Genomic DNA, 56,015 nt, shown 5'->3' with positions numbered 1-56,015 from the left:
TCTTGAGGGTCGGCATGATCCCAGTGCTGCACCAGGTGGCCGCTTTCAGGGCAGATACGCCAGTGCGCCAGCGGCGGGGCTGGGCGCACTTGAGGGGAGGGTGTGACAAAGGTCGAGCGGCTTGGCGAAAAGCCCGCCGGCGCTCGGCACAGCTTGGCGTGCAGGGCTGCGACCAGTGTGCGCGTATCAGGCAAAACAAGGAGTTGGAAGGTCATAACACACCTCGGGACCGGACGGGCGACCGGTGAGGCAGTTACGGTGGAGCATCAAGCTCTAGCGCAGCTTACCGGACCTGGAACGCGAGTCCTGTCATATTCTGGGTTTGGCGCCCGATGCCCGCAAAGGCGGTGCTCGGACAGCGACTAGATACTGTGTCCATTGGCTTCTTTTGTGAGGTTTAAAAAAGGCCCCAGTTGCGGGCACGGGCAATCTACTCAGGGCGTCACAGAATGTCAACGCATGATTAATTAAATTAGCCCGTGTTCAGAGTTTGTTCAGACAAGAGGCGCGCGTAAGTTGTGAGTTGAATAACTTCATACACCTTGCGCGGCGAGGAGTGCCAGATAGATCAATACTAAACCGCAGGCCGCATAACTCACACGCTGCCAAGTCGGTGATGCGTTCTTGCGTAGCAGGTTCACCAAGGCGGCGGTAAGAAAACACGAGAGTACCGACGCCAGCATGAAGCCGGCAAAAAACATCAGGGTCTGTCCGTGACTGGGGGTGGTGCCGACAATCCCCGACAGTGCGCTTCCCAAGGCGCCCCAGTAGACGATGTTTTTCGGATTAGCCAAGGAAATCGCCGCGCCCACCGCCAACGCATTTTTGCCTGAGCTGGCAGGGGCATTGTCCATTGCCGGTAACTGCCAGGCATCAATCAGGCTGCGAATGCCCAGCCAGGCCAGGTACAGCGCGCAGACGATTGTAAGTGGAACCCGCACTGCATCATGCTGGATCAGCAGTGCGATACCGGTGAGGCCAATCACGGCCCAGACGGCGTCGCCCACCAGTGAGCCGAACTGCACCAGCAACGCCGGCGTGAAGCCATGGAGCAAGCCGCGGCGCAGAGTCTCTGCCAGCACGGCGCCGGGGGAAAGGCAAAATACAAAACCGAATACCAGCGCATAGACAAAGATCGACAGCATGCTCAGTTCCTTTCGAGAAAGTGCCAGAGCATACGTCAGTCCGGGAGAGGGATACCACGCCCTCTGTAGGAACGCCCGCGATGGCGGCGCGTCAGCGACTGAATCTTCAACTGAACCACCGCTATCGCAGGCAAGCCAGCTCCCACACTGGCCGTGTATTGCCCACAGGATCAGCGCCCCCTGTAGGAGCGAGCTTGCTCGCGAAAAGCGTCAACGATAACGCGCGTTTCCTGAATGACCGCGGTGCCTATGAGTTTTTCGCGAGCAAGCTTGCTCCTACAAAGTCTGCGGCGTTGAGGCAATGCGGTGGAGTTCAGCCTTCAATTCATCCGGCGATAGACGTGCAAAGGGCAGCGCAAAAAACGCCTCGCAGCGTGCGGTGATAATGTCGAGGGTGGCCTTGAATGCAGCCTCTACTTGCGCCTCGTCACCCTGCATTTCGGAAGGGTCCTCCAGACCCCAATGCGTCTTCACCGCTGGGCCGAAATATACGGGGCACGCTTCACCGGCTGCTTTATCGCACACGGTGATGACCACATCAGGCGGGCTGTCTTGAAAGGCCTCATTGCCCTTGCTGTACAAACCTTCGATGCTGATGCCCGCCGCCTGCAGCGTGCTCAGGCTACGGGGCAAGACCTGGCCCTTGGGAAAACTGCCGGCGCTGATCGCTTCAAAGCCCGGCGGCGCCAGGTGGTTGAACATCGCTTCGGACAAGATGCTGCGGCAGCTGTTGGCGGTACACATGAACAGCACTTTCATTGCAGTCTCCATTAGACGCTCAGGCGCAAGGCGAGGGCGGCGAGGGTGATCAGCAGGACGGGCAGGGTCAGCACGATCCCGACCTTGAAGTAGTAACCCCAGGTGATGGTGATGCCTTTGCGTGCCAGGATATGCAACCACAACAAGGTGGCCAGGCTGCCGATGGGGGTGATTTTCGGGCCCAGGTCGCTGCCGATCACATTGGCGTAGATCATCGCGTCCTTGACCACGCCCACGGCATGGCTGGACTCGATGGACAACGCGCCAATCAGCACGGTCGGCAGGTTATTCATGGCTGATGAGAGCAGCGCGGTCAGCACCCCGGTGCCCATGGCCGCGCCCCACACACCATAGGTGGCGAAGGTATCGAGCCAGGTGGCCAGGTAGTCGGTCAGGCCGGCGTTACGCAGGCCATAGACCACCAGGTACATGCCCAGGGAAAAAATCACGATCTGCCACGGGGCTTCCTTGAGGACCTTGCGCGTGGAAATCTGATGACCTTTGGCAGCAATCACCAGCAGCAGTACCGCACAGAACGCCGAGATCGCACTGATGGGAATGCCCAACGGTTCCAGGGCGAAACAGCCGACCAGCAAAATACCGAGTACCCACCAACCGGCACGAAAGGTCGCACGGTCATGGATGGCACTGGCGGGGTCTTCCAGGTCGGACGGGTTGTAGGTCTGCGGAATATCCCGGCGGAAAAACCACAGCAGCACCGCGAGCGTGGCGGCGACACTGACCAGGTTCACCGGCACCATCACCGCGGCGTATTCGTTGAAGCCAATCTTGAAATAGTCCGCCGAGACGATATTCACCAGGTTCGACACCACCAGCGGCAGGCTCGCCGTGTCGGCGATAAACCCTGCGCCCATGACGAAGGCCAGGGTCGCCGCCGGGGAAAAGCGCAAGGCCAGCAGCATCGACATCACGATAGGCGTCAGGATCAACGCCGCACCGTCGTTGGCAAACAGCGCCGATACCAGCGCACCCAGCAACACCATATAGGCAAACAACCGCCGGCCGCGGCCACGCCCCCAGCGCGCCACATGCAGCGCCGTCCAGGCGAAGAAACCGGCTTCGTCCAGCAACAGGCTGATGATGATCAGCGCGACGAAGGTGCCGGTGGCGTTCCAGATGATCTGCCACACCGCCGGGATGTCCGCCAGGCTGATCACCCCGCAGGCCAGCGCCAGGATCGCGCCCAGTGTGGCACTCCAGCCGACGCCCAGGCCCTTGGGTTGCCAGATGACCAGCACGATGGTGACGAGGAAAATCGCAATTGCGACAAGCATGAATAAACGCTCCGATGGCTCAGCAGCAGGTGCTGGCCCGTTGTGGTCTGTCGCCCATTGCATTCAGACGCAGTGCGTCATCCTGCAACCATGGCTGGTTGGCTTGCAGAGTGGTGTCCAGCACCTGAGTAACCCAGGCGGGCAGTGCCGGATTGATGCGGTAGTAGATCCATTGCCCTTGACGTCGGTCCACCAGTAGCCCGCAACTGCGCAATTGCGCGAGATGGCGGGAGATTTTTGGCTGGCTGTCGTCCAAGGCATGGATCAACTCACACACGCAAAGTTCGCCCTCGCGCAGGATCAGTAAGGTCACCCGTGCACGGGTGGCATCGGCCAGGCACTTGAACAGGGTGGGAGGAGAGAAGAGGTCTGACATGGTCAAGGACTTTTCAAGTGGATATATTCGAATATACGTATTTGCATATATATAGGTCAAATCTTGTTTCAATTGATATGGATCAAAACCCTTTGAAAGCGCCACAACTGTTTGAAATTAAAATGAAACACAAATGTCCTAACGTGCCTGCCCATTGCTGATGAAGGAAGACCCCGCGTGACCCGAGCCACCCGCAACCTGCGCAAGACCCTGGATTCCGTCGCGGAAAATAACGAAACCGCGGCCTTTGACCTGATGCGCGCCGTGGAAAAACTCGGCGATGAAGTGCTGCGCCAGCGCCTGCTCAATACCATCCACCGGCTGAACCAGGATGCGTATGAATTGCGCGAAGCCCGGGATTCGGTGGAGCAGGTTTCGGTAAAGCTCGCCTGAGCAAGATCGTTCAAGACAAGCTTTCGTTCGCGCTGGCATGCTTGTCGACTGTCTGTCGATGAGCCGCTTCCATGCCCACTGCATTACCTCATTACGCCTTCACCCGCGGCGCCATCGCCGTCATTCCCTTATCCCTGGCGTGTGCGCCCTGGGGGTTGCTGGCCGGCTCCATGGCCATCGACGCACAATTTACCCCGCTGCAAGCCCAAGGCTTGTCTGCCATTGTGTTTGCCGGTGCCGCACAACTGGTGGCCATCGGCATGGTCAAGAGCGGTGCCAGCCTGATTTCCATCGTGCTGACCACCTTACTGCTCACATCCCAGCATCTGCTCTATGGCATGCACATGCGTCCTACGCTGTCTTCGCTCAACACCCGTTGGCGCATGAGCCTGGGGTTCTTGTTGACCGATGAATTCTTTGCCCTGGTCAACCACTACGACCGCGAGACCTTCAACCGCTGGTACGCCCTGGGCGTCGGCCTGACGTTTTACCTGGTCTGGAACCTCTTCACCCTTGCCGGCATTGTGCTGGGCAAAAGCATTCCCGGCCTTGATCAATTGGGGCTGGAGTTCTCGATTGCCGCGACCTTTATCGCCTTGATCACCCCTGTGGTGCGCGACGTGCCCACGGTGGTATGCGTTGCCGTGGCACTGCTGAGCTCGGTCTGGTTGAGTTATCTGCACTGGGAGTCGGCGGTGGTGGTCTCGGGTGTGTTGGGGATGAGCGCGGGGTTTGCCTGTAAACGGCTGGGAGTGGGGCAACGATGATTTACCTGATGATTGTGGCCATGGGCCTGGTGGTGTTCTTCAACCGTTACCTGTTTATCGAGCCGCGCTTGCCAGTACGGCTCAATCGCGGTGCGCGTGAATTTCTGGGCTTCGCCGTGCCGGGCATGCTCACCGCGATCTGCGGGCCGATTATTTTCCTGGCTGACCATCGGCTCAACCTGAGCCCGAGCAACCCTTATCTGCTGGCCGGCATCTGCGCCGTGGCGTTGATGTACTGGACGCGCAGCGTGTTGACCACGGTGCTATTGAGCATGGCGCTGTTCTATCTGTTCCGTTGGTGGTTTTGACACCCGGGCAAAAAAAAAGCCCGCGGGGTGGCGGGCAGAAGGGAGACTTCTAAAAAATGAGCCTGGCCACTATAGGCGGCGTGTTTGCCCTTCACAGTGAAACAAAGTTCATGGGCGCGTCAGTTGGCAGACGCACAGTGGTAGAGTCACGGTTTTTCCAAGGAAGCAATGGCATGCACAAAGTGGTAATGGGCGCATTGATACTGGCGGCACTGACCGGTTGCGCCGGTTCGAAGATGAAGGAAGCGCGCGCAGGCAGCCCCTACAAGACCCTGGCATCAGACAAGGCCACTCTGGTCGTTGCCCAGTGCATCCAGTTCGGCTGGCAGGATGAAAGCGTGTTCGGCGTCGATGCTGGCGGCTTCAAGGAAGCGACCGAGGCGGGTGGTTTTACGGTGTATACCACCGGTGGCGATTACTTTGTCGATGTACTCAGCACCGGCGCGGGTTCTACGGTCAACTACTATGCAGCACAGGACAATATGCCGGCCAAACGTCGCCTGGCAGCACTGGCCACTTGTCTGTAAGTCGGTTGCCTTAGCCATATTCCGAAATGCCTGGCGGGACAGCCGCTGGGCATTGGCCTATGATTCACTTGCTCGTTCGACGTGATGGCTCTTTACCGGTACACGGATGTCGAGGCTTAAACGTCGAACGAGCTCCTCCACCCCAACCTCACCGGGGCATGAAACCCAAGTGCCAGCGTCGCGGAATCAACAGTGTCGCCACCCCCAAGGCCGCAGCCAACGCACCACTGACCCACAATGCGCGCAGGCCCATCTGCTGTTCCAGCAGTGCACCGATCACAGCGCCAATGAACATCCCGCCCCACGGAATCAATTGCACGCGCCAGCCATTGCGGCGCTCCCCCAATAACCAACGGCCGAGCCCGCGACCAAAGCGTGACAGCGCTCCGGTGACGTAGGTCAGCCCCACCGGCAGCCCGTTCACTTCCTCGACGGCCGCGTTGAGCATGCCCATGGCAATGATAGCTGCGAGCAACGCGGGCAAGGTGTCGGTCGATGGCCACAACGCCGCAGCGCAGAGCAAGGCGCCGATGCACAGTAATAAGGGCAACGCATGGCGCTTGCTGAAACGGCTGACCAGCACGCCCAAGGCATTGCCGACCACGAAGGTGGTGACCAGCAATACCAGGCGCCCGGTGAGCCCCAGGTCGCCCGCACTGATGGCCACCGCCAGGCGCGTGGTGTTACCACTCATGAACGAGACGAAATCGCCGCTGGCCATAAAACCGATCGCATCGGTCATGCCCGCCAGCACCGACAGGCAGGCCACCAGCATCAAGCCCACGCGCCCGCGCCAGCGCTGACGACGGGCGAGCGTGGCATTGGTGTAAGGCTTGCGGGACGAAGGCAGCATGGGGCTGGTTTCCTCGGTGAGATTATCCGGCCACTACCGTAGGGCGCTTTGCCTGTCCGCGCAATGACCTCAGACACGCTCCAGTTGCCAGCCGGTGGCGTGCCACGTCAGATGGTGAGTCGGCTCGATCGCCTGCAAGAATGCCTCGTCGTGTGATACGGCCAGCAGCGCGCCGGTAAACCCCTTCAAAGCCTGCTCAAACGCTAGCACTGACTCCAGGTCCAGGTGGTTGGTGGGTTCATCCAACAACAGTAATTGCGCCGGTGTATCACGCCACAAGGCCAGGGCCATCGCGGCTTTCAAGCGCTCGCCGCCGCTGAGTTGCCCTGCCGGCTGCGTAACCCGCAGCGCGTCCAGCTGCAAAAACGCCAGACGTGTGCGCAGTTCGGCTTCGGCCAGCGGCGTGTCGAGCAGGTTGAGTTGCTCGACAAGGCTGCGCCGGTCGTCCAGCAGCGCCAGGTGCTGATCAATGTACGCACTGGGCACCGCTACGCTGCACTTGCCACTGACCGCCTGCCAGTGGCCGGCCAGCAGTTTGAGCAAGGTCGATTTGCCGCAACCGTTCGGCCCACGCACGGCAACGCGAGCCGGACCTGTCAGGTTTAGCGTCAGGTAGCTGACGGGCGCCAGGGGATCGAGCCAGGGCAATTGCGCCTGCTCCAGCACCAGTACCTGGCGGCCATTGGGGACCGTCGAGCCTGATAATGCGAGCAGTGTGGGCGTCTCATCCGCCACGCGCTCGTAAGCCTGGCGCACCTGGGCGTCGAGTTGGTTTTTGCACGCATGATGGGCGCTACGCACGCTGCTGACGATCTCCTTTGCTGCGCTTTTCCAGCGCGCCTTGGTAAAACGGTCGACGTTGGCGGTCTCGGCCTGTTTACGTGCGCGTGCGGCATGGCGCTGCAGGTCGTCGTGGTCTTTTTGCAGACGCCGACGCTCACGGCTGCGGGCCAGACGCGCCTGTTCCCACGCAGCAATCGCGGCCTGCTGGTGAGTATCGCGTTGCTGGCGATAGGCGTCGTAGTTGCCGCCGTAGACCTGAATGCCAAGGGGCGAAAGCTCAATGATGCGACCCATGACGTTGAGCAACTGTCGATCATGGCTGACCACCACCAGGCCACCTCGCCAATCGCGCAACACACGCAACAGCCAATCGCGCCCGGCAGCATCAAGGTGGTTACTGGGCTCATCCAGAATCAGCAACTGCGGCGCAGCCAACAACGCCCCGATCAGCGCGACCCTGGCGAGTTGGCCACCGCTGAGTTGATCGGCCGGGGTACTGGCACTGAGGGTCTGCAAACCCGCTGCATCCAGTGCCTGGCGCAGGCGCTCGGCGAGGTCCCAGCGATCGTCGATCAGTTCCAGGTCACCGAGGCGTGCATCGCCCTGGGCCATACGTGCAAGGGCAGCCAAGGCTGCGGCAGTTGCGGTGATATCGGCGATGGTTTGCCCTGGTTGAGCCGTGATGGCCTGGGGCACATAGGCAACGTGGGCCGGTTTTTTCAACGTGCCGGAGGAGGGCAGCAGCACGCCGGCCATCAACCTGGCCAGGATACTTTTGCCCCGTCCATTGCGCCCGACGATACCGGTAGGCGTTTGATCAATGGACAGGTTCACGTCGGCCAGCAGGGTTTCGCCATTGGCGAACTGGAAAGACAGGTGTTGCAGGGAAACAAGAGCGGGCAGCCGTTTGACGTCAGTCATCAGCACCTCCAAAAAAATGTCGAACAGGCCAACAAGCGCGCCAGCGGCTCGTTGCAGATACATTTTGGAAGGCTTAGATGTTCACGTCGGCGGTCATCCCGTGAGTCAGAAGGGAGGCAGAGCCTAACCCACCTTAACTTTGTGCGGCAAGTCTTCGGCCAGTTTTTCCAGGAACATCGCCAGCGCGACTTCTTCGGCTTTCAAGCCTTTGCGCACCCGCGGCTTGGGCAACTTCGACAACTCGCCGAGGCTGAAATGCTCGAGCACCGCCGGATGGATATAGCACTTGCGGCACACCGCCGGCGTATTGCCCAACTGCCGGGAGACATCCTTGACCATCGCCACCACATGCCGCTTGGCGTCGGATTCGGGCTGCCACGCCAACTCGCGCAACACTGCCAGCGCCATTGCTGTACCAGCCCAGGTGCGGTAGTCCTTGGCGGTAAAGTCTTCGCCGGTCAGGCTGTGCAGGTAGTCGTTGACGTCCTGTGAGCTGACGGTATGCCGCTCACCGTCTTCGTCGAGGTACTGGAACAGGTTTTGCCCCGGCAATTCCATGCAACGCTTGACCACCCGGGCCAGGCGCCGATCCTTGACGCTGACTTGATGCTCCACGCCACTCTTGCCACGAAACTGGAACTGGATCTCACTGCCCTTGATGTCCACATGGCGGTTGCGCAAGGTGGTCAGCCCGTAGGATTTGTTTTCACGGGCATATTGGGTATTGCCGACGCGGATCAGCGTGGCGTCCAGCAACATCACCACCGTGGCCAACACCTTTTCGCGGGTAAACCCCGGCTCGGCGATTTGAGCTTCGAGCTGTTTGCGCAATTTGGGCAACGCGGCGCCAAAAGCCTGCAAGCGCGAGTACTTGTCGCTGTCGCGCACCTCGCGCCAGCGTGGGTGGTAACGGTATTGCTTGCGGCCACGGGCGTCGCGGCCGGTGGCTTGCAGGTGGCCGCGAGGGTCGGCACAGATCCACACGTCGGTGTAGGCGGGCGGCACCGCCAAGGCGTTCAGGCGTTTTATTTCGTCCGCGTCGGTAATGCGCTCGCCCTTGGCGTTCAGATACTGGAACTTGCCTCGCACTTTTTTACGGCGGATGCCGGGCTGGGTGTCATCCACATAATGCAGGTCGCGGGGCAGGTCGGCGGGTAGCGAAGAGTCAGGCATGGGGCGGGTTCCTTGGCAACAAATCAGGCCGGTATGTCTGATTGACCGCAGCACCCCGCGGTCGTGCCAAATGGTTAAGCCAGCACCGCCACCGCCTTGATTTGCGCCCACAGTGTCTGGCCCGGATGCAGTTGCAACTGGTCGTGTGAGAAGCGCGTGATGCGTGCCAGCAAGGGCGTGCCGCCGGCGTCGAGGCGCACCAGCACGTGGGCGCTGTTGTCCGCGCCAATAGTCTGGGTGACGGTCACCGGCAAGCGGTTGAGGATGCTGCTGTGTTCCTGGGCCTGCAGGCTCAGGCTTACATCCCGTGCCTGGACCTTGACCCGCAGCGGGTTGCCCACCGCCAGCGGGACATGGGCCACGCGCATCTGCAACGGGCAATCGGGTAACTGCAGAGTGAGCAACTGATAGTGCGCGTCGTAGGCAACGACGCTGCCGGCGATCACCACGCCGGCATCGTCGCCCAGCGCCAAGGGCAGGTCGAGGCGCGCCAGGGTCTCGCCGATCGGGCCGCTGGCCAGGGCCTTGCCGTCGCTGAGCAAGACAATATGGTCGGCCAGTCGCGCCACTTCGTCCTGGGCATGGCTGACGTACAGCACCGGGATATCCAGCTCGTCGTGCAGGCGTTCCAGGTAAGGCAATATCTCGCTTTTGCGCTGGCTGTCCAGCGCCGCCAGCGGTTCATCCATCAACAACAACTTGGGGCTGGTGAGCAAGGCGCGGGCGATGCCGATGCGTTGGCGCTCGCCGCCGGACAAGTGTTGCGGGTGACGCTCAAGCAAGTGCCCGATGCCCAACAGTTCGGTGGCCTGGGCCAAGTCCACGCGCTGTTGCGGGCGCGGAATACGTTTGAGGCCGAACTCCAGATTGGCGCGCACCGACAGGTGCGCAAACAGGCTCGCCTCCTGGAACACATAGCCCAGGGCGCGTTTATGCGGCGGTACAAACAGCCCTTTGCGGCTGTCTTGCCAGACCTCGCCGTTGACTTGTACAAAACCGTGTTCGGCGCGTTCCAATCCGGCGATGCAGCGCAGGCACGTGGTCTTGCCGGAGCCAGAATGCCCGTACAGCGCACTCACGCCACGGCCGGGCAATTGCAGGTCAACATCCAGTGTGAAGGCGCAATACTTCAGGTGCAGGCGTATATCCATCATCGCGATCAGCTCCAGCCCATCTTGGTTTTACGGCTGGAATAGAGCGCCAGCAACACGAGGAAGGCGAACACCACCATGGCGCCGGCCAGCCAATGGGCCTGGGCATATTCCATGGCTTCGACGTGGTCGTAGATCTGCACTGAGACGACACGGGTCTTGTCCGGGATATTGCCGCCGATCATCAGCACCACGCCGAACTCACCGACGGTATGGGCAAAGCCCAGGATCGAGGCGGTGATAAACCCAGGGCGTGCCAGCGGCAGGATCACCGTGAAAAACGTGTCCCACGGGTTGGCGCGCAAGGTCGCGGCCACTTCCAGCGGGCGCGTGCCGATGCTAGAAAACGCATTCTGCAACGGCTGCACCACGAAGGGCATGGAGTAGATCACCGAGCCAATCACCAGCCCGGCGAAACTGAAGGTGAGGGTGCCCAGGCCCAGCCACTGGGTGAACTGGCCGACGTACCCGTTGGGCCCCATGGCCAACAGTAAATAGAAGCCGATGACCGTTGGCGGCAACACCAACGGCAGTGCGACCACTGCGCCGATGGGGCCGCGCCACTTGGAACGGGTGCGCGACAGCCACAGGGCGATCGGTGTGCCGATGATCAATAGGATCAGGGTGGTCAGTGAGGCCAGTTTGAGGGTCAACCAGATCGCAGAAAAATCAGCACTCGTCAGGGGCATTTACAGCTCGTAACCGTAGGATTTGATAACGGCAGCCGCTTTCGGGCCTTTGAGGTAGTCCACCAGAGCCTTGGCGGCGGCGCTGTCCTTGCCCTTATTGAGGATTACGGCGTCCTGTTTGATCGGGTCATGCAGGGAGGCCGGAACAATCCACGCCGAACCGCCGGTGACTTTGCCGTCTTTGTAGATCTGCGACAAGGCCACAAAACCCAGCTCGGCGTTACCGGTGGACACAAACTGATAAGCCTGGGTGATGTTCTGGCCCTCGACGAGCTTGTCCTTGACCTGGTCGCTCAAGCCTTCCCTGGCCAGCAATTGGGTGGCTGCCAGGCCGTAGGGCGCTGTTTTGGGGTTGGCGATGGACAAGTGCTTGAATTGGTTTTTCTTCAGCACATCACCCTTGGCATCCACATAGCCTTCTTTGGCCGACCACAGCGCCAGGGTGCCGACCGCGTAGGTGAAGCGTGAACCCTTGACCGTAGCGCCTTCGCTTTCGAGTTTTTGCGGGGTGGTGTCATCGGCGCTGAGGAACACCTCAAATGGCGCGCCGTTCTTGATCTGGGTGTAGAACTGCCCGGTGGCACCGTAAGCCGCGACCAGTTTATGGCCGGTGTCTTTCTCGAAATCGGCGGCAATCGCCTGGATCGGGGCGGTGAAGTTGGCGGCCACGGCCACCTGCACTTCATCGGCATGGGCCGTACCCAAGGCAAAGGCGGCAAGCAGGGGGGCCAGGTGCGAAACGCGGGTCATCATGAAGCAACTCCTTGAAGGTGTACGGCAGGTTGTAGGTAAAGAGGCTTACCGCTATGTATGGGAATATATAGCGGTAGGCTATTGCCGGTATAGCACCAAGTTGCTGCGCAGGTCAGTCGCGGGTGAATCTGGCTAGCGCGTGCTCGGCCAATTCGCGGGTCAGGTCATAGGTGGACAGGTCTTTGCCGAGCCTCAGGGCCTGGCCTGCCCACAGGTTACTGAAACCGGCTTCATCCTTGGCCTTGAGCGGCATTAATGCGCCTCCAGCTTTGGGGAACGCCGGCGCCGCTGGATTGATTGCGCCGAGCTCACGCATCACCCGGTTGACGATGCCCCGCGCCGGGCGGCCGGTAAACAGGTTGGTCAGCGCGGTTTCGCTGGCTTGGGCATGGCGCAGCGCATGGTGATGGGAGGCGCTTACCGTAGCTTCGGGTGTGAACAGGTATGCCGTGCCGACCTGCACTGCCGAAGCGCCCAGCGCAAAGGCGGCGACGATGCCGCGCGCATCGCCGATTCCGCCCGCAGCAATCACCGGCACGCTGACCGCGTCGACAATCTGCGGTAGCAGCGCCATCAAGCCGATCTGGCTGTTGAGGTCATCGCTGAGAAACAGGCCACGATGCCCACCAGCTTCGATGCCCATGGCGATAATCGCGTCGCAGCCGTGCTGTTCCAGCCACACGGCTTCCTCGACAGTGGTGGCCGATGACAGCACCTTGGCACCGGTGGCTTTTACCCGGTCCAGCAAAGACTTCTCTGGCAGGCCAAAATGAAAGCTCACCACTTCTGGCCGAAACGCTTCCACTACCTGGCAGGCTGCGTCATTGAACGGCGCGCGGTTGGACACCGGGGTTGGCGCATCGAAGTCGGCGCCCAGCTCATGGTAGTAAGGTTGCAGCAAGGCCTTCCAAGCCTGGTCCCGCGCGTCATCGGCATCGGGCGGTTGATGGCAGAAGAAGTTGATGTTCAGCGGCGCATGACTGGCCTGGCGAATGAGAGCCAAGGCATCGCGCAGTTGCTCCAGGCTCAGCGCCGCCGCAGGCATCGAGCCCAGGGCTCCGGCTTGCTGGGCGGCGATGACCATGGCGGTGGTCGTCGCGCCAGCCATCGGCGCCTGGATGATCGGCACCTCAATGCCCAACAGGTCAAGAATGCGGGTGTATGGCCAGGTGCTCATGGGGTGCTTCTCCAGCGTTAGTAGGGCTTTTCGCTGTTTTAGCAGGGCAATCAGCACCCGGCCAGTCTGTTTTATTCACTGGACGGAAGCGGCGTTTTGTGGGGCTGGGTTTCGCGCTCGAGTAACTGGCGCTTGCGCTCTACGCCCCAGCGGTAGCCCGACAGCTCGCCATTGCTGCGCACCACGCGATGACAGGGAATCGCCACCGCCAGGTGGTTGGCACCGCAAGCCTGGGCCACGGCGCGAAAGGAGGAGGGGGCACCGATACGCTCGGCAATCTGCGCATAGCTGGCGGTGCTGCCCGCAGGGATTTCGCGCAACGCCTGCCACACCCGCTCCTGAAAGGCTGTGCCGCGCAGGTCCAAGGGCAAATCCAGGCCCAAGGCAGGGGCCTCGACAAAGCCGACGACGTGGGCCACCAGTTGTTCGAAACCCTGATCCGCGCCGATCAACTCAGCCTTGGGAAACTGGTCTTGCAGGTCGCGCACCAGTTTGTCCGGATCATCACCCAATAAAATCGCACACACGCCACGTTGGCTTTGCGCCACCAGAATCGCCCCCAGCGAGCACTGGCCAACGGCAAAGCGGATGGTGTTATTGGCGCCGCCGCCTTTGTAGTCTCGAGGTCTCATGCCAAGCACTTGGTCGGCGGCTTCATAAAAGCGGCTATTGGAATTAAAGCCCGCGTCATACAGGGTGTCCGTCACCGAATGCTGGCCCTTGAGGCCGTCGCGCACTCTGCGTGAACGCAGGGCGCTGGCGTAACCCCTGGGGGTCAAGCCGGTGCTGGCTTTGAATACGCGGTGGAAGTGAAAGGGACTCAGCCCGGCGCATCGGGCCAGCACATCCAGGCTAGGCGGAGTTTCGGCCTGCTCGATTTGCCGGCAGGCCTCGGCCACCAGTTGCCCATGGTGAGCGGCCAACTGGGTCTGGTCGCCGGCAGCGCGTTTACTGGGACGATAACCGGCGGCTTCGGCCTGCGCCGGCGTGTCGAAAAACTCGACATTCTCCGGGCGCGGCAAACGCGAAGCGCTGCTGGGGCGGCAATACACGCCGGTGGTTTTCACGCCGTAGACAAACAAGGCGTCGGCCTTGGCATCACGGGCAATAATGGCAGCCCAGCGCGGATCGTGTTCGTTGTTCATGGCCTGCACTCTTGACGGTTCAGGAGCAGATTAAGCCTGCCGCTCGCCATCGACACTCCGAAGCTTGCGGTCAAATTAACCGGCGGTGCGAAAGGTCAGGTTGATGCGCTGCGGGCCCATGACCGGATGCACGCCGTCCTTGATCGGCATCACGCCATGAAAGCGCAGGCGATCAACGCCGCCCCACACCGCCACATCACCATGAAACAGCGAGACCTTTTGGGTTTTGTCGCTGCGCGCATGGCCACCGAACAGGAAAATCGCCGGCAGCCCCAGGGACACCGACACCACGGGCGCGCTGTAGCTGCGCTCGTTCTTATCCTGATGCAGGGACATCTTCGCCCCCGGTACGTAACGGTTGATCAAGCAGGCATCGGGTTGAAAACCGCCAAAGCCGGCCTCGATAGCCGCAGCCACCGCCAGTTGGCGCAATGTGTCGGGCATGACGGGCCAAGGTTGCTGGCTGCGCGGGTCGAGTGGGCTGTAGCGATAGCCATGGGCGTCGGTGGTCCAGCCCAGCTCGCCGCAACTGCTCAGCGCCGCAGACATGGTAAAGCCGCCGGGAGTGACCATCTGCCGAAACGGTGATTGAGCCAGGACACGCCGCAGTTCAGGCAATAACCGCTCGATCCAGGGCAGGGCATAGCCCCTTAGTACATAGGACTCTTCGCCAATTTGCTCGCGCCCGGCAGGCTGTTGCAGGGCCTCGTCGGCAAACAAATCGGCGGTAGGGCCAGGCATGGCTTACAGCGCCTTGCTCACGTTGATGTCGGTGATTTCGTCGTTGGCATCATGAATTTTTGCCAAGGCTTGCTTGGCTTCTTCGATGCTGTTGTTGTGCAACTGGGCAAATTCAAAGCGGCGTTCGCCGTTGAGCTTGTACTTGATGACGTATTTGGTTGTGGTGGTCACAGCTTTTTTCCTGTCAGGTGTTCAGGTCAGCTCAGCTTGCTGCTGGTACGACGAACGATACGGATCTTGTGGGACAACGCAGGTTTACGGGTCACGCTGATGGCGCGACGGGTCACCACATCCAGGGTGATGTTCCAGAACCCGGTGCTGGGCGCGGTGATCTTGGCCGGGAATTTATCAAATGCGCCGCCGTGGTAGGTATGGCGGCCGCCATTTTTGAAGCTGCGAAAGTTCGCATCGCTCATCAGGCGAATATTGCAGGTCTGCGAGCATTCGATGACGACAATGTCTCCCTCGTTGAGGTGCTCACGCTGGTGGATGAATTTCATGGGGTGTCTCCAGAAGGGCTTTTTCTGAAAAATCAGAACGATACGTAGGTTAAGATGGAGTTTATCAGCCCCAGCGCGTTTATTATCGGGCCGTCGTCGACGACTTCGACAATTTAAAACAGTTATTTACCGAGTTATCACAGATAAATCCTACGTTGGTGGGAGAAAATTACCATCCCCGCTGTCGTAGGGTCTTTATCGGAGGTTTTTGTATGAAGTGGAGTGTGTTGGTGCTGGCCTTGGCAATAGGTGGGTGTGCTTCGGTTGCAGATATCAAGCAGACCCCGCCAACATTGGTGGTCATCTCAGGGAAGAAACCGCAGGAATATGCGGCGTGTGTGGTACGCAAATTGGAGGCGACCCGTCGGCCGCCGCAAATCGAACCCCATAAAGACGGCATTCAGGTGATCGTGCCGCAGAAGTTCTCGGCAGACCCGTCGGCGATCTTTGAAATCGAAGACCGCTCCAGCGGTAGCAGCATCAAGCTTTATGAAAGCATGTCCAATGTGCCGATCCGCCCGGGCGACGTGAAGAAGGCGGGGGAAGAATGCATTTCCGGTTGAGCTCCAGACTCATCCCTCACACCCGATAAAAAAAAGCCCTTACCCTGCAGGGACGGTATGCATCCGTTAAACTGTCGGGCATTCACTATAAAGATGCCGCTCAAACCCGGGGTTTGAGCGGCATTTGTTTTTCTGGAAAGCCGGTTATGAAACGAGAACACGTCAAAGCCCGCCATGCCGAAGGGCAGATCTCGGCCACCCATGTCATCCAGAACCCCGCCGATCTGGGCGAGTGGATCGTATTTTTCAAGAAGAGCGGCGGGCGCAGCTACTTCCTGGTGGACGAACAGGATGAGGTCGAATCATTTGCTCGCCTGGATGACCTGATCGAAATCCTGCGGGGCCTGGGGATCAAGTTCGCTGAAGTGCACCTGTAGCAACGTTACTTGCAGACCACCACCACGCTGCGGCCTTTGAAGTTGCCCACGTCCTGGCCCAGGGTCTTGTCGCTTTCCTTGAGTGCCGGCGTGCCATTGGTGCCGACGATGCGGTAGCCGGTGCCCGCGCAGGAGGCGTCCGCCTTCTCGTAGCAACTGGCCCATGAATTGGCCTCGCCCGAGCAGTCGATGGTCAGGCCTTGCTCGCCATTTTTCAGCAGGGTGTCGGAGGCGGTGGTGCAGCCGGCGAGTGCCAGTACCGCGGTCAGTGCCAGGATTTTTTTCATAGAGGGGGTCGTCATCGAGGGTATTGGAAGGGCGCGCTGACACTGTCGTGGCGTTGTTGAAGATTATAGCGAACTGCCATCTAGGTACAGACAAACAAAAAAGCCCCGTTTAACGGGGCTTTCAAAGCAGTGCAAAGAGGCTTACTTGGTTTTCGGCCGCTTGCTCGATGCATGGCCTGCCTCATCCACAAACACTTCGGCGACGGCGATCGCCATGCTTTCGGACTCGAATACGCCGGCAACGCTGTCACCGTGAAAATTGATCAAGTGCCAGCCGTCTGCTCGCTTAGTGATCAGGTAGCCGTTTACACCTTTTGGTTCTGACATCTGTTGGCAATCTCGTGGTCTTGGTTCAAGGCGCCCATGATAGCGCCAAATGCCGGGGCAGGGCGCAAGTTGTTGCGGGTCAGTGCCAGGGGTGCAAAAGCGTGCTAAAACCATTGCAGCCCTTTCAAACAAGGGGTCGACGCGAGTTCTGACCAACCGTTGGTGACACCCATTGCAGGATCAGCGGAACTTACGCCGACATTTTTTCTCTATGATGACATCGCAACGCCAGCAGAACCCCATTGTAAGGTGACTGCGGCCTGATTAGACTGCGCCGAATTCCGTACGCACAGCCCTTTGTAAGGACTCATATGATCAAGAAATGCTTGTTCCCAGCAGCCGGTTACGGCACTCGCTTCTTGCCAGCGACCAAAGCCATGCCCAAAGAAATGCTGCCAGTGGTGAACAAGCCACTGATTCAGTACGGTGTGGAAGAGGCTCTGGATGCCGGTTTGAACGAGATCTCCATCGTCACGGGTCGTGGCAAGCGCGCGCTGGAAGACCACTTCGACATCAGCTATGAGCTGGAAAACCAGATCAAGGGCACCGACAAGGAAAAATACTTGGTCGGTATCCGTAAACTGCTCGACGAGTGCTCGTTCTCCTACACCCGTCAGACTCAGATGAAAGGTCTCGGCCATGCCATCCTTACCGGTCGCCCGCTGATTGGTGACGAACCCTTTGCCGTGGTCCTGGCGGACGACTTGTGCGTCAACCTGGAAGGCGACGGTGTGCTGACCCAGATGGTCAAGCTCTACCAGAAATACCGTTGCACCATCGTTGCGGTGATGGAAGTCAACCCAACCGAAACCAATAAGTACGGTGTTATCGCCGGTGACGATATTGGCGATGGCCTGATCCGCGTACGCGACATGGTCGAGAAGCCAGCGCCGGAAGACGCGCCATCGAACCTGGCGATCATCGGTCGTTACATCCTCACGCCGGACATCTTCAAGCTGATCGAAGAAACCGAGCCAGGCAAGGGTGGCGAGATCCAGATCACCGACGCTCTGCTCAAGCAAGCCAAAGACGGCTGCGTGATTGCCTACAAGTTCAAGGGCCAGCGTTTCGACTGCGGCGGCGCTGAGGGCTACATCGAAGCGACCAACTTCTGCTACGAGCATTTCTACAAGACGGGCAAGGCTTACTGATCCACGCTTGCCGGCACGTTTTAAGCGAAAGCCACCTTCGGGTGGCTTTTTCGTTTTTCAGCCCCATGTAAGTCGGTATGCTGGTGTACTGCCGAGGAGAGTGAAATGGCCTACGATTTTGACCTGTATGTAATTGGCGCCGGTTCCGGCGGTGTTCGCGCGGCGCGCTTTGCCGCGGGCTTTGGCGCCAAGGTGGCTGTGGCCGAGAGCCGCTACCTGGGCGGCACCTGTGTGAACGTCGGCTGCGTGCCAAAGAAGCTGTTGGTGTACGGCGCGCATTTTGCCGAAGATTTTGAACAGGCCAGCGGCTTTGGCTGGTCCCTGGGCGAGGCGAACTTTGATTGGGCGACCCTGATCGCCAACAAGGATCGTGAGATCAACCGCCTCAACGGTATCTATCGCAACCTGTTGGTAAACAGCGGCGTGACCCTGCATGAAGGACATGCACGCCTGGTCGATGCCCATCAGGTGGAGATCAACGGTGAGCGTTTCACTGCCAGGCACATCCTGATCGCCACCGGCGGCTGGCCGCAGATCCCTGAGATTCCAGGGCGCGAGCACGCCATTGGCTCGAACGAGGCGTTCTTCCTTAAAGAGCTGCCCAAGCGCGTGCTGGTAGTGGGTGGTGGTTATATCGCCGTTGAGTTCGCGGGCATCTTCCACGGCTTGGGCGCGCAAACCTCATTGCTGTATCGCGGTGACTTGTTCTTGCGCGGCTTTGACGGTTCGGTGCGCAAACACCTGCAAGAAGAGCTGACCAAGCGCGGCCTGGACTTGCAGTTCAATGCAGACATCGAGCGCATCGACAAACAGGCCGACGGCAGCCTCAAGGCCACTTTGAAGGATGGCCGCGTGCTGGAAGCCGATTGCGTGTTCTACGCCACTGGCCGCCGTCCAATGCTGGATAACCTGGGCCTGGAAAATACCGGGGTCAAACTGGACGAACGCGGTTTCGTCGCGGTGGATGATCTCTATCAGACCGCCGAGCCGTCGATCCTGGCGATTGGCGATGTGATTGGTCGTGTGCAACTGACGCCGGTGGCCCTGGCTGAAGGCATGGCCGTGGCGCGGCGGTTGTTCAAGCCCGAGCAATACCGCCCGGTGGATTACGCCAATATCGCGACGGCGGTATTCAGCCTGCCGAATATCGGCACAGTCGGCCTGACAGAAGAGGATGCACGCAAAAATGGCCACAACGTGCAGATCTTTGAAAGCCGGTTCCGGCCGATGAAGCTGACCCTGACCGATTGCCAGGAAAAGACCTTGATGAAGCTGGTGGTCGACGCCGACACCGACAAAGTACTGGGTTGCCACATGGTCGGTCCGGATGCGGGTGAGATCGTGCAAGGGCTGGCGATCGCGCTCAAGGCGGGCGCGACCAAGCAGCATTTCGATGAAACTATCGGCGTGCATCCTACGGCGGCGGAAGAATTCGTCACCATGCGCACGCCTGTAGCGGACTGATCAGGTTGGCTCTGCTGCCTCTGGCGCCGTTGCAACGACGGTCGCCAAGCGCAGGGCTTCGATGCTTGCCTGGGCCTTGACCAGGTCCAGCTCAAGCGCCTTGTTGTGCTGCTGATACTCCAGCAGTGATGCTTGGCGCGATTGGCTGTCCAGCACGGCAACCCGCAGGCGTTCCTGGAGCAGGGTGCGCTCGCTGTCGATCTGGCTGAGCTGCTCCTTGAGTTTCAGCTGTAGCGCCTGGTCCTGGCGAGCTTGCTCCTGCAGCGCTTTCAATTCCTTGGTTGTCACTCGCTGCTCACTCAGCAGGCGCTCGTTGTCGCGATGCAGTTGGGTGATTTCGTCCTGGCGCACCAGTGCGCTTTGCTGCGCCTGACGCAATTCGGCCTGTACCTGTTGCAACTGGCCCTCATGGCGACGCTGTTCCTGCTCGCGCTGCTCCTTGATGGCAGTGCGGTAATGCTCAAGCGCATCGCGGGCGTGCAGGTGTTTTTCTTCCAGTGAGCGAATCTGCTCGTCTTTGTCGTTGAGCCTCAGCTCGTAGTCGCTGCACGCCTGGCTCAACCCGGCGTTACGGGTTTGCTCGGTCTGCAGGCTGGTGCTGGCGGTTTGCAGCGCCGCGCTTTCTTCAGCGAGGGCAGCGGCCTGGATATCAAATTGCTGTTTGAGCTGGGTGTGCGCTTCTTCCAGGGTTTCTACCTGGGCGAGCAGGGCGGCTTTTTGTTGCTCGAATTGCGCCAGGGCCAGGTCGATCGGCTCTTGGGCCTTCTCTTTCAGGCGTTGGGACAGGCGGGCGACTAGCTCGCCCAGCTCATCATCAATCGGTGCTTGGGTGATGGTCTGGCGCGTCTCGCTTTCGTCCAGCTCTTTCAAATAGCGATGAATGGTGGTTTTCGAGCCGGTATTGCCCATTTCGATACGCACCGCATCGATGCTGGGGTTTTCGCCACGGGCGAGGATCGCCAGGCGTGCCGTTTGCACTACTGCTTTGTTTATGCCGCCGCGAGCCATGGGGTCTCCGTCGATTTGGTACTGTGGTACGTGGTATGTATATACATACTATATCATGATTGAAAACTGGTTGAAATTAATGATTTAACAGATGGGATATTGGCGTATTATCTCGTGTCATAAGCATTTTCATCAGCCATCCACCCTTCAGCAGTACGAAAAGACGCCTATGAGCGACCTCGACCGATATCTCAACGCCGCCACTCGCGACAACACGCGCCGCAGCTACCGCGCGGCGATCGAGCATTTCGAAGTCAGTTGGGGAGGGTTCCTGCCGGCCACCAGCGAGAGTGTGGCGCGCTACCTCGTGGCGCATGCCGGGGTATTGGCAGTCAACACCTTGAAATTGCGGCTCTCGGCCTTGGCGCAATGGCATACCAGCCAAGGGTTTGCCGACCCGACGAAGGCGCCGGTGGTACGCAAGGTGCTCAAGGGCATCCGCGCTGTGCACCCGGCGCGGGAGCGGCAGGCCGAGCCTTTGCAGCTCACGCAGTTGGAGCAAGTAATCGCTGCCCTGGACATTGAAGCCAAACAGGCCAGCGAGCGTCACGACCAGCCGCGCTTGCTGCGGGCCAAGCGCGACGCTGCGCTGATTCTGCTGGGCTTCTGGCGCGGCTTTCGCAGTGATGAGCTGTGCCGATTAAGCATTGAGCACGTGCAGGCCGTGCCAGGCGCAGGCATCAGCCTGTACTTGCCACGCAGTAAAAGTGACCGTGACAACCTCGGCAAAACCTACCAGACCCCAGCGTTGCTGCGGCTGTGCCCGGTGCAGGCTTATAGCGAGTGGCTCAGCGCCTCGGCTTTGGTTCGCGGCCCGGTGTTTCGCGGCATTGACCGTTGGGGCAACCTGGGTGAGGAGGGCTTGCACCCCAACAGTGTGATCCCGTTATTGCGCCAGGCCCTTGAGCGCGCAGGCATCCCCGCCGATCAATACACCAGCCACTCCCTGCGTCGGGGTTTCGCCACTTGGGCGCATCGAAGTGGTTGGGATTTGAAGTCGCTGATGAGTTACGTCGGCTGGAACGACATGAAATCTGCGATGCGCTATGTTGAAGCGACGCCGTTTCTAGGCATGACCCTGGCAACCCAAGCGCTGATTTGAGATTTTTTCTATTAATAGCGTCGTCTGATAGAGAAACCCAATCGTCAGCATCAGGTTTGCCAATGAGCCATCGACCGAGAGAGCCGGTAGGATTCACTTCATCAACTTCTTAACCCCTGACGGAGAGTCAACGATGCCTATCATCAACAGCCAAGTAAAACCGTTTAAAGCCACCGCTTTCAAAAACGGCAGCTTCGTCGATGTGACCGACGCTGACCTGAAAGGCAAGTGGTCGGTTGTCTTCTTCTACCCAGCCGATTTCACCTTCGTCTGCCCGACCGAACTGGAAGACCTGGCTGACAACTACGCCGAATTCCAGAAGCTGGGCGTCGAAATTTACAGCGTTTCCACCGACACCCACTTCGCCCACGCTGCCTGGCACAACACTTCGCCAGCCATCGGCAAAATCCAGTACACCATGATCGGCGACCCAACCCTGGCCATCTCCCGCAACTTCGACGTACTGATCGAAGAAGCTGGCCTGGCAGACCGCGGCACCTTCGTGATCAACCCAGAAGGTCAGATCAAGATCGTTGAACTGAACGACGGTGGTGTAGGCCGTGACGCTTCCGAGTTGCTGCGCAAGATCAAGGCTGCTCAGTACGTTGCCGCCCACCCGGGTGAAGTGTGCCCAGCCAAATGGAAAGAAGGCGAGGCCACTCTGGCGCCGTCTCTGGACCTGGTCGGCAAGATCTAAGTCTGTGAACGCGTATCAAGGGCGGGTATCCGCACTTAAGTAAGCTGCATCCGCCCTCAAAACGCCCGGGCGAGATTCGCTCGGGCGTTTTTTTGTCTGCAATAAACCGAATGAACAGGAAATCGCCCGTATGTTGGACGCCAATCTTAAAGCTCAGTTGAAGTCATACCTGGAACGGGTCACCCAGCCGATCGAGATCGTCGCCTCCCTCGACGACGGTGCGAAATCCCAGGAAATGCTTGCTCTTTTGCAGGACGTAACCAGCCTCTCCACGCTGATTACTCTGAACACCGATGGCAATGATGGGCGCAAGCCATCGTTCTCCATCAACCGCCCGGGTGCCGAGATCAGCCTGCGTTTCGCCGGCATCCCCATGGGCCATGAATTCACTTCGCTGGTGCTGGCCCTGTTGCAAGTCGGTGGCCACCCGTCGAAGGCCAGTGTCGAAGTGATTGAACAGATCCGCGCCCTCAAAGGCGAGTTCAGCTTCGAGACTTACTTCTCGCTGTCGTGCCAGAACTGCCCGGACGTGGTCCAGGCGCTGAACCTGATGGCCGTGCTGAACCCGAACATCCGCCACGTTGCGATTGATGGCGCGCTGTTCCAGGCTGAAGTCGATGAGCGCCAGATCATGGCGGTCCCGAGTGTCTACTTGAACGGGGTCAACTTTGGCCAAGGCCGTATGGGCCTGGAAGAAATCCTCGCCAAGCTCGACACCAGCGGTATCGAGAAAGCCGCGGAGAAAATCAGCGCCAAGGATGCCTTCGACGTCCTGGTAGTTGGCGGTGGCCCGGCCGGGTCTTCGGCTGCCATCTATGCGGCACGTAAAGGTATTCGTACCGGTGTGGCGGCTGAACGCTTTGGTGGCCAGGTGCTGGACACCATGTCCATCGAAAACTTTATCTCGGTACAGGAAACCGAAGGGCCGAAACTGGCCAGCGCACTGGAAGCCCATGTGCGTCAGTACGACGTGGATATCATGAACCTGCAACGCGCCAGTAGCTTGATTCCGGCAAAAAATGCCGGTGAGCTGCACGAAATTCGCTTCGAAAGCGGTGCGACCCTCAAGTCCAAGACCGTGATCTTGGCCACAGGCGCGCGCTGGAGAGAGATGGGTGTGCCCGGCGAGCAGGAATACAAGGCCAAGGGCGTGTGCTTCTGCCCGCATTGCGATGGCCCGCTGTTCAAGGGCAAGCGTGTGGCGGTGATCGGCGGCGGTAACTCCGGCGTAGAAGCGGCCATTGACCTGGCCGGTATCGTCAGCCATGTCACCTTGCTTGAATTCGACAGCAAGCTGCGCGCCGATGCCGTGTTGCAACGCAAGCTCTACAGCCTGCCGAACGTGGATGTGATCACCAGCGCGCTGACCAGTGAGGTCAAAGGCGATGGTCAGAAAGTCACCGGCCTTGCCTACAAGGACCGCGACACTGGTGAGTTCAAGACCATCGACCTGGAAGGCATCTTTGTGCAGATTGGCTTGCTGCCCAACACCGACTGGCTCAAAGGCAGCGTAGAGCTGTCGCCGCGTGGCGAGATCATTGTCGATGCCCGTGGCGAGACTTCACTGCCTGGCGTGTTCGCCGCCGGTGACGTAACCACCGTGCCGTACAAGCAGATCGTGATTGCAGTAGGCGAGGGCGCCAAGGCTTCGTTGAGCGCGTTCGATCACTTGATCCGTACCTCTGCTCCGGCGTAATCCTGGGCTGCAAATAAAAAACCCCATGAGCGATCATGGGGTTTTTCTCGTTCCCACGTTCGGCGCGGGAGCGCATCCGGTGACGCTCCGCGTCACGCAGTGCTTATTACATCGGCGCTGGCTGGATGATTTCAACCCAATAAGCATCCGGGTCTTTGATGAACGCGAGGCTCTTCATGCGGCCATCCGTCAGGCGCTTCTGGAAATCACAGCCCAAGGCTTCGAAACGTTCGCACGCCGCGACAATGTCCGGCACCGAGATGCAGATATGGCCAAAACCACGCGGGTCGGTGTTGCCGTTGTGGTAGGCAAAGTCGGCATCGTTTTCGGTGCCGTGGTTGTGGGTCAGTTCGAGAATGCCCGGAATCGACTTCATCCACTGGGTGCGCTCGGCCGCGTCGGCCGGGATCTGGGCCTTGTCCACCAGGGCCAGGAAGTACAGGCTGAATTCGGCTTCCGGGAAGTCACGTTTCTCGACCAGGGAGAAACCCAGGATGCGCGTGTAGAAGTCCAGCGACTTGGTGATGTCCTTGACCCGCAACATGGTGTGGTTGAACACAAAGTTCGCCGTGGCGTTGTCGGGTTGGGCAGTGACGCCCGGGAAGGTGTTCAATTCGTGCAGGCTCATGGGCCCTCCAGAAAAAATGTGAGATGAGCGGTCCATTGGCTTGCGGCCTGCTTCCATGCAGGCGGGCCATGATACGCAAGCCGCACCGGCTGCGCCAAATGAAAAAGCGCGCCCAACCCTTGCAGTCAGCGCGTGCCGGGCCGCACACTTTGCGGCTGGAACCTTGGGTGTTTTTGCAATGATCGAGTTTCGTAGGCCACTGTTGAGTGCTGTGTGCGTGTTGTTGGGCAGCTCGTTTGTGTTGGCAGCCGAGCCGGAAGTCCATTGGCCCAGCGGTTGGCAGGTCGAAGAAGTCGTGCCTGACGGCGAGCTCCCTGTCAAACCCCAAGCAGTGTCCCGGCAGCGAGCGATCAAGAATGATGAAAATGGCGCCACGTTGATGGTGATGGAGTTGACCGGAACGCCGATTGAGGCCGGCCATAAAGTTAATCTTCCCGGCGTGTTGCTGGAGATGCGCAAGTCGATCCAGAAAGACTTTGCCCGTGGTGGTTATCAAAGCGTGTGCAGCAAAATGCACCCCACGACATTGAGTCGTCTTGATGCGTTGGAAACTACCTGTGTGATTACCGAGAACGGTCGACACGTATTGTCGCAAACATTAGTCGGTGCGCTGGATGTCGACAAAGCCTATGTTTTTTCATACGCAGGCCAGGCGCAAGCGTACGAGGCGAGCAAGGAGGAAGTCAGTCTGGTGCGCAACAGTCTGAAACTTTGACAGGTTCAAGCTGAGCGAATTTGAACAATACGAACCCTGAGTTAAGTTCGATTCCGAACCGTTAGAGCAAAAAAAGCCCCGCGTATGCGGGGCTATTTTTTAGTACATGTTTCAGCCGCGAAGCCAGGAGTCTACAGTGGCGGCGCCGTACTGCTCTTTCCAGGCTTTGAGGCCGCGGTGGTTGCCACCTTTGGTCTCGATCAGCTCGCCGGTGTGCGGGTTGTGGTAAACCTTGACCACCCGTGCGCGGCGCTGTTTTGGCGCCGCGGCGGCCGGTGCGCCGCCTTTGCGTGGCGCTGGATCGAGGATGGCGATCACATCGCGCAGGCTTTTGTCGTATTTGCCCATCAGCGTCTTGAGCTTTTCTTCGAATTCGATTTCTTTCTTCAGGCCAGCGTCGTTCTTCAAGGATTCCAGCTGGGCAAGCTGCTCTTGAAGGGCTTTTTCTGCTGCGCGAAATTCGGCGAGTCTGGACAAAATATATACTCCAATAATGTAGTTGCTGATATCAACTGCAGACAAAGCTATAAGCCAAGAACGTTAAGCCACGTCAACGAAAAAGACCCTTCTGCGAGTTCTGCACAGGCAGAAAAAATTGTAGTAGTTAATTCATCTCGAGTAAATCATGTCTTTTAAAGAAAGACCAATCTTTCATGGTAGGTGGTACGCGGCTATTCAACGATACCCAACGATTTAATGAATTCATCGCAGGGTAATGGTCGACCAAACAGGTAACCCTGTAGGAAATCCACGCCCTGGGCAACGAGGTATTCACACTGTTGGGCTGTTTCCACGCCTTCGGCAACAATGCCTAGATCCAGCTTGACCGACAACTCTATGATGCTGTCTAGAATATGCCGCGACAGCGCATCCGCACCGATCATGGCGACAAAGCTTTGATCGATCTTCAAGTAGTCGACATTGAAATTGCGCAAATAGCCCAAGCTGGAGTGGCCGGTGCCGAAGTCATCAATGGCGATCATGACCCCCATTTGATGCAGCGCCTCGAACAGGCGGCGGGTGGTCTCGGTGGGCTCGATCAGTTCCCGCTCGGTCAACTCCAGCACCAGGGTGACCTGGCCGGGTGGGAACGCGGCGAGGAATTCCCGGCAGTCCTGCACCAGCGCCATGTCCTGGCAATGGCGGGCTGTGATGTTCACGCCGATATGAAAGCCAGGGCTGAAGCGTGCGGCATGGGGCGCCAATTGCACGGCGGTCTGGCGCAGCAGGGCACGGGTCATCGGCACGATCAGGCCAGAGTCTTCGGCCAGGGGAATAAACAAGTCCGGGCGTACCAGGCCTTCTTTGGGATGCTTCCAGCGCATCAGGACCTCACAGCCGGCCCATTGGCGTGTGTCACCCCGTACCACCGGTTGGAAATACGGGATGAACTCATTGGCTCCCAAGGCGCGTTGTAACTCGTGGGTCGGCGCGGACGAGCGTTTTTGCAGCCAGTGAGCGAGCAGCCCCGCCAATATCCCGAAGAACACCACCAGGCTGAACAGCGCTGGATACCGCGCCTGCATGTAGCGCCAGACTTCACCCTCGGGCATCCCGGCCTCGACACTGTATTGATAGCGCTCGGAAGCCAGGCGTTGTGGCGCCACGGCAAATACCGGCAGCGCGCCTTGATGCACCTTGCCGTCGGCACCCAGCCAGTTCGGGCCGACGTGCAGTACCAAGTGCGCGTAACGGCTGATCAGGCGCAAGGCGTTGGTGAGGTGGTAACCGTCAACCGAGGCAAACGCGCCTTGATCGCCTTCCACCAGGCGATACACCAATAGCGCGGTATCGGGTGTAACGGGGTTGCCATTCATCAACCACAGGCGCCCATCGACATAGTCGTCCGGGTTGACGGGCGATTGGTAGCGACCGCCAAACAACGAACTGCAATAGATGTTTTTCTGCCAGGACAGCGTCGTGGCCCGCACAAATGGCCGGCGCGTGACTTGTTCACGTAGCGCCAACTTGGCGACGCTGTCACAAGGTTTACCGGCCAGCGGCAGCAAAGCCTGGGCAGCGATGGCGGTATTGTCCAGCATCAGGTCGAACTGGCGCACCGCTTCTTGAGCGGTTTGCGCTGTGCTTTGCTCGAGCGTGCGTTCGGCTTGCCAGTAAAGAATTACCACCCCCAACAGAATGGGCAGCAGCCCGCACAGGGTGCTCATGAAATAGCGTGCGGCTCGGCTTCGTGGGCCTTTGACGGTCAGGGGCATGGCAGCAATCAATCGCGAAAAAGAGAGTGGGCTCTGCCGATGATAGATGGCATTGCACGGGGCTGCTCACTTGTTTAACGCCTACTGACCTAGCCGTTCGGTCAGTTGTGGCGGGCACTTCAACTTGGCAACATAAACTTCATTGCAAAACGTAAGAGACTCGGTAGCCCTTAATCCCTACAGCCTCTTTCATAGCCGCTCAGCCCAATTTTGGCGGGAGGGCCGCGTCTCGCCCTTCGATTGATGAGTCATGGCTTGCAACTCTTTCACTGACATTCACGAGGAAGTATCTGTAATGAAAACTATCGCATTGGCCGTTGTATTTCTGGCGGTCACCGGCGTTGCCGCTTTGCCTGTTGTCGCCGCAGACGGCAAGATCACCTTGACCGGTGAAATCACCGGCACCACTTGCAGCATCAGCGGTGGCACGGGCTCTGCGCCCGGCACCAGCCCGGACTTTTCGGTGCCACTCAACAAGGTCCAGGCCAGCGCGCTCAAGGCGCCCGGCCAGACTGCCGGGGCGAAACCCTATTACATCCATGTCGGTTCCTGCCCGAAGGATACGACCGTCGCCGTGATGTATGAGAGCAGCAGCCCCGCGATCAATCCGGCGACCGGTAACCTGGTCAACCAGGCACCCGCCAAGCCGACGCCTGCCACCCTCGTTGAGGTGCAACTTGTGGATGGCGTCACCCACCAGCCCATGGATTTGCGCCTGGGCCAGAACTCCAGCCCCGCGAAAGTCCCGGCAAGCGGCGAGGTGTCGCTGCCCTTTGCTGCCCAATACATTGCCACGGGCACTGCTACGCCAGGCCCGGTCAGTACGCAAGTGCTGTATTCGGTGACGTTCCCCTGATCGAGGCCCCGTTGCCTGGCCGTGCGCCAGGCAAGGACAGACGAAATGCTTGCCCGGACATTGCTAGTGACCCCCCTGCTAAGCGCACTGCTGACCAGTGTCGGGTTGCTGTCCGCCGCTCACGCCGGCGTAGTGATCGACGGCACGCGGCACATCTATCCGCAGCAGCGTCGAGAAATCACGCTGCGCCTGACCAATGACGATCAGCGAGCGCCGCGCCTGGTCCAGGTGTGGCTGGACCAGGGCGACCCGGCGCAAGACCCCACCGGCAGCGACGTGCCGTTCAGCCTGTCGCCGCCTGTGTTTCGCATGGACGCGGGCAAAAGCCAGGTAGTGCGACTGGTGTATACCCAGGACCCACTGCCGGATGACCGCGAATCGTTGTTCTGGCTCAACGCCCTGGAGATACCGCCCAAGGTCAACGTGGCACCGGGCAGCCCGCAAGAGGCCCCTTCGAACCACCTGCAGTTCGCTTTTCGTATCCGCACCAAAGTGTTTTTCCGCCCGGCCCAATTGCCGGGCTCCGCGGACGAGGCGCCCACCCACTTACGCTGGACCCTGCACCGGAGTGCCCAGGGACCGCTACTGGAAGTGCACAACCCATCGGCTTATCACGTGACCTTCAATGAGGTTGCCTTGGCCATGGGCTCGGGCCCGGGTGCTCGCCTGTTACCGGCGGGAGAGGGCATGGTGCCCCCCGGCGGCAGCCTGAAGCTGCCCGTCAAGGATGTCGCACAAGCAATACCCGCCGACGCCCAGGTGCATTTCAAATACATCAATGATTACGGCGCATTCTCCGTGCCGCAGCGTGCTCCCCTGAAGTTCTGATCATGTATGCCTTATTGCAAATACCCGTTCACCGCTTTACGGCCTGGCTGTTTGCCAACCCCAACTTACTGCTGTGGCTGGGCCTGCTCAGTACCTTATTGATGTCGGCAGAAGCCGCGCCACTGGTGTTTGACATCGAGGCGTTCGCCAGCGGGCTGTCCTCTTCGGCAGATATCTCACGCTTCAATACCAGCAACGTGTTGGCGCCAGGTGTCTACCGCGTAGATGTGATGCTCAACGGGCAATCGATGGGACGCCGCGAGATCACCTTCGTCCCCCTTGCCGGACAGGACGACGCCCAGCCTTGCCTGAACGCTGCCGAGCTTGGCCAACTGGGGGTTTCTGTGCAGGCGCTGGCGGATAACACCGAGCATGCCTGCCGGGATTTTGCCGAGTGGATACCCATGGCCAGCAGCCGCGTCGATATCGAGACCCTGACCCTGGATGTCAGCATCCCGCAGATCTATATCAACCGTTCCGCGCGCGGCTACATTGACCCGTCTGAATGGGACAATGGCATTGACGCCGCGCTGCTCAACTACAACTTCAGTGCCGCGACGGCGACAGCGGGCGCCGGTGAGGATCGTGGCTACCTGGGCCTCAACGGCGGTCTCAACCTGGGCGACTGGCGGCTGCGCCATCAGGGTGGGCAGGCATGGGCATCCGGTAGCGGCCTGGCGCGTTATCAACACACCGCCACCTACCTGCAACGGTCCCTTGCCGCCTGGCGTTCACAACTGACCGTCGGCGACAGCTTCAGCAGTGGCCAGATCCTCGACGGTGTGCGTGTACGCGGCATCACCCTGGCCACCGATGACCGCATGCTTGCCCAGTCGCAACAAGGCTATGCGCCTCAGGTGCGAGGCATTGCCGACAGCAATGCAACGGTGACAGTGCGCCAGAACGGCTACACCCTCTACGAAACCACAGTGGCCCCGGGGCCGTTTGTCATCGATGACCTGTACCCCACCGGGTACGGCGGCGACCTGCACGTCAGCGTCACCGAGGTCGACGGCCGGCGCAGCAGCTTCGTGGTGCCTTACTCCGTGGTGCCTTACCTGCTGCGTGACGGTGCCAGCCACTACAGCGTGACCTTGGGGCAGTTGCAGCAATACGGCGTCAGCGATGCCAGCCCGCTGATCTTGCAGGGTACGCTGCAGCATGGCCTGGGCGATCGTCTGAGCGCCTATGGTGGCAGTACGCTTTCCCAAGGCTACGGCCAGGCCAAGGCCGGCCTGGCGATGAGCACTCCGATTGGCGCGTTCTCCCTCGACAGCACCTACTCGCGCACTCAGGTTCGGGGGCTGGGCGTAGTCGGCGGGCAAAGCTGGGGCCTGGCCTATAACAAGAACCTGCCGTTCTCGGGAACGCACTTTGCGCTGGGCGCCTATCGTTTCTCCACGGACGGGTACCTGAACCTGCCTGATGCGCTCAATGTGCGGGAACTGGCCCGCCAAGGCGGGAGTATCAACAGTTACGCGAGGCAGAAAAGCCGCCTCGACCTGACAATCAGCCAGCAGTTGGGCGCAGGCTCGCTGAGCCTGTATGGCAGCTCCATCGACTACTGGGCGGGCCGCCAAGGGCGCCAGACATCCTTCACCCTCAGTTATGCGGCTAATTGGAAGTCACTCAACTGGAACCTTTCGGCGCAGCGCTCGCGTGTCAGTGAAACCCATCAATTGAACGATCACGAGCGCAGCGACGAAATCTTTTTTGGCCGGTCGGCGCAAGCCGGGCGCGTGGATAATCACCTGGTGCTGACACTGTCCATGCCATTGGGCGCAGGAACGCGTGCGCCAACCCTGAGCAGCAGCCTGTCGCACGATGCTGGCGATTCACGCGGCAGCCAGCATCAGGTGGGAATCAATGGTTTGCTGGGTGACACCGGTGAAGCCAGCTACGGGCTGACTGGCAGCCGTGGCACGGGCCACCAGCAAGGCTCCAGCTTCAATGCCTACGCGGGCTATCGCAGCCGGGCTGCAAGCCTGCGGGCCGGCTATGCCCAGGCCCGCGACAGTTCGCAACTATCCATGAGTGCCGATGGCGGGCTGATAGCCCACGAGGGTGGCGTGACTTTCGCGCAAAACCTCGGTGAAGCCTCGGCACTGGTGTATGCGCCGGATGCACAAGGTGCCCGGCTCGGCAGCAGCGGGGCGCGTATCGATAAGCAGGGTTATGCGGTGCTGCCAGCCCTCAGGGCTTATCAGCGCAATGAAGTAGATATCGATCCCGAGGGCATGCCCATGGATGTCGAACTCAAGGAATCGAGTCACGCCGTGGTGCCGACGCTGGGAGCCGTCTCACTGGTCAGGTTCGAGACCGTCAGTGGCCGTGCCGTGGTGATCAAGGCCACTCATATGGGTGGCAAGCCGTTGCCATTTGCCGCGCAAGTGTTTGACGAGCGCGGCGTCGAAATCGGCGTGATCGGCCAGGCTGGCAAGGCTTTTGTGCGCGGGGTTGCCGACCAGGGGCGGTTGACGGTGCGCTGGAATGCAGGGGCGGCTGACCAGTGCTTCATCCATTACCGTTTGCCGCCGCGCAGGCCCGAGCAACGCCAGGAAAACGCGGACCAGTTGGTCAGTCAATGTGCCGACCATGGTGATGCGGACGAGGAGCGCAGTTGATGACTCATCGATTGCTCCGCGCGCTGCTTGGCCTGGCCCTGGCGGTGCAGACAGTATTGGTCCATGGGGAAATCGTCATTGACCGCACGCGCATCATTTACCCGGCCAGCGCCGCTGGGGTAACGGTCAACCTGCACAATGAGGCCGACGGCCCGCGATTGGCCCAGGTGTGGATCGATGCGGGCGACCCGCAGGTCGCGCCTGAGTCCAGTGATGTGCCCTTTACGGTGACTCCGCCGATCCTGCGCCTGGATGCCGGCAAGCACCGGGCATTGCGGGTGATGTACCACGCGACCCAAGACAAGGCCATGGCCGTGCCTCAGGAGTTGGTGTACTGGCTGAATGTGCTGGGAATCCGCCCGTCTGTCGACACCGGCAACCAGCTGCAATTTGCCTTTCGCACACGGATCAAGCTCTTCCTGCGCCCGGACGCGTTGCCAGGCCAAGCGCAGCAGGCGGTGGATACGTTGCAGTGGCGCCTGGCAGGCGACGGCCCGGTCCTGCAGGTGCGCAATCCCAGTGCCTTTCATGTGACGCTTTCCAGCGTGTTGCTGACCGTCGATGGCGTCGAGTACCACAGTGAGGCCCCGCCGATGCTGTTGCCGCGTTCGGTTGCCCGCATCGTGCTGGAGGGCAGGGCGCCGTGGGGGCAGGGTACGGTCGCGCTGCGATTTACCACCCTGGATGACCATGGCATGACGCGTACGCACACAGTGTCTTTGGGGCACACGAAGGATTTGGCGATATGAACGGTGTCCGGCAATTTATGTTCAGGTTTTTACAGATTGGCGTGTGCTTGAGTATTTGCGCAGTCGCGATGGACGCACAGGCGCATTTCAATGCAGGCGTCTGTACCCCCCAAGCCCCGGTGACGCTGTTCGTCCCGCCCATCACCCTGCCTGACAACCTGCAGGTGGGCGAGGCGATTGGCTACCCAAGTGGCTATGACTTCGCCGGCAATGGCTTTGTCATGCGGTGCCGCTATACCGACTGGCCATTGTCGCAGCCGGTGTCGGCCAACCTCAGCGTGGTCAATTCGCAGGCAACCGGCATGACGTTCAACGCAAATGGGCTGACGTTGCCCGTCTATGCGACCAGCTACCCTGGCGTCGGGTTCGTCATGATGGCCGGGGATCCGTCCCAGCATTTGAAGGTCATCACCCACACCGGCGTCACGCTGTTGGACACCAAGCACAACAAACCCAATGGCTGGGGCCTGCAAGGGCGCGTGTATCTGGTGGCGACGGGCCCGATCACCTCGGGCACCATCCCTGGGAACACAGTCGCCAGGTATATGCTGACCAATGTCAATATCGAAAGCCCCGGCGCTGCCTCGGTCAACTTTGCCGATACGGTGATATTGCCGCCGCAAAAGCCAACTTGCCGGGTGACCACGCCGTCGCTTGCAATGCCGCTGGGGCAGGTGCCCAGCCGTGATTTCAAGGGAGTCGGCAGCAGCGCCGGCAGCGTTAGTCGCGACATAACCCTGGACTGTGCCGGCGGCACCGGCGGCATCCTGGATGTATGGATCACCGTGACTGACCAGACGGAACCCGGCAACCGCAGTAACCAGTTGTCCTTGACCCGCAACTCGCACGCCCGCGGCGTCGCCCTGCAATTGCTCAGTGGCGATCGGTTGGTAAGCTATGGGCCCGACTCCTCCGGCGTGGGCAACCCGAACCAATGGCAGGTCGCAAACACGGGCAACGGCACCCTGACGATTCCCTTGACCGCCCGTTACGTTCAAACCGCGTCGACCATCAAGCCTGGGACCGCCAACGGCCTGGCCTCGTTTACCCTGAGTTACCGGTGAGCCCCGGGATCAGGGTACAGCGTTTGCGCCAGTGCGATAAACGCCAGGGTTGCGGGAGAGGCCTGGCGGCGATCCAGCACCGCCAGGCCTATGCGGCGCGGTACGCCCGGCGACAACGGGCGGGCAACGTAGCGCTGGTCGGCATCGGCCGGCAGTGAGCCCTGGGCCACGATACTCAGGCCGTCGCCGCGGCTGACAGCTTCCAGGGTAGTGAGTAGCTGAGTGCAGCGATAACGCACTTTAGGTTGCAACTGCGCTTCACCAAACAACCGCGTGACCAGCTCTGCTGAGCCTGCCTCGGTCAGGATGAACGGGTCATCGCACAACGCTTTCAAAGGTACCGCCATGCTTGCCGCCAAGGCATGGCCGACCGGTATCAGCGCCACCAGTTGGTCTTCGAGCAGGGCCACGGTGTCGAAGCGTTCCTGCTCCAGTACCACGAAGCCCACATCCACCCGGCGCTGATCCAGCCATTGAACGACCTGCCGGTCCGGCCTTTCGTCTATATGTACCTCGATACCCGGATAGTCCCTTCGAAAGTGGCTGAGAATGGTTGGTAGCAAACGGTTCGAAGCGGTGGGGCCGAACGACCCTATACGCAATGTACCGCGCTTCATCCCGCGGGCATCGGCGGCTTCCTGCTGCAAGGTGTTGGCCAGGCCCAGCATGCCCCGTGCGCGCCCAAGTAACTGCGCGCCGATATCGCTCAGGCCCACCAGGGTCTGGTGCCGGCGAAACAACTCTACCCCCAGTTCCTGCTCCAGGGCCTTGATCGCATGGGACACCGCCGATTGGCTGATGCCCAGGCGATGCGCCGCACTGGTGAAGCCTCGGAGTTCGGCGACCAGGGAGAAGATTTCCAGCTGAGTCAGGGTCATGAGTAAAGCCTTGTTTTACGATGACAAATCATTAGTAAAAGAATAGTCCCATCCTTTCTCACGTTGAGCACATTCTTATGCATGCCCGCGAAGGCCTCACTTACCTGAAGCTGGCCGCTGTCACCATGATCTGGGGCGGGACCTTCGTCGCCGGGCGCTTTCTGGCCGATCACGTGGACCCGCTGCTCGCGGCCTGCCTGCGGTTTATCCTGGCCAGCCTCGCGTTGCTGCTGTTCCTGGCCTGCGCGCGCATCCCACTGGCGCGCCCAACTACAGGGCAAATGGCGCGGCTGGTACTGCTGGGCCTATGCGGCATCTTTTTCTACAACCTGTGTTTTTTCTATGGCCTTCACTACATCAATGCGTCGCGGGCGTCGTTGATCGTGGCATTGAACCCGGCAGTGATCGGCCTGGCGTCCTGGTTGTTGTTCAAGGAGCGCCTGGGCCGGGCCAAGTGGCTGGGTATCGGGCTGTGCCTGCTGGGGGGCGGCTGTGGTGATCGTGAGCCGCAATCCCAACCTCATGCAGGGGGCCCGCAACGCTTGGGTCGGTGACCTGTTGATCCTGGGCTGCGTAATGGCCTGGGGGGCCTATTCGCTGCTGTCCCGGGAACTCAACCAGACGTTGGGGCCGGTGCAAACCGTCACTTGGTCGGTGCTGTGGGGTACGCTGATGTTGACCCTTGCCACCCTCGCCACCGGTCGGCTGACGCTGCAAGGTTTCAGCGCGCTGCAGCTGGCGCAGTGGTACAGCCTGCTGTACCTGGGTGTGCTGGGTTCGGCCCTGGCCTATATTGGTTACTACGACGGCATCCGGCGAATCGGCGCGACCCGCTCCGGGGTGTTCATCGCCCTCAACCCGCTGACAGCGGTGATATGTGGCGCGTTGCTGCTGGACGAAGCCTTGACGGCGCCGATGCTGGCGGGTGGCGCGGTCATCCTGTTGGGCATCTACCTGTGCAATAAACCCCTTGCGCGGGGCAGGGCAATGGGGATTTGATAAGAGTACGGACAAACCTGGTTACGCTGTGTAGAATCAGTTTACGCATACAAGAATATGGACTTGCGCTCACGCAAGCCTCGGCCGTCAGAGACTGATGACACCATGAAGCTACTTGGCTCCCCCCTCATCTTTGGTGACTTCCTCGCCCGCAGCGTGCGAGGCCTTTCTTGTGCGCCACCCTCCAGCCTCATCCTTGCTTGCAACTAAACAATTGCTACCCACAAGAATGATGAGGCACCGAACATGACCGACCAACTCGACAACCCAATGGGCCTGATGGGCTTTGAATTCATCGAATTTGCATCGCCCACCCCAGGCACCCTGGAGCCGATCTTCGAGATCATGGGTTTCACCAAAGTGGCGACCCACCGTTCCAAGAACGTGCACCTGTATCGCCAGGGCGAGATCAACCTGATCCTCAACAACGAACCCGACAGCCTCGCTTCTTACTTCGCGGCCGAGCATGGCCCGTCGGTGTGCGGCATGGCGTTCCGCGTCAAGGACTCGCAACAGGCCTACAAACGTGCCCTGGAGCTGGGCGCCCAGCCGATCCACATCGACACCGGCCCGATGGAGCTGAACCTGCCGGCGATCAAAGGCATTGGCGGTTCGCCGTTGTACCTGATCGACCGGTTCGGCGAAGGCAACTCGATCTACGACATCGACTTCGTCTACCTCGAAGGGGTTGATCGCAACCCGGTAGGCGCTGGCCTGAAGGTCATCGACCACCTGACCCACAACGTCTATCGCGGGCGCATGATCTATTGGGCCAACTTCTACGAGAAGCTGTTCAACTTCCGCGAAGCGCGTTATTTCGATATCAAGGGCGAGTACACCGGCCTGACCTCCAAGGCCATGAGCGCGCCGGACGGCAAGATCCGTATCCCGCTGAACGAGGAGTCGTCCAAGGGTGCCGGGCAGATCGAAGAGTTCCTGATGCAGTTCAACGGTGAGGGTATCCAGCACGTCGCGTTCCTCACCGACGACCTGGTCAAGACCTGGGATGCGCTGAAGAAGATCGGCATGCGCTTCATGACGGCGCCGCCAGACACGTATTACGAAATGCTCGAAGGCCGCCTGCCGAACCACGGTGAACCAGTGGACCAGTTGCAATCGCGCGGCATCCTGCTGGACGGCTCGTCGATTGCCGGTGACAAGCGTCTTCTGTTGCAGATCTTCTCGGAAACCCTGATGGGCCCAGTGTTCTTCGAGTTCATCCAGCGCAAAGGCGACGATGGGTTTGGCGAGGGCAACTTCAAGGCACTGTTCGAGTCGATCGAGCGCGACCAGGTGCGTCGTGGCGTATTGACCGCCGACTGATCCATGTGAGGCCGGGCAGGCTGTTCCGGCGCTTCAAGCACAGGCTCCGTATCGAAAGGTACGGAGCCTTTTTTTTGCCTGCCAAACAGGTCCGACCGATCTTGTAACAGACAAATCCTCGGGGCAGGGGAACGGCGTCGTCATGGCTTCCACTCAGGAGTGACGCAAGAGCTGATCTTCTCCTGTGTCGCAACCTTGCGTTTCGCGAACCCCAATTGTGAGGAAAGACTGATTATGACAAAACAAACTCTGGCGGCTGCAGTGCTCGCTTTGTGCGGCTTCGCTGCCAGCTCCGCGCATGCGGCAGACGGTACCATCACGATCACCGGCTCGGTCAGCGGCACCACCTGCACCATCAGCGGCGGTACCGGGGCCTCGCCAGGCTCAGGCGCCAACTTTCCGGTAGTGCTTGACCGCGTACAAACCTCGGCTCTCAAGGCAGCAGGCGATACGGCAGGCGCCAAGCGCTACTTTGTGTATGTGGGCGGCTCGGGCGGGTGCCCGGACGGTACCAAGGTCGCCGTACGTTATGAACCGACCAGCCCTGGCATCAACCCGGCAACCGGCAACCTGCGTAACACGGCAACGGCGACACCCGCCTCCCGGGTAGAGGTACAAATTCTCGATGGGGCTTCCAACACGCCAATGGACTTGCGCACAGGTAATAACTCGACCGTTGCCACCGTTACCAGTGGTCTGGCGACCTTGCCGTTTTACGCACGCTACATCGCCAACGGCGGAGCGGCAGGCGCGGGCAATGTCACCAGCAGCGTGCAGTACTCGGTCACCTTTCCTTGATGCAGCCAGGCTGATAACCACTGCGTTTGTTGCCTGAGATCCTCGCTCGACCCAGTGGTCGGGCGCAGGACAACCGTTTTCAAGGATTACCTGATGCAGGATTTACTGATGATCTTGAGTCGTCGTGTGGTGCGGGTCGCGCTGAGCCTGGCCTTGGGGATGGCATCGCACACGGTGCACGCGGGAGTGGTTATCGACGGTACGCGACAGATTTACCCCGAGCCGCGACGTGAGGTCACCGTGCGAGTAACCAATGATGACAAACACGCGCCCCGCCTGGTCCAGGCGTGGCTGGACGCGGGTGACGCGCAGGAAGCGCCGACACTGAGCGATGTGCCTTTCGTCCTGTCTCCTCCGGTATTTCGCCTGGACGCCGGCAAAAGTCAGTCCATGCGCCTGTCCTACACCAAGGCACCGCTGCCGACGGATAGAGAGTCGCTGTTCTGGTTGAACGTACTTGAAGTGCCTGGCGCTACCAGTGAGTTTGATCCCACGCTCGAAGACAGCCAGCGGAATCACTTCAAGTTCGCGTTTCGTATCCGCACCAAAGTGTTTTTTCGTCCGGCGCAGTTATCTGGAACACCCGAGGAGGCGCCTGGGCTGTTGCGCTGGTCCGTGGAACGGGGCGCCCAAGGCAGCGTGATACAGGTGCATAACCCCTCGGCGTATCACGTCACCTTCAACGACATTGTCCTGCTCATGGGCTCTGGTCCCGAAGCGGAAAAACTGTCCCTGACGGAGGGCATGGTGGAGCCAGGAGGCACGTTGAAGGTGCCGGTGCCGAAAGCCGCGAAGGTAATACCCGCCGATGCGCGGGTGGATTTCACTTACATCAACGATTTCGGCGGCTTTTCATCCGCGCAGCCTGCTGTATTGCACCGCTGAACGCGGCCCCGAAACGTTGCTGATGGCAAGCAAACGTACATTTCTCAGCGTCCACTGAAGTCATAACTATGCCTAGTCACATCCAAGTGCGGGTGCATCGCTGCGCCCCGATTTTGCCATTCCAGCATCGCACGATAATGCTGGGCGGTTTGATGAGTGCGGCCGTGATCGCCAGCGATGTCGCGCTTGCGTCTGAGTTGAGCTTTGATCTGAACGCATTCTCCAGTGGCCTGGCGTCGTCGGTTGACACGTCACGGTTCAATACCAGCAACCAGATGAGCCCTGGCATATACCGCGTAGATATCGTAGTCAACGGCCAGACCCTGGGGCGCAGGGAGGTGGAGTTTGTTGCGGCCCATGCAAAGACCGGGGCGCAGCCGTGCTTGAGTCGTGAAGTATTGGAAAAAATCGGTATCGCGATGGATAAAGTCGATACTGATGCCCATGGGCGCGAACTCTCGAACCCTGCCGCCGCCGGCCAGTACTGCGGCGACCTGGGGCAGTGGATTCCGATGGCATCCAGCACGTTCGATCCGGGTGCACTCGAGTTGGCGGCCAGCGTGCCGCAGGCCTACATGAAGCGTTCCATGCGCGGCTACATTGACCCCGAGTTGTTGGATGAGGGCATTGCCGCCGGGCTGCTCAATTACAACTTCAGTACCAATACGGTCACCGCAGGTGAAGGTGACGGTCGTACTTACCTGGGCCTCAATGCCGGTATCAACCTGGGTGCATGGCGCTTGCGACATCAGGGCGCCCAGGCCTGGAGCAACCGCACTGGCTTTGAGACTTATCAGAACACGTCCACTTATGTACAGCGCAGCATCATCCCCTGGCAGTCACAACTGACCCTCGGAGACACCTTCAGCAACGGACAGATTGTCGACGGGGTGCGCGTGCGGGGCGTCACTCTGGCCACCGACGACCGGATGCGCCCGCAGACGCAGCAAGGTTACGCACCGCAGGTTCGGGGGACGGCCGACAGTAATGCAACGGTCACGGTCAGCCAGAACGGCTACACCATTTATGAGACCACGGTGCCGCCCGGCCCCTTTGTTATCAGTGACCTGCATGCCACCGGCTACGGTGGTGATTTGATCGTCAGCGTGACCGAAGTCGACGGGCGTCGGAACACCTTCGTCGTGCCGTACTCGGTGGCCCCGCAGTTATTGCGCGCCGACGCGACAAAGTACAGCGCCACCTTGGGTAAGGTGCAGCAAAAGGGCGTTGATGCGAAGGGCGCCAACGTCTTTCAAGGCACTTTGCAGCACGGTTTGACCGATGATCTGACGGTCTACGGTGGCGGTAGTGTTTCCAAAGGCTATGAACAGGGAAAGCTCGGTATCGCGTTGAATACGTCCTTCGGTGCGTTCTCTCTGGACACTGCCACCTCCCATACCGAGGTGCCCGATCATGGGCGCCAGTCCGGGCAAAGCCTGGGGTTGGGTTACAACAAAAGCCTGCCTGCCTCGGGTACGCATTTTGCGCTGGGTGCGTATCGGTTCTCCACCGAGGGTTACCTGAACCTGCAGGATGCACTGAATGTGCGCGAAATCGCGAGCCGGGCAGGTGACATCAACAGCTATGCCCGGCAAAAAAGCCGGCTCGACATGACAGTCAGCCAGCAGTTGGGTATCGGCACCTTGAGCTTGTACGGCAGCTCCGTCGACTATTGGGGAGGACAGGAAGGGCGCCAGGTTTCATTCACCGCCAGCTATGGCTCGACCTGGAACAAGGTCAACTGGAACCTGTCGGCACAGCGCTCCAGGGTCCAGGACACGCGACAACTGACCCAAAGCGAGCTCAGCGACGATGTGTTTTTCGGGCGTATCGGCCAACCCGGGCGTATCGATAACCGCTACATGCTCACACTGTCGATGCCGCTGGGGGGCGAATCGCGAGCGCCGACGATCAATACTTCGTTCTCCCGGGACACCGGTGATACACGGGGCAGCCAGCAGCAGGTGGGCATCAACGGGTTCCTGGGCGAGGACACCGCACTCAACTACGGTGTTTCAGCCAGCCGCGCAACCAGTGAAAGCACGCACTCCGGCCAGTTCAACACCTATGCCGGCTATCGCACGGATGCCACCCAACTGCGTGCCGGATATAGCCAGAGCCGCGATAGCTCGCAGCTTTCGTTTGGCGCCGATGGTGGGGTGGTCGTTCATGCCGAAGGTATCGCGTTCTCGCAAAGCCTAGGCGAAGCCTCGGCGCTGGTGCATGTGCCAGGTGCAGAAGGGGCCAGGCTCGGGGGGAGCAGCGGTGCACGGGTCAACAGCAGCGGGTTCGCTGTCGTGCCCAATCTGACGGCGTTCCAGAATAATACGGTGGAAATCGATCCGGAAGGCATGTCGATGGATGTAGAGCTCCAGGAGTCGACGCGCAACGTCGTACCGACCTCGGGCGCAGTATCGCTGGTCAAGTTCGACACGCTCAGTGGTCGGGCGGTACTGGTCAAGGGCGTCCACGAGAATGGCAGCCCGCTGCCATTTGCAGCACAGGTATTTGATGCGCAAGGGCGTGAGGTAGGCGTGGTGGGGCAGGCCAGTAAAGCCTTCGTCCGAGACATCCCGCAGGAAGGTCGTCTGACCGTCAAGTGGGGCAGCAAAATCGCCGAGCAGTGCGATATCTACTACCACATGCCGCCAATCACCGAGGGCCAACGACAGGCCACTACCGATTACCTTCAGGGGGTGTGCGTGGCAAGCCAAGGGCGCCAGGTTGCGGGGCAGCTATGAGTGAGTGCCGATGGATGACTGTTGCGGCGCATGACTTATTCGATATGACAGAGGTGTTGTTTTCATGACTAGGTTTTCACTTGCCAGCGTGGTGCTGGGAGGATGGATGGTGGCGCTGGAAGCTCAAGCGATCACCTGTGCCCCCGGCCCGGCGGTGAATATTTCCATTCCCCCGATCACGGTTGCGGCCGGGCAGCAAATCGGGCAGGTGGTCGGGTCCGCCAACGGCTATCGCTTCGACAGTCCTCCATCGTCCGCGCTTCGGTGTACCACACGAATTGCTTTAGGGGCACAGGCCAGGCTGGCACTGGTCAATAGCACGCCGACGGGCCGGACATTTTTCGCTAGCGGGCTTTCAATGCCAGTGTATGCCACCAATGTGCCTGGGGTGGGGTTTGCCCTGATGGCGAGGGACCCGAACCGGCCGTTCATGGCCATCAACACGGCAGGTGTCACACTCATTGTTGGAGATGCCAGAGCAAGGCCCATCGTCCTTGGGCTTGATACCCGAATTTATTTTGTCGCCACAGGCGCCATAACGGGTGGCACGATCACCGCCAGAAACATTGCAAGGTATACGATCACCGGCACGCCCATCACCGGCGCTGGCTATTACGCAGTGAACTTCTCCAACGTCACCATCAATGCGCCACGAAAACCCACCTGCAGGGTCTCAACACCTTCGGTCGCCATGCCTATGCCGGCCGTGGCTGCTCGTGATTTTCGCGGCGTGGGCAGTTTCGCCGGCAGCGTGACCCGCAATATCACACTGTCATGTGCGGGTGGCATCGGCGGGGCAACGCGTGACGTATTTGTGACGGTGACAGACCAGACCGTGCCGGCTAATCGCAGCGACGTACTGTCCTTGACCCGTACCTCTATGGCCAGTGGCGTTGCTCTGCAATTACTACGGGGGAACACGCTGGTGCGCTATGGGGCTGACTCCACGACGATTGGGAACCCGAATCAGTGGCTGGTTGGCAGTACTGGCAATGCGACTGTCCAGATCCCTTTGACCGCACGTTATATCCAGACCGCCTCCTCGATCCGTCCCGGCAGCGCGAACGGGTTGGCGTCATTCACAATGAGCTACCGATGAGCAGCGCGCTTTGGCGCGGGGGCCTGGGCGTGCTGATGAGCTTGCAGGCAATCGCCGTGCAGGGCGAAATCGTGATTGACCGCACGCGTGTCATCTACCCGGTTACCGCACGCACGGTGGTGGTCAATCTGCACAATGAGGCTGACGGTCCGCGCCTAGTGCAAGCGTGGATCGATGATGGCGATGCGATGGCGGCACCCGAGAACAGTGATGTGCCGTTCACGATTACGCCACCCATCGCCCGTATGAACGCGGGTACCGGGCGCGCCTTGCGGATCATGCATGATCAAACGCCAAAACAGGTGGCAGACCGGGAGTCGGTGTACTGGCTGAACGTACTGGCAATCAGACCGAGCGTTGAGGCATCCGATGAAACCAACGCCCTGCAATTTGCCTTTCGTACGCGGATCAAGCTTTTCCTCCGGCCCGCCCAATTGCCGGGAAAGGTACAGGACGTGGTTCATGCGCTTCAATGGTGCCTAAGCCGAGGGGACGACGTGGGGTTGGAGGTGCTCAACCCCACGGCGTATCACGTGACCTTGTCTGGTGTGGTTCTGACACTCGGTGGTGTGGAGCATCACAGCGAAGATCCGCCGATGGTTGCACCTTATGCTACTGCACGGGTTGCGATACCTGAGTTGCCTAGCGGCGACCTATCCGGCCCGCAATTACAGTTCACCACCTTGGATGATGATGGGGCTACTCAACATCATCAAGCACAGTTGCAGTTTGTCGACTGTTCGTCGGTCAAACCCTACGCTGCCGCACCAGATGCTTGAACCCTTCGAACACCAGCACCATGACCGCGATCCAGATCGGGATGTAGGTCAGCCATTGGCCTGCCTTGATCCCTTCACCCAGCAGCAGCGCCACCACCAGCAACAGCACTGGCTCGACATAACTGAGCAGCCCGAACAGGCTGAACGCAAGCAGCCGGCTGGCGATGATATAGCTCACCAACGCCGAAGCGCTGATCAGACCCAGTATCGGGATCAGCGCATACAAATTGGGGTGGGCATCCATCACTGCAAAGCCCTGTTCGCCGCTTTGCACAAACCACCATGCCACCGGCAGCATCAGCGCCATGTCCAGCCACAGGCCGCCCAGGTGGTCGGTCTTGAGGTATTTACGCACGATAAAGTACAGCGGGTAACCGATGATCACCACCAGCGTCGCCCAGGAGAACCCACCGGCCTGGTATAACTCGTTGAGTACCCCGAGCCCGGCAAAAAACACCGCGATCTTTTGCAGGTAGGAAAGCTGTTCGCCCCACACCAGGCGCCCGGTGAGCACCATGGTCAGCGGCAGCAGGAAGTAACCGACCGACACATCCAGGCTGCGCCCGTTCAGTGGCGCCCACATGAACAACCACAGCTGCACGCCGAGCAAGGCCGACGACACCAGCACACCGCCGATCAGCCGTGGCTTGGCCGCGAGCATGCGCAGCAGTTCCCAGACCCGGCGCCACTCGCCGCTGACAAGCATGAACACCGTCATGCAGGGCACGGTGAGCAACATGCGCCAGCCGAAAATCTCCAGGCCACTCAAGGGCGTTAGCAGTGATGTGAAGTAATACATCACGGCAAACAACACCGAAGCCAAGACCGATAACACCACACCTTTAGACACGTTGTCCTCGCGAAAGCCAATTATTGCGCGGGTAGTCTACAGGCGTGCCAATCGACCGGATACAAAATGCCCGACATCGTTGAAGCCGGGCGAGGACGAATGCCCCGGCGTGACCAGCGAATCAATGAACGCCTCGTCTTCAGCGCTGATCTTCACCGCCAGCGCCCCGGTGTAGGCGTCCCACTGCGCCTCGGTCCGTGGCCCGACAATCGCCGAGCTTACCGCCGCATTGTTCAGCACCCAGGCGATTGCGAACTCGACGATCCCCACGCCACGCCCTTGGGTGTATTGCTGGATCTGCTGGGCAATGCGCAGTGATTCAATTCGCCACTCGGTTTCCAGGATGCGTTTATCCTGGCGCGCGGCACGGCTGCCGGGCTCGGGCGTGACATCCGGTGCGTACTTGCCGCTGAGGACCCCTCGGGCCAGTGGACTGTACGGCACCACTCCCAGGCCGTAGGCTGCTGCAGCGGTGATCTGCTCGACCTCGGCCTGGCGATTGACGATGTTGTACAACGGCTGGCTGATGATGGGTTTATCGACGCCCAGGCGTTCGGCCACGCGAATCACTTCAGCGATGCGCCAACCCCGGTAATTGGACAGGCCCCAATAGCGGACCTTGCCCTGGCGGATCAGATCTCCCATGGCGGACACGGTGACCTCCAACGGCGTGTCGTGGTCTTCGCGGTGCAGGTAGTAGATGTCCAGGTAGTCGGTATCCAGGCGTGCCAGGCTGGCGTCCAGCGCGTTGAACAGACGCTTGCGACTCAAACCGCTGCGGTTGGGCACGCCGTCGGTAGGGCCGAAGCCGACCTTGGAGGCCACCACCCAGTCCTGGCGGTTGCGTGCAATCGCCTCGCCGACGATTTCTTCGGAGCGCCCGCCTGTATACAGGTCCGCCGTGTCGATGAAATTGATGCCCTGGTCCCAGGCCTTGTCGATGATGCGCAGCGAATCTTCGGTGCTGGTCTGTTCGCCAAACATCATGGTGCCGAGGGTCAGAGCGCTGACCTTTAACCCGGACTGGCCCAATGTGCGGTAATTCATGCAAAGCTCCTCACGCAAATGTAAGTGATGCAATACCAGACCCGAGCGCTCTGGAACAAGGCCTGGAGGCATTTCTTCATGTGCGTAGCAAAGTCAGGCAGCGGGCCTGTAAAAAGCGGTGCAGCACTTTCACGCGTTCCGACACTTGCAGGCGGTGCGGGCACATCAGGTTGAACGGCGCGGGTTCGCCTTGCCAGTCGGGTAGCAAGGGTACCAACCGCCCAGCCTGAATATCACGGGCCACATCCAGGTTGGCCTTATAGGCAATGCCATGCCCCGCCAACGCCCAGCGGCGGACAATCTCGCCGTCATCGCTGAGGTAGTCACCGCTCACCTCGACTTCTTGAAGCAACGCCCCCTGGCGGAAATACCAGGTGCTATTGGCCTGGCCCCGGCGCATATAGCGCAGCGTGCTGTGGTGGGCCAAATCTTCGGGCGTATGCGGAGTACCGTGGCGCGCCAGGTAGTCGGGGCTGGCGCAGGCAATGCGATGGTGATCGGGTACCACCGGCAGGGCCACCAGGCTGGAGTCTCTAGGCACGCCAAAGCGCAAGGCGATGTCGACCGTGTCGCGAAACAAGTCGGCATTGCTGTCATTGAGCAACAGTTGCAGACGGATGGTGGGGTGCTCCAGCTTGAACTCATCCAGCCAGCCCAGCAGCACATTGCGACCAAAGTCCGAGGGCGCGGCCAACTGCAATAAACCACTGAGGCTCTGGCCCTGTTGCTTGATGGCGTGCTCGCCGTCCGACAGCGCCTCCAGTGCCACCCGCACACTGTCCAGGTAACGCCGGCCTTCTTCGGTCAGGCGCATGCTGCGGGTGGAGCGGGCGAGCAGGCGGATGCCGAGGCGGGTTTCAAGGCGCTTGAGGGCAATGCTGGCCGCCGCCGGCGTGAGGCCAAGGCCACGGGCGGCGGCCGTCAGGCTGCCGGTGTCCGCGCTGCGCACGAAGACTTCAAGGTCGAGAATCGAACTCATTGATAAAAATCCTTTAAAGATCTTGTCGTTTTACCCGGATTTTTCATCGATTACCAAGCTGGGAAGATGAACGTTCACTTTCTGACCCAGGTAGTTTTCTCATGACCTCTTCTTTGAGCGGTAAAACCATCATCGTCATCGGCGGCAGCAGCGGTATCGGCGCGGCAGTGGCCCAGGCAGCCTTGGCGCGAGGCGCGCATGTGATCGTGGCCGGGCGCCGCTTGGCGCCAGGTTCCGACAACGGGCTGCGTAGCGAGCCGGTGGACGTCACCGACAGCGCCTCGTTAAAGCAACTGTTCGAAACCGTGGGGCGCTTTGACCATCTGGTCTACACCTCGGGGCCTTCGGTGCGGGCCAAGCCTTTGATCGAAACAGACCTGGATGAAGCCCGGGACAACTTCGATGTGAAGCTCTGGGGCGCACTACGCGCCATTCAACACGCGCTGCCCTTTTTGCACGAACAGGGCAGCATCACCCTGACCTCGGGCCAGCTGGGGCGCAAGTTGGCGACAGGGCAGTTCATCAAGACGGGCATTAACGCTGCGACCGAGGCCTTGGGCAAGCAACTGGCCAAAGAACTGGCGCCGCGTCGAGTCAATGTGATCAGCCCAGGGGTGATAGACACACCGGCCTATGCAGGGCTTGGCCAAGAGCAACGTTTGGCAATGTTTGCCAAGGCGGGCCAAGGGTTGCCGGTTGGGCGGGTGGGGCAGGCTGAAGAAGTGGCGGCGGGGTATGTACTGGCCATGGAAAATGGTTTTATGACCGGTGCGGTAGTTGATATCGACGGTGGCGGCCTGTTGTAAATACATGGCCCAAGTGGGAGGGAGCAGATCCCTCCCACGTTGAAGGCGTCAGGCCTTGAGCGTGCGCGTCATCCGCAATGCCAGAACACTGCCGCCCACAATCACCGCCGCCAGCAGGTACAACGCCAAATCCGTAGACCCGGTGGCATCCTTCACAAAACCCACGATATACGGGCTGAGAAAACCCGCCATCTGCCCCATGGAGTTGATCAACGCCAAGCCACCCGCCGCCGCACCCGCGCTGAGCATGGCGGTGGGCACCGGCCAGAACATCGGCAGGCCGGTCAGGGCGCCCATGGTGGCGATGGTCAGGCCGAGAATGGCGATAGCGGGCGTAGTGGCGAAGTTAACGGCGATCACCAGGCCAATGGCGCCCATCAACATCGGTACCACCAAATGCCAGCGGCGCTCCTTGCGCAGGTCGGCGGAGCGGCCCACCAGCAACATGAACACCGCCGCCAATAGATACGGAATCGCGCTGAGCCAGCCAATCACCAGGTTGTCGCTGAAGCCCATGTTCTTGATGATCGACGGCAGCCAGAAGTTGATCGCATACACGCCACTCTGGATGCAGAAGTAGATCAGACCGAATGCCCAGATCGCCGGGTTCTTGAACACTTCGGCCAGGGAGTCGCTGGTGGTTTTCGGCTTGTTTGCCAGGTCTGTGGCCTGGTCCGCTTCCAGTACCGCACGCTCGTGGGGTTTGAGCCACTTGGCGTTGGCGAAGCTGTCACTGAGCAGGAAGTAGGCGAGGGCGCCGAGGATCACGGTCGGGATGCCTTGCAGCAGGAACATCCACTGCCAGCCCGCCAAGCCACCTTGGCCTGCGGCAAAGTGATTGAGAATCCAGCCGGAAAACGGGCTGCCGAGCAAACCGGACACCGGTATCGCCGACATGAACAGTGCCATGATTCGCCCACGGCGGAAGGTCGGGAACCACTGCGAAAGGTACAACACCACGCCGGGGAAGAAGCCCGCTTCAGCGGCACCGGTGAGCAGGCGCAGGGTGTAGAAATGCGTGGGCGTGGTCACAAACAGCAGGCATGTGGAGAGCGTACCCCACACGATCATCATCAATGCGATCCAGCGCCGCGGGCCAAAACGGGTCAGCGCCAGGTTGCTCGGCACGCCGCATAGCACGTAGCCGATAAAGAAAATCCCGGCTCCCAGGCCGTATACGGTTTCACTGAATTTCAACGCGTCGAGCATCTGCAGCTTGGCAAAGCCAACGTTTACCCGGTCGAGGTAATTGAACAGATAGCAGATAAAAATGAAGGGGATCAGGCGCAGGGTAATGCGCTTGTAGATGGCGTTTTTATCGTCATCGCTGGCCAGTGCGGCAGTGGCGCTCTGTGACATGGGATTCTCTCTTTATTATGATTTTTCGCGGTGCGAGGGTAACGTTGACCGCCCTGACAGTCTCGGTGACGTGATGGGCAACTGTCTTTGTGCCGGCGCACAGTCAAGCCATCTTTGCGCTGTGCTGGTGAACAACCTTTTTCAGGAAATTAGCCCCATGTTCGAGCTGGATCATGCCCTGGCGCAGGAGATTGTCGATCGCACCATGGCAATCCTGCCCCATAACGTCAATGTCATGGACAGCCAGGGCTTGATCCTGGGCAGCGGCGAGCCGGAGCGTATCAATACCCGCCATGAAGGTGCCCAGCTAGTGTTGGCCAATGGGCGGGTGGTGGAAATCGACGGGCAGACCGCCAAGCATCTCAAGGGTGTGCAACCAGGAATCAACCTGCCGCTGCTGCATGATCAGCGCCTGATTGGCGTACTGGGTATCACCGGCGAGCCGGATGGGTTACGCACCTATGCCGAACTGGTGCGCATGACCGCTGAAATGCTGGTCAGCCAACGCCACCAGCAAGCCGAACAACAATGGCGGCGCCAGCGTTGCGATGATCTGCTGGCCCTGCTGTTGGCCGACAGCGGCGACTCCCCGCGCCTGGTGGACGAAGCCCAGCAACTGGGGCTCAAGCCACAACTGGCGCGCACGCCATACCTGTTTGAACTGGGCCCGGGCCAAACGGCGGAGGCCCTGAGCGCCTGGCTCGCCAGCCGCTACCCCGACAGTTGGTGCGTCAGCTCTGCGCAGTTTTCCTTGCTGTGGTGCCGACCTGCTGGGGTGCAGGTCGATAACCCCCGCTTGCTGGAAAAGCTCGACGGCCTGGGTTGGAACGTCCTGCGCGTGGCCATCGGCGGGCAAGCGGAGGGCTTGGCGGGACTGCGCCGCTGCTATCGGCGGGTGGGTGATCTGCTTGCTTATGGCCGCGATATCCTGCCGCAATCACGCCTGTTGACCCTCAACCGTTATCGCCTGCCGGTGATGCTGTGGCGTCATCGCAACGACGACGCCCTGGACGAATTGCTCAACCCGTTGCGCAAAGTGTTGGCCAAGGACAGCAACGGGCAACTGCTTGCCACGTTGCGCAGTTGGTGCGAGCACGATGGGCAAAGCCAGGCGTGTGCCGACGCCTTGGGCATTCACCGCAACAGCCTGCGCTACCGCATGGAGCGCATAGCCGAACTCAGCGGCGTAGACCCGCTGACGCTTGATGGGATGCTTGCGTTGTACCTGGGCGTCCAACTGTTGCCCCACCCCCTGTAGGAGCGAGCTTGCTCGCGAAAAACGTCAACGATAACGCAGGTTGCCTGATTCACCGCGGCGCGTTCCGGTCTTTCGCGAGCAAGCTCGCGCCTACAACGGGCATTGTAGAAATGAACAACAAACCCGCTCCACACTTGTGCATCGGCCCCGCGTCATTGCCCCAGCCAACTGGCAGCATGGGCGTTATAAAAACCGGAGAAAGCCCATGAAAATCGTGATCGCCCCTGACTCGTTCAAAGACAGCCTGAGTGCCGCAGGCGTCGCCCAGGCGATTGCCGAGGGGTGGGCCGAGGTCTGGCCGGATGCGCACGTGTTTCAATGCCCGATGGCCGATGGCGGTGAAGGCACGGTGGATGCGGTGCTCGCCGCGTGTAAGGGGCAATTGCGTCGGCAAACAGTCCGAGGCCCGCTGGGCGACAGCGTCGAAGCGCGTTGGGGATGGTTGGCCGACAGCCATACCGCGATGATCGAGATGGCCGAGGCCAGCGGCCTGCAACTCGTCGCGCCGGGGCAGCGCGACGCCTGTTCCAGTACCACCTATGGCACCGGCGAGTTGATCCGCGCCGCGCTGGATGCCGGGGCGCAGCGCATCATCCTGGCGATTGGCGGCAGTGCCACCAACGATGGCGGGGCGGGGGCGATGCAGGCCCTTGGCGTGCAGCTATTGGATAGCGAACGTCAGCCACTGCCGGCGGGTGGGTTGGCATTGGCACGCCTGGCCCATATCAGCCTTGAACAACTCGACCCGCGCCTGGCGCAGGTGCGTTTTGAAATCGCCGCCGACGTCAACAATCCCCTGTGCGGCCCCCACGGTGCCTCGTCGATTTTCGGCCCGCAAAAAGGCGCGAGTCCCGAGCAAGTGGCACACCTGGACGCGGCCCTTGAGCACTTCGCTGACCATTGCGCTCAGGTGCTGCCCAAGGATGTGCGCGACGAACCCGGCAGTGGTGCCGCCGGTGGACTGGGCTTTGCCGCCAAGGCGTTCCTCGCCGCCCAGTTTCGCCCAGGGGTCGAGGTAGTCGCTGAACTGGTTGGCCTCGATGAAGCGGTGCGTGGCGCCGACTTGGTAATCACCGGTGAAGGTCGCTTCGACGCCCAGACGCTGCGGGGAAAAACTCCGTTTGGCGTGGCGCGCATTGCCCGGCGACACGGCGTGCCGGTGGTCGTAATCGCGGGTACCTTGGGCGACGGCTACGATCAGATGTACGCCCACGGTGTGGATGCAGCGTTCGCCTTGCCGTCGGGGCCGATGTCTCTGGAGCAAGCCTGTCACGAGGCGCCGCGCCTGTTGCGTGAGCGGGCCTCTGACATTGCACGGGTATGGCGCCTGGCAGCTACTCGCTGACCCCGCGCGCCAGCCGCTCCACCCACTGCTCTTGAAACCCCTGTAGCTCCGCACTGGGTTGCTGCAACTGCACAAACTCAAGCATCGGGTCTAGCACCGCTGTGCGCACGCCGCTCAATTCCTCCAGGGTCGCCAGGCCGCAGAACGGTACATAGGCTTCGCTGTAGCCGCCTTCATGTACCAGCACCAGGCGGCCCTGGCACAGACGCTCGGCGGCCAGGCGCAGGGCGCGGGTCAGCAGCCGGAACGATTCACTGTGCAACAGCATACGCGCCAACGGGTCGACGGCGTTGGCGTCATAACCACAGGCGACGATGATCAACTCCGGCTCGAAGCGCTCCAGCGCGGGCACTACGATGCGTTCCATGGCGTGTAGATAGGTGGCGTGCCCACTGCCTGGGGGCAACGGAATATTGATGTTGGCCCCCACGCCGGCCCCGAGGCCTCGATCCTGCTCGCCGCTGTAGCCAGGCGGGTAGCAGCCGTCCTGATGCAGGGAAATCGTCAACACATCGGCCCGTTCTTCGAAGATCGACTGCGTGCCGTTGCCGTGGTGCACATCCCAGTCGATCACGGCGACTTTGCCCAGTCCGTTGCGGGCCTTGGCGGCCTCGATGGCAATGGCAATGTTGGCGAGAAAGCAAAAGCCCATGGCGCTGTCTGCCAGGCAGTGATGCCCCGGTGGCCGCGACAGCGAATAGGCGTTGTGCACCTGGCCCTTGAGCACCGCGTCGACGGCGGCCAGGGTCAGTCCGGCGGACAGTTGCGCAATCTCGTAGCTGCCCGGCCCAATCGGTGCCTGGGGGCCAAGCTCACCGCCGCCAGCATCGCTCAGGGCCTTGAAACGCTGCAGATAGGCACGGCTGTGGACGCGCAGCAGATCCTCTTCACTGGCTGGCGGCGCGCTGCGCAGTTGTAGTTGGCGGCTCAATCCGGAGACATCCAACAGGCTTTTCAAGCGGCGCTTGGTCTCCGGCGACTCGGCATGCCCGCTGCCGGCCGGCGGCTGCACCCAGCCGCCCACGGGCAGGGTCAGCGCATGGGCGCCGGCGCTGTGCCACAGGCTAATTTCGTCGAAGAAAAATGCGGTGGTTGGGTTCATACCGGTTCCAGTTCAGTGGGGGAGTGGGGACGGCTGGCGATGATCATCACCAGCGACAGCAAGGTGATAGCGGCTGCACCGAGCAGCAACAGGCTGAACCCGCCGCTGGCCTCGATCAGGCGGCCGGCGAGCGCTGGGCCGATGGCCAGGCCGCCGCCGATGACCAAGTTGGAGGCGTTCATCAGCTTGCCGCTGTGATCGAGGTCGGCCAGGCAGGCCAGGATCAGCGGCAGAATGAAGGTCCAGGTGAATTTGAACAGCAGCGCCGCCAAGGCAAATCGCAGCAATGCGGGCTGGCCAAGCAACAAGAGCACCGCTGCCGCCATCAACAGGTAGCCCAGCAGCAACAGCACTCCACGCGGCAAGCGGGCCCCGATCAGTGAAGCGCTCGCGGCCCCGGCAATGCCCATCACGGTGGCGATGGCGAGGATTTCGCCGCCGTGCTGCGCCGAAATCCCGGCACTGGCGCCCAAGGCACCGATAAAGGTCCATACGCCCCCCAGGCTGATGTAAAAGGCCAGCACCGCGCCAACCCCCAGGGCGGCTTTCCAGCGTGAACCGGGCAAGACCGGGGCGCGGTTGGCGGGCAACGCAGGGCTACCGGCGGGAAACGCCCGCGCCAATGGCAGCAGCAGAGCCATCAACCCCGCCAGGATCAAGTAGCAGGCATTCAAGCCAAATCGTTCGAACAAACCAGGCAACATCACCAGGCCAAGGGCACCGACGATCAACTGCCCCATCACCCACAAACCATAGACCCGGCTGGGGTTGGCGGTGGTGGCCGCACTGGCCAGGCAGAGGATCATCAGCGAGCCGCCGGCCAGGGCGCTGGCAGCGCGCAACACCAGCAGTCCGGCGTAGGTGTCGGCCAGCATCGACAGCAGGTTGGCGGCCATGAACAGCAGCGCGGCGACCCGGGCGGCGGTGCGCCAGTCGACCCGCTTGAGCCACCACCAGGCGGGCAAGGTCGCCAGGCTCATGGCGCCCAGTTCCACGGAAAACAAGTCGCCAATACGCGCCGGGCTCAGTTGCCACTGGCTGGCCAACTGCGCGGCCACGGCGGGAGCTGTCATCAGGATGGTCGGGGTGATGGCGGCAAACAGCACGATCGCTGCCAGGCGTGCCGTTATCGCAGGGTTGGAAATGGGCATTTTCAAGCTCCAGGGAAAGGGGTCAGAACACATGCACCAGGCGCAACAGCGCTTCGGTGCCGGCATAGCCATTGGAAGCCGCAACGCTTTGCGAAAGGCTGACCATCAGTTGGTTCTGCCGGTCGAGCCAATGCCCGAGTTCGAAGCCGACTTGGGTGTAGCGCTTGTGGGTGTCGTCGAGGCGGCGGTTGTCGAGGCGCAGGGCGCCACCGTCGGCCTGGATCAGGCGCAGTGCACCGTAAGTGGCGGCGCTGAAGTCATACGAGGCAAAAGCCTGCAGGCGATACAGCGGGGCTTGCTTGAGTTCGCTGCCAAAGTAATCGTCATTGCGGCCATAGAGCTGGGCTTCCAGGTTGGCTTCCAGTACCCAGTTTTCGCCGATGCCGTGGGTGTAGTTGTAGACAAAGGTGGCGCCCCAGCGATTGGCACCGGGAGAGACGTCCGGGTTTTGACTGTGATACTCACCCACCGGCACGGTGATCAGGCTCAACAAGCCGCTGTAAGTGCGCGAAGCCGGGTCGTTGACGAAAAACAGCGTGCCGCCCACCTGTGGATCGCCCAGGCCGCGCTCGCGGCTGCGCTGGTTGGCGCCGGGCAGGCGTGCGCTGATGTCGGCAAAGGGCAGGATGAATTGCGGCGTGCACAACGTGCCGCAGGCGTCGGTGAAATACACCTGGCGGTAAGCCACGGCGTTGACCCTGAGGTCGGCCTTGCCGGTGCTGTCGGCGGGGCCATGGAAATCGCTGGCACGGGTGGCGGGCAGGTACAGCACACCCAGGCGGGTGCCCGGTGGGGCGGCGAAAAAGTCCCGGGCGTTGAGGTCGGCAGCCTGGCTGTCGAGGCTGAACAGGCTGGCGCACAGCACTGTCAGGTTACGTAGGCGCGTTGAAGTCATGGCGAAGCGTCTCGTGTCAGAGGAGGCCGGAAAATGGGCAACAGCAGCCCGTGACCGTAAAAACGACCGTGGCAAAACCGTGGGAGAAGCGGGCAGGGTCAGTCGGGCGGGGCGTGCACCAGGTGCGCTATGCGCGCCTTGTCCTTGACGCCGAGCTTGGCGTAGATGGCGCGGATATGGTGACGCACGGTGTTGGGTGAGAGGCCAAGGTCGCGGGCCACTTCCTTGTAGGTCTTGCCCTCGCCAAACCCTTGGGCTACGTCGTTTTCCCGTGGGCTGAGCTGGGGCAGGGCGCGGTTGAGGCGCGCGGCCAACAGCAATTGGTCGCCCACCGGTGACGCCTGGATATGGATGCGCTTGCCGTCATGCCCGCGCTCATCCAGCAACACCGGCAGGGTGGGGCCACGCCATTGCGGCCATTCGCTGAGCAGCAGGTCGACAAAACCACGCTCGGCGCATTGCAACACACCCCGTGGGTCGCACACCGCCAGGGCCAGATTGCGCGGGCTGGCCAGGGTTTCACGCATGGCCACCAAGGTGCGGATCTGGTTTGCCGAGACCGCCGCCACCAGATGCAGCATCAGGTTATTGAGTAACTGGCAATCCTGCGCGTTGAACGTGGGCGCAGTGGGCTGGCGGTAGAGCGTCAGGTGGTGGCTGAGGTGGGTTTGCGGGTCGATATGGATCACACACAGCAATTCACCCAGGCCGTGGCGTTGCCCCAGCCAATTCAAGGCGCTGCCGTTGGCGGGGTCGCGCATATCGATAATCACTGCCTCGCCAGGCGAGGCATGCACCCGTGCAACGGTAACGTCCAGATGGCGGATCGACTGCCAGTCCGCCAGGTAGTCGGGTGGCAACTGATAGAGGTAGCTGTTGTGCTCTTGCGGCAGACCGTTGATGACAGCCGAGCGTCCCCACCAGGCACTGTCGAAGGCCAGCAATTGGCTGACGCGTGCCAGGGCATGGCGCTGGAAGTGTTCGATGTCCTGATGTTGGGCCAGCCGTTGCAGGTCCAGGGTCAGGGTGCTGAAGGCCTGCAACAGGCCCGAGTGATCAAAACGGCTCATGGGTGTTCCTCTGTGGGACTTTTTTTGTTGTTCTCGTCACAGGGTGAAGGCCGAAGCGTCGGGTTGACGGGGCAGGGCCTGGGCAGAGTATCGGCGCTGCGCATATGGATCGCCATCGTTCAGATGCAGGATGGTGCTGGTCGGCCAGTGGGAAAACTCCCGGCTCGTCAGCCAGGCGCTTAGCCTCTACACTGGCCCGCCACTTGTCTTTCAAAGGATGAAATGCAATGCACCCACCTGAACCGTCTATCGTGATCCAGCGTTTTACCGAGGCCCACCTGGAGGGCGTCGCCGCGCTCTACAACGAACCGGCTGTTTGTCGTCAGGTGCTGCAAATGCCTTTTCAGTCTGTTGAGATGTGGCGCAAGCGCCTGGTGATGGATAACGAGCGGCGCCTGCAACTGGTGGCGGTGCAGGGCGGTGAGGTGATTGGCCAACTGGGGCTTGAGCAATATCTGCGTGTACGCCAGAGCCACGTTGGCTCGTTGGGTATGGGCGTGGCGCCCGCGTGGCAGGGCAAGGGCGTCGGTTCGCGGCTGTTGGCGGCCGCGTTGGAGGTAGCCGACAACTGGATGAACCTGCGCCGTGTGGAGCTGACTGTTTACGCGGACAACGAGCCTGCGCACAACCTGTACCGCAAGTTCGGCTTCGAAGTGGAAGGGCGGCTGCGCGATTACGCCCTGCGCGACGGTATGTTTGTCGACACCCTGAGCATGGCGCGCCTGCGCACGTCGGCTTGATCCTGTAAAACTGTGGGAGCTGGCTTGCCCCAATGCCAGTCAGTTAATACAGAATCGGTAACTGTGGCGAGGGAGCTTGCTCCCGCTGGGGCGCGAAGCGGCC

General features: G+C 60.5%; 58 protein-coding genes and 1 pseudogene (1 of these 59 running past the window's edge). 28 read left to right on the top strand and 31 right to left on the bottom strand.

Going from position 1 to position 56,015, the window contains the following annotated elements; genetic code table 11:
* From OC445_RS20215 to OC445_RS20195, 5 genes are all read right to left on the bottom strand, one after another.
* Positions 1-215, bottom strand: the 5' portion of a protein-coding gene (locus OC445_RS20215; RefSeq protein ID WP_127881565.1) for a hypothetical protein. Its footprint begins 79 nt before the window's first position; only the first 215 of its 294 coding nucleotides appear in the window; its start codon is at positions 213-215; the stop codon falls past the left edge of the window.
* Between the two features lie 318 nt (positions 216-533).
* A complete protein-coding gene (locus OC445_RS20210; protein ID WP_054897296.1) occupies positions 534-1,145 on the bottom strand; it encodes a LysE family transporter in 612 nt (203 codons plus the stop codon).
* A 276-nt stretch (positions 1,146-1,421) separates the two neighbouring features.
* A complete protein-coding gene (locus tag OC445_RS20205) occupies positions 1,422-1,904 on the bottom strand; it encodes an arsenate reductase ArsC (protein ID WP_186527358.1) in 483 nt (160 codons plus the stop codon).
* Positions 1,905-1,915: 11 nt separating this feature from the next.
* Complete coding sequence (locus OC445_RS20200) at positions 1,916-3,199, bottom strand: arsenic transporter (RefSeq protein ID WP_089041761.1); 1,284 nt, start codon at positions 3,197-3,199, stop codon at positions 1,916-1,918.
* A gap of 19 nt (positions 3,200-3,218) precedes the next feature.
* Entirely contained in the window at positions 3,219-3,575 is a 357-nt protein-coding gene (locus tag OC445_RS20195) for a metalloregulator ArsR/SmtB family transcription factor (protein WP_034127507.1), read from the bottom strand.
* Positions 3,576-3,752: 177 nt separating this feature from the next.
* Between OC445_RS20195 and OC445_RS20190 the strand changes: the two genes are divergently transcribed.
* From OC445_RS20190 to OC445_RS20175, 4 genes are all read left to right on the top strand, one after another.
* A complete protein-coding gene (locus tag OC445_RS20190) occupies positions 3,753-3,968 on the top strand; it encodes a hypothetical protein (RefSeq protein WP_003191339.1) in 216 nt (71 codons plus the stop codon).
* Between the two features lie 71 nt (positions 3,969-4,039).
* Positions 4,040-4,735 (top strand): AzlC family ABC transporter permease, encoded by a 696-nt coding sequence (locus tag OC445_RS20185; protein ID WP_054897293.1) that lies wholly within the window; start codon positions 4,040-4,042, stop codon positions 4,733-4,735.
* Positions 4,732-5,043 carry an AzlD domain-containing protein gene (locus OC445_RS20180; protein ID WP_014718527.1) on the top strand — a complete coding sequence of 104 codons (312 nt, stop codon included), beginning with the start codon at positions 4,732-4,734 and terminating at the stop codon, positions 5,041-5,043. Before OC445_RS20185 ends, OC445_RS20180 begins: the two co-directional genes overlap by 4 nt.
* Positions 5,044-5,216: 173 nt before the next feature.
* Positions 5,217-5,570: a hypothetical protein gene (locus tag OC445_RS20175; RefSeq protein ID WP_054897292.1), complete on the top strand. Its 354-nt coding sequence runs from the start codon at positions 5,217-5,219 to the stop codon at positions 5,568-5,570.
* A gap of 148 nt (positions 5,571-5,718) precedes the next feature.
* On the opposite strand, the gene OC445_RS20170 is transcribed toward OC445_RS20175, so the two are convergent.
* From OC445_RS20170 to OC445_RS20120, 11 genes are all read right to left on the bottom strand, one after another.
* A complete protein-coding gene (locus OC445_RS20170) occupies positions 5,719-6,423 on the bottom strand; it encodes a YoaK family protein (protein WP_057975835.1) in 705 nt (234 codons plus the stop codon).
* Positions 6,424-6,492: 69 nt separating this feature from the next.
* Positions 6,493-8,127, bottom strand: a complete 1,635-nt coding sequence (locus OC445_RS20165; protein WP_198791305.1) for an ABC-F family ATP-binding cassette domain-containing protein — start codon at positions 8,125-8,127, stop codon at positions 6,493-6,495.
* Between the two features lie 123 nt (positions 8,128-8,250).
* Positions 8,251-9,300, bottom strand: a complete 1,050-nt coding sequence (locus tag OC445_RS20160) for a DNA topoisomerase IB (protein ID WP_034127504.1) — start codon at positions 9,298-9,300, stop codon at positions 8,251-8,253.
* Between the two features lie 74 nt (positions 9,301-9,374).
* A complete protein-coding gene (modC, locus tag OC445_RS20155) occupies positions 9,375-10,454 on the bottom strand; it encodes a molybdenum ABC transporter ATP-binding protein (RefSeq protein ID WP_262020303.1) in 1,080 nt (359 codons plus the stop codon).
* A 5-nt stretch (positions 10,455-10,459) separates the two neighbouring features.
* Positions 10,460-11,140, bottom strand: a complete 681-nt coding sequence (modB, locus tag OC445_RS20150) for a molybdate ABC transporter permease subunit (RefSeq protein WP_060764759.1) — start codon at positions 11,138-11,140, stop codon at positions 10,460-10,462.
* The gene (gene modA / locus OC445_RS20145; protein ID WP_405648158.1) at positions 11,141-11,893 is read right to left on the bottom strand and encodes a molybdate ABC transporter substrate-binding protein; all 753 of its coding nucleotides are present in this window, start codon (positions 11,891-11,893) and stop codon (positions 11,141-11,143) included.
* A 112-nt stretch (positions 11,894-12,005) separates the two neighbouring features.
* Entirely contained in the window at positions 12,006-13,070 is a 1,065-nt protein-coding gene (locus tag OC445_RS20140; RefSeq protein WP_181124294.1) for an NAD(P)H-dependent flavin oxidoreductase, read from the bottom strand.
* A 71-nt stretch (positions 13,071-13,141) separates the two neighbouring features.
* Positions 13,142-14,215, bottom strand: coding sequence for a bifunctional DNA-binding transcriptional regulator/O6-methylguanine-DNA methyltransferase Ada (ada, locus tag OC445_RS20135; RefSeq protein ID WP_181124296.1), 1,074 nt, complete (start codon positions 14,213-14,215; stop codon positions 13,142-13,144).
* Positions 14,216-14,290: 75 nt separating this feature from the next.
* A complete protein-coding gene (gene alkB / locus OC445_RS20130; protein WP_262020302.1) occupies positions 14,291-14,956 on the bottom strand; it encodes a DNA oxidative demethylase AlkB in 666 nt (221 codons plus the stop codon).
* A gap of 3 nt (positions 14,957-14,959) precedes the next feature.
* Positions 14,960-15,127, bottom strand: a complete 168-nt coding sequence (locus OC445_RS20125) for a hypothetical protein (protein ID WP_169918926.1) — start codon at positions 15,125-15,127, stop codon at positions 14,960-14,962.
* Positions 15,128-15,153: 26 nt separating this feature from the next.
* Positions 15,154-15,456 (bottom strand): DUF1883 domain-containing protein, encoded by a 303-nt coding sequence (locus OC445_RS20120; RefSeq protein WP_003191319.1) that lies wholly within the window; start codon positions 15,454-15,456, stop codon positions 15,154-15,156.
* 212 nt (positions 15,457-15,668) lie between these two features.
* Here OC445_RS20120 and OC445_RS20115 point away from each other — a divergent pair, with 212 nt between their 5' ends.
* Together OC445_RS20115 and OC445_RS20110 are read left to right on the top strand one after the other, a co-directional pair.
* Positions 15,669-16,019: a hypothetical protein gene (locus OC445_RS20115; RefSeq protein WP_003191317.1), complete on the top strand. Its 351-nt coding sequence runs from the start codon at positions 15,669-15,671 to the stop codon at positions 16,017-16,019.
* Positions 16,020-16,165: 146 nt separating this feature from the next.
* Positions 16,166-16,396 (top strand): hypothetical protein, encoded by a 231-nt coding sequence (locus OC445_RS20110; protein WP_034127497.1) that lies wholly within the window; start codon positions 16,166-16,168, stop codon positions 16,394-16,396.
* A 5-nt stretch (positions 16,397-16,401) separates the two neighbouring features.
* Here OC445_RS20110 and OC445_RS20105 read toward each other — a convergent pair whose 3' ends face one another.
* Both OC445_RS20105 and OC445_RS20100 read right to left on the bottom strand, forming a co-directional pair.
* Entirely contained in the window at positions 16,402-16,683 is a 282-nt protein-coding gene (locus OC445_RS20105) for a hypothetical protein (protein ID WP_003191312.1), read from the bottom strand.
* A 141-nt stretch (positions 16,684-16,824) separates the two neighbouring features.
* Positions 16,825-17,010 carry a hypothetical protein gene (locus tag OC445_RS20100; protein ID WP_034127495.1) on the bottom strand — a complete coding sequence of 62 codons (186 nt, stop codon included), beginning with the start codon at positions 17,008-17,010 and terminating at the stop codon, positions 16,825-16,827.
* A gap of 311 nt (positions 17,011-17,321) precedes the next feature.
* Here OC445_RS20100 and galU point away from each other — a divergent pair, with 311 nt between their 5' ends.
* Together galU and gorA are read left to right on the top strand one after the other, a co-directional pair.
* Positions 17,322-18,161: a UTP--glucose-1-phosphate uridylyltransferase GalU gene (gene galU, locus OC445_RS20095; protein ID WP_003173830.1), complete on the top strand. Its 840-nt coding sequence runs from the start codon at positions 17,322-17,324 to the stop codon at positions 18,159-18,161.
* 105 nt (positions 18,162-18,266) lie between these two features.
* Positions 18,267-19,625, top strand: a complete 1,359-nt coding sequence (gorA, locus tag OC445_RS20090; protein ID WP_054898428.1) for a glutathione-disulfide reductase — start codon at positions 18,267-18,269, stop codon at positions 19,623-19,625.
* Here the strand turns inward: gorA and OC445_RS20085 are convergent, their stop codons facing one another.
* A complete protein-coding gene (locus tag OC445_RS20085; RefSeq protein ID WP_054898429.1) occupies positions 19,626-20,633 on the bottom strand; it encodes a DNA-binding protein in 1,008 nt (335 codons plus the stop codon).
* Positions 20,634-20,802: 169 nt separating this feature from the next.
* Between OC445_RS20085 and OC445_RS20080 the strand changes: the two genes are divergently transcribed.
* From OC445_RS20080 to ahpF, 3 genes are all read left to right on the top strand, one after another.
* On the top strand, positions 20,803-21,735 hold the full coding sequence (locus tag OC445_RS20080; RefSeq protein WP_096144618.1) for a site-specific integrase: 933 nt from the start codon (positions 20,803-20,805) through the stop codon (positions 21,733-21,735).
* A 133-nt stretch (positions 21,736-21,868) separates the two neighbouring features.
* A complete protein-coding gene (ahpC, locus tag OC445_RS20075) occupies positions 21,869-22,432 on the top strand; it encodes an alkyl hydroperoxide reductase subunit C (protein WP_262020301.1) in 564 nt (187 codons plus the stop codon).
* A gap of 130 nt (positions 22,433-22,562) precedes the next feature.
* Entirely contained in the window at positions 22,563-24,128 is a 1,566-nt protein-coding gene (gene ahpF, locus OC445_RS20070) for an alkyl hydroperoxide reductase subunit F (protein WP_057975852.1), read from the top strand.
* 106 nt (positions 24,129-24,234) lie between these two features.
* Here ahpF and gloA read toward each other — a convergent pair whose 3' ends face one another.
* Positions 24,235-24,756 (bottom strand): lactoylglutathione lyase, encoded by a 522-nt coding sequence (gloA, locus tag OC445_RS20065; RefSeq protein WP_003191301.1) that lies wholly within the window; start codon positions 24,754-24,756, stop codon positions 24,235-24,237.
* Between the two features lie 178 nt (positions 24,757-24,934).
* Here gloA and OC445_RS20060 point away from each other — a divergent pair, with 178 nt between their 5' ends.
* Positions 24,935-25,471 carry a DUF4946 domain-containing protein gene (locus OC445_RS20060; RefSeq protein ID WP_034127490.1) on the top strand — a complete coding sequence of 179 codons (537 nt, stop codon included), beginning with the start codon at positions 24,935-24,937 and terminating at the stop codon, positions 25,469-25,471.
* 111 nt (positions 25,472-25,582) lie between these two features.
* Here the strand turns inward: OC445_RS20060 and OC445_RS20055 are convergent, their stop codons facing one another.
* Together OC445_RS20055 and OC445_RS20050 are read right to left on the bottom strand one after the other, a co-directional pair.
* A complete protein-coding gene (locus OC445_RS20055; RefSeq protein ID WP_014718508.1) occupies positions 25,583-25,948 on the bottom strand; it encodes a histone-like nucleoid-structuring protein, MvaT/MvaU family in 366 nt (121 codons plus the stop codon).
* Positions 25,949-26,142: 194 nt separating this feature from the next.
* Complete coding sequence (locus tag OC445_RS20050) at positions 26,143-27,687, bottom strand: EAL domain-containing protein (RefSeq protein WP_198791298.1); 1,545 nt, start codon at positions 27,685-27,687, stop codon at positions 26,143-26,145.
* Positions 27,688-27,982: 295 nt separating this feature from the next.
* Here OC445_RS20050 and OC445_RS20045 point away from each other — a divergent pair, with 295 nt between their 5' ends.
* The 5 genes from OC445_RS20045 (at position 27,983) to OC445_RS20025 (ending at position 33,808) form a co-directional block, all read left to right on the top strand.
* Positions 27,983-28,543, top strand: coding sequence for a fimbrial protein (locus tag OC445_RS20045; protein ID WP_054898434.1), 561 nt, complete (start codon positions 27,983-27,985; stop codon positions 28,541-28,543).
* Positions 28,544-28,609: 66 nt separating this feature from the next.
* Complete coding sequence (locus OC445_RS20040) at positions 28,610-29,371, top strand: molecular chaperone (RefSeq protein WP_262020300.1); 762 nt, start codon at positions 28,610-28,612, stop codon at positions 29,369-29,371.
* Positions 29,372-29,373: 2 nt separating this feature from the next.
* On the top strand, positions 29,374-31,995 hold the full coding sequence (locus OC445_RS20035; protein WP_198791297.1) for a fimbria/pilus outer membrane usher protein: 2,622 nt from the start codon (positions 29,374-29,376) through the stop codon (positions 31,993-31,995).
* Positions 31,995-32,744 carry a molecular chaperone gene (locus tag OC445_RS20030; protein ID WP_198791296.1) on the top strand — a complete coding sequence of 250 codons (750 nt, stop codon included), beginning with the start codon at positions 31,995-31,997 and terminating at the stop codon, positions 32,742-32,744. Before OC445_RS20035 ends, OC445_RS20030 begins: the two co-directional genes overlap by 1 nt.
* 17 nt (positions 32,745-32,761) lie before the next feature.
* On the top strand, positions 32,762-33,808 hold the full coding sequence (locus OC445_RS20025; RefSeq protein ID WP_139271495.1) for a fimbrial protein: 1,047 nt from the start codon (positions 32,762-32,764) through the stop codon (positions 33,806-33,808).
* Here OC445_RS20025 and OC445_RS20020 read toward each other — a convergent pair.
* Complete coding sequence (locus tag OC445_RS20020) at positions 33,799-34,686, bottom strand: LysR family transcriptional regulator (RefSeq protein ID WP_262020299.1); 888 nt, start codon at positions 34,684-34,686, stop codon at positions 33,799-33,801. The genes OC445_RS20025 and OC445_RS20020 overlap by 10 nt on opposite strands.
* A gap of 77 nt (positions 34,687-34,763) precedes the next feature.
* Here OC445_RS20020 and OC445_RS20015 point away from each other — a divergent pair.
* From OC445_RS20015 to OC445_RS19985, 7 genes and pseudogenes are all read left to right on the top strand, one after another.
* A pseudogene (locus tag OC445_RS20015) lies at positions 34,764-35,685 on the top strand (DMT family transporter).
* 246 nt (positions 35,686-35,931) lie between these two features.
* Entirely contained in the window at positions 35,932-37,008 is a 1,077-nt protein-coding gene (hppD, locus tag OC445_RS20010) for a 4-hydroxyphenylpyruvate dioxygenase (RefSeq protein ID WP_034127483.1), read from the top strand.
* Between the two features lie 234 nt (positions 37,009-37,242).
* Entirely contained in the window at positions 37,243-37,806 is a 564-nt protein-coding gene (locus OC445_RS20005; RefSeq protein ID WP_034127482.1) for a fimbrial protein, read from the top strand.
* 93 nt (positions 37,807-37,899) lie between these two features.
* Entirely contained in the window at positions 37,900-38,691 is a 792-nt protein-coding gene (locus OC445_RS20000; RefSeq protein WP_233097356.1) for a molecular chaperone, read from the top strand.
* Between the two features lie 68 nt (positions 38,692-38,759).
* Positions 38,760-41,432, top strand: a complete 2,673-nt coding sequence (locus OC445_RS19995) for a fimbria/pilus outer membrane usher protein (protein ID WP_060764754.1) — start codon at positions 38,760-38,762, stop codon at positions 41,430-41,432.
* Positions 41,433-41,496: 64 nt separating this feature from the next.
* Complete coding sequence (locus OC445_RS19990) at positions 41,497-42,531, top strand: fimbrial protein (protein WP_080757688.1); 1,035 nt, start codon at positions 41,497-41,499, stop codon at positions 42,529-42,531.
* On the top strand, positions 42,528-43,310 hold the full coding sequence (locus OC445_RS19985; protein ID WP_052199965.1) for a molecular chaperone: 783 nt from the start codon (positions 42,528-42,530) through the stop codon (positions 43,308-43,310). Before OC445_RS19990 ends, OC445_RS19985 begins: the two co-directional genes overlap by 4 nt.
* Here the strand turns inward: OC445_RS19985 and rarD are convergent.
* The 3 genes from rarD to OC445_RS19970 form a co-directional block, all read right to left on the bottom strand.
* Complete coding sequence (gene rarD, locus OC445_RS19980) at positions 43,279-44,160, bottom strand: EamA family transporter RarD (protein WP_034127481.1); 882 nt, start codon at positions 44,158-44,160, stop codon at positions 43,279-43,281. The two genes, OC445_RS19985 and rarD, sit on opposite strands and share 32 nt — an antisense overlap.
* A 36-nt stretch (positions 44,161-44,196) precedes the next feature.
* Positions 44,197-45,207: an aldo/keto reductase gene (locus tag OC445_RS19975; RefSeq protein WP_054919046.1), complete on the bottom strand. Its 1,011-nt coding sequence runs from the start codon at positions 45,205-45,207 to the stop codon at positions 44,197-44,199.
* 76 nt (positions 45,208-45,283) lie between these two features.
* On the bottom strand, positions 45,284-46,186 hold the full coding sequence (locus OC445_RS19970; protein WP_054898442.1) for a LysR family transcriptional regulator: 903 nt from the start codon (positions 46,184-46,186) through the stop codon (positions 45,284-45,286).
* A 101-nt stretch (positions 46,187-46,287) separates the two neighbouring features.
* Here OC445_RS19970 and OC445_RS19965 point away from each other — a divergent pair, with 101 nt between their 5' ends.
* Positions 46,288-46,992 (top strand): SDR family oxidoreductase, encoded by a 705-nt coding sequence (locus OC445_RS19965; protein WP_198791295.1) that lies wholly within the window; start codon positions 46,288-46,290, stop codon positions 46,990-46,992.
* A gap of 48 nt (positions 46,993-47,040) precedes the next feature.
* Here the strand turns inward: OC445_RS19965 and OC445_RS19960 are convergent, their stop codons facing one another.
* The gene (locus OC445_RS19960) at positions 47,041-48,351 is read right to left on the bottom strand and encodes an MFS transporter (RefSeq protein WP_198791294.1); all 1,311 of its coding nucleotides are present in this window, start codon (positions 48,349-48,351) and stop codon (positions 47,041-47,043) included.
* Positions 48,352-48,508: 157 nt separating this feature from the next.
* Between OC445_RS19960 and OC445_RS19955 the strand changes: the two genes are divergently transcribed.
* Positions 48,509-49,609, top strand: a complete 1,101-nt coding sequence (locus OC445_RS19955; protein ID WP_034127476.1) for a sugar diacid recognition domain-containing protein — start codon at positions 48,509-48,511, stop codon at positions 49,607-49,609.
* Positions 49,610-49,814: 205 nt separating this feature from the next.
* Complete coding sequence (locus tag OC445_RS19945; protein WP_054919043.1) at positions 49,815-50,954, top strand: glycerate kinase; 1,140 nt, start codon at positions 49,815-49,817, stop codon at positions 50,952-50,954.
* Here the strand turns inward: OC445_RS19945 and OC445_RS19940 are convergent.
* The 4 genes from OC445_RS19940 to OC445_RS19925 form a co-directional block, all read right to left on the bottom strand.
* Positions 50,944-52,056 (bottom strand): class II histone deacetylase, encoded by a 1,113-nt coding sequence (locus tag OC445_RS19940; RefSeq protein ID WP_198791292.1) that lies wholly within the window; start codon positions 52,054-52,056, stop codon positions 50,944-50,946. The two genes, OC445_RS19945 and OC445_RS19940, sit on opposite strands and share 11 nt — an antisense overlap.
* Complete coding sequence (locus OC445_RS19935; RefSeq protein ID WP_198791291.1) at positions 52,053-53,207, bottom strand: MFS transporter; 1,155 nt, start codon at positions 53,205-53,207, stop codon at positions 52,053-52,055. The genes OC445_RS19940 and OC445_RS19935 overlap by 4 nt, the downstream gene beginning before the upstream one ends.
* Before the next feature lie 22 nt (positions 53,208-53,229).
* Positions 53,230-54,102 (bottom strand): transporter, encoded by an 873-nt coding sequence (locus OC445_RS19930; RefSeq protein WP_054898449.1) that lies wholly within the window; start codon positions 54,100-54,102, stop codon positions 53,230-53,232.
* A 98-nt stretch (positions 54,103-54,200) separates the two neighbouring features.
* Positions 54,201-55,172 (bottom strand): helix-turn-helix transcriptional regulator, encoded by a 972-nt coding sequence (locus OC445_RS19925; protein ID WP_096144629.1) that lies wholly within the window; start codon positions 55,170-55,172, stop codon positions 54,201-54,203.
* A gap of 227 nt (positions 55,173-55,399) precedes the next feature.
* On the opposite strand from OC445_RS19925, the gene OC445_RS19920 reads away from it, so the two are divergent.
* Positions 55,400-55,912, top strand: coding sequence for a GNAT family N-acetyltransferase (locus OC445_RS19920; RefSeq protein WP_198791290.1), 513 nt, complete (start codon positions 55,400-55,402; stop codon positions 55,910-55,912).
* Positions 55,913-56,015: the final 103 nt, after the last annotated feature.

It is taken from the genome of Pseudomonas sp. Pse35, assembly GCF_024519715.1.
Lineage (GTDB): Bacteria > Pseudomonadota > Gammaproteobacteria > Pseudomonadales > Pseudomonadaceae > Aquipseudomonas > Aquipseudomonas paracarnis.
This window is presented reverse-complemented; position numbering and strand designations above follow the sequence as displayed.

Excerpts from the sequence above, each read along its gene's own strand:
- OC445_RS20210 (WP_054897296.1), bottom strand. The coding sequence starts at position 1,145 with ATGCTGTCGATCTTTGTCTATGCGCTGGTATTCGGTTTTGTATTTTGC.
- OC445_RS20205 (WP_186527358.1), bottom strand. The coding sequence starts at position 1,904 with ATGAAAGTGCTGTTCATGTGTACCGCCAACAGCTGCCGCAGCATCTTG.
- OC445_RS20200 (WP_089041761.1), bottom strand. The coding sequence starts at position 3,199 with ATGCTTGTCGCAATTGCGATTTTCCTCGTCACCATCGTGCTGGTCATC.
- OC445_RS20195 (WP_034127507.1), bottom strand. The coding sequence starts at position 3,575 with ATGTCAGACCTCTTCTCTCCTCCCACCCTGTTCAAGTGCCTGGCCGAT.
- OC445_RS20185 (WP_054897293.1), top strand. The coding sequence starts at position 4,040 with ATGCCCACTGCATTACCTCATTACGCCTTCACCCGCGGCGCCATCGCC.
- OC445_RS20180 (WP_014718527.1), top strand. The coding sequence starts at position 4,732 with ATGATTTACCTGATGATTGTGGCCATGGGCCTGGTGGTGTTCTTCAAC.
- OC445_RS20175 (WP_054897292.1), top strand. The coding sequence starts at position 5,217 with ATGCACAAAGTGGTAATGGGCGCATTGATACTGGCGGCACTGACCGGT.
- OC445_RS20170 (WP_057975835.1), bottom strand. The coding sequence starts at position 6,423 with ATGCTGCCTTCGTCCCGCAAGCCTTACACCAATGCCACGCTCGCCCGT.
- OC445_RS20165 (WP_198791305.1), bottom strand. The coding sequence starts at position 8,127 with ATGACTGACGTCAAACGGCTGCCCGCTCTTGTTTCCCTGCAACACCTG.
- OC445_RS20160 (WP_034127504.1), bottom strand. The coding sequence starts at position 9,300 with ATGCCTGACTCTTCGCTACCCGCCGACCTGCCCCGCGACCTGCATTAT.
- modC (WP_262020303.1), bottom strand. The coding sequence starts at position 10,454 with ATGATGGATATACGCCTGCACCTGAAGTATTGCGCCTTCACACTGGAT.
- modB (WP_060764759.1), bottom strand. The coding sequence starts at position 11,140 with ATGCCCCTGACGAGTGCTGATTTTTCTGCGATCTGGTTGACCCTCAAA.
- modA (WP_405648158.1), bottom strand. The coding sequence starts at position 11,893 with ATGATGACCCGCGTTTCGCACCTGGCCCCCCTGCTTGCCGCCTTTGCC.
- OC445_RS20140 (WP_181124294.1), bottom strand. The coding sequence starts at position 13,070 with ATGAGCACCTGGCCATACACCCGCATTCTTGACCTGTTGGGCATTGAG.
- ada (WP_181124296.1), bottom strand. The coding sequence starts at position 14,215 with ATGAACAACGAACACGATCCGCGCTGGGCTGCCATTATTGCCCGTGAT.
- alkB (WP_262020302.1), bottom strand. The coding sequence starts at position 14,956 with ATGCCTGGCCCTACCGCCGATTTGTTTGCCGACGAGGCCCTGCAACAG.
- OC445_RS20120 (WP_003191319.1), bottom strand. The coding sequence starts at position 15,456 with ATGAAATTCATCCACCAGCGTGAGCACCTCAACGAGGGAGACATTGTC.
- OC445_RS20115 (WP_003191317.1), top strand. The coding sequence starts at position 15,669 with ATGAAGTGGAGTGTGTTGGTGCTGGCCTTGGCAATAGGTGGGTGTGCT.
- OC445_RS20110 (WP_034127497.1), top strand. The coding sequence starts at position 16,166 with ATGAAACGAGAACACGTCAAAGCCCGCCATGCCGAAGGGCAGATCTCG.
- OC445_RS20105 (WP_003191312.1), bottom strand. The coding sequence starts at position 16,683 with ATGAAAAAAATCCTGGCACTGACCGCGGTACTGGCACTCGCCGGCTGC.
- OC445_RS20100 (WP_034127495.1), bottom strand. The coding sequence starts at position 17,010 with ATGTCAGAACCAAAAGGTGTAAACGGCTACCTGATCACTAAGCGAGCA.
- galU (WP_003173830.1), top strand. The coding sequence starts at position 17,322 with ATGATCAAGAAATGCTTGTTCCCAGCAGCCGGTTACGGCACTCGCTTC.
- gorA (WP_054898428.1), top strand. The coding sequence starts at position 18,267 with ATGGCCTACGATTTTGACCTGTATGTAATTGGCGCCGGTTCCGGCGGT.
- OC445_RS20085 (WP_054898429.1), bottom strand. The coding sequence starts at position 20,633 with ATGGCTCGCGGCGGCATAAACAAAGCAGTAGTGCAAACGGCACGCCTG.
- OC445_RS20080 (WP_096144618.1), top strand. The coding sequence starts at position 20,803 with ATGAGCGACCTCGACCGATATCTCAACGCCGCCACTCGCGACAACACG.
- ahpC (WP_262020301.1), top strand. The coding sequence starts at position 21,869 with ATGCCTATCATCAACAGCCAAGTAAAACCGTTTAAAGCCACCGCTTTC.
- ahpF (WP_057975852.1), top strand. The coding sequence starts at position 22,563 with ATGTTGGACGCCAATCTTAAAGCTCAGTTGAAGTCATACCTGGAACGG.
- gloA (WP_003191301.1), bottom strand. The coding sequence starts at position 24,756 with ATGAGCCTGCACGAATTGAACACCTTCCCGGGCGTCACTGCCCAACCC.
- OC445_RS20060 (WP_034127490.1), top strand. The coding sequence starts at position 24,935 with ATGATCGAGTTTCGTAGGCCACTGTTGAGTGCTGTGTGCGTGTTGTTG.
- OC445_RS20050 (WP_198791298.1), bottom strand. The coding sequence starts at position 27,687 with ATGCCCCTGACCGTCAAAGGCCCACGAAGCCGAGCCGCACGCTATTTC.
- OC445_RS20045 (WP_054898434.1), top strand. The coding sequence starts at position 27,983 with ATGAAAACTATCGCATTGGCCGTTGTATTTCTGGCGGTCACCGGCGTT.
- OC445_RS20035 (WP_198791297.1), top strand. The coding sequence starts at position 29,374 with ATGTATGCCTTATTGCAAATACCCGTTCACCGCTTTACGGCCTGGCTG.
- OC445_RS20030 (WP_198791296.1), top strand. The coding sequence starts at position 31,995 with ATGACTCATCGATTGCTCCGCGCGCTGCTTGGCCTGGCCCTGGCGGTG.
- OC445_RS20025 (WP_139271495.1), top strand. The coding sequence starts at position 32,762 with ATGTTCAGGTTTTTACAGATTGGCGTGTGCTTGAGTATTTGCGCAGTC.
- OC445_RS20020 (WP_262020299.1), bottom strand. The coding sequence starts at position 34,686 with ATGACCCTGACTCAGCTGGAAATCTTCTCCCTGGTCGCCGAACTCCGA.
- hppD (WP_034127483.1), top strand. The coding sequence starts at position 35,932 with ATGACCGACCAACTCGACAACCCAATGGGCCTGATGGGCTTTGAATTC.
- OC445_RS20005 (WP_034127482.1), top strand. The coding sequence starts at position 37,243 with ATGACAAAACAAACTCTGGCGGCTGCAGTGCTCGCTTTGTGCGGCTTC.
- OC445_RS20000 (WP_233097356.1), top strand. The coding sequence starts at position 37,900 with ATGCAGGATTTACTGATGATCTTGAGTCGTCGTGTGGTGCGGGTCGCG.
- OC445_RS19995 (WP_060764754.1), top strand. The coding sequence starts at position 38,760 with ATGCCTAGTCACATCCAAGTGCGGGTGCATCGCTGCGCCCCGATTTTG.
- OC445_RS19990 (WP_080757688.1), top strand. The coding sequence starts at position 41,497 with ATGACTAGGTTTTCACTTGCCAGCGTGGTGCTGGGAGGATGGATGGTG.
- OC445_RS19985 (WP_052199965.1), top strand. The coding sequence starts at position 42,528 with ATGAGCAGCGCGCTTTGGCGCGGGGGCCTGGGCGTGCTGATGAGCTTG.
- OC445_RS19975 (WP_054919046.1), bottom strand. The coding sequence starts at position 45,207 with ATGAATTACCGCACATTGGGCCAGTCCGGGTTAAAGGTCAGCGCTCTG.
- OC445_RS19970 (WP_054898442.1), bottom strand. The coding sequence starts at position 46,186 with ATGAGTTCGATTCTCGACCTTGAAGTCTTCGTGCGCAGCGCGGACACC.
- OC445_RS19965 (WP_198791295.1), top strand. The coding sequence starts at position 46,288 with ATGACCTCTTCTTTGAGCGGTAAAACCATCATCGTCATCGGCGGCAGC.
- OC445_RS19960 (WP_198791294.1), bottom strand. The coding sequence starts at position 48,351 with ATGTCACAGAGCGCCACTGCCGCACTGGCCAGCGATGACGATAAAAAC.
- OC445_RS19955 (WP_034127476.1), top strand. The coding sequence starts at position 48,509 with ATGTTCGAGCTGGATCATGCCCTGGCGCAGGAGATTGTCGATCGCACC.
- OC445_RS19945 (WP_054919043.1), top strand. The coding sequence starts at position 49,815 with ATGAAAATCGTGATCGCCCCTGACTCGTTCAAAGACAGCCTGAGTGCC.
- OC445_RS19940 (WP_198791292.1), bottom strand. The coding sequence starts at position 52,056 with ATGAACCCAACCACCGCATTTTTCTTCGACGAAATTAGCCTGTGGCAC.
- OC445_RS19935 (WP_198791291.1), bottom strand. The coding sequence starts at position 53,207 with ATGCCCATTTCCAACCCTGCGATAACGGCACGCCTGGCAGCGATCGTG.
- OC445_RS19930 (WP_054898449.1), bottom strand. The coding sequence starts at position 54,102 with ATGACTTCAACGCGCCTACGTAACCTGACAGTGCTGTGCGCCAGCCTG.
- OC445_RS19925 (WP_096144629.1), bottom strand. The coding sequence starts at position 55,172 with ATGAGCCGTTTTGATCACTCGGGCCTGTTGCAGGCCTTCAGCACCCTG.
- OC445_RS19920 (WP_198791290.1), top strand. The coding sequence starts at position 55,400 with ATGCACCCACCTGAACCGTCTATCGTGATCCAGCGTTTTACCGAGGCC.